Raw genomic sequence first — 50,242 nt, 5'->3', positions numbered from 1 at the left:
TTCGTCCTCGGCAAGTTCGTCGGCCGCATGCCGCGAGTTCCGATCAACACACAGAGTCCGCCGCCGGTCGACCCCAGCGCCAACGGAGGCGGCCCGGCCGCACCCTGAGCGACCGGGCCGCCGCCCTCAGCCCAGCAGCGCGGCCAGTCGCTCGGCCGAGGTCTTGGCCTTGGCCGGCTCGGGCTTGCGGTCTGCGGCGTCGGCCTTCGGTCGCTTCGCCGGCTCCGGCTTGGGCCTGGGGAAGAACTCCGGGTAGTCGGCCTTGATCGCCTCCACCTGGTCAGCCAGGCCGGTCACCTCCCCGTCCACGTCCACCTCGATGCTGTCCTGGTCCAGCAGGCGGTACAGCCGCGCGAACTTGCCCTCCGACGGCTTGCCGTTCTCGTCGATCAGCGCGGCATTCGCGTCGTGGAACGCGGCCTTGGCCGCGGAGCGGACGATGATCGGCTTGTAGCGCCCCTCGGTCTCCTTCGCGGCCTCCTCCTGGGCCTCCCTCAGGGCCTTGTCGTGGTCACTCTCGCCCTTGCGCTTGTCCGCGGCCACCTGCTCCTTGAGCTTGCGCAGATCGGTGCGGTAGCGGCGTGCCTCCTCCCGAGTGCGGGCCAGGGAGTCCCGCAGGGTGCGCAGTTCGGACGCGCTCGGCCGGTCCTCGTCGCCGTTGTCGTCCGCGTCCTTGCTGGCGTTCTCGTCGGCGTCCGCGTCGCGGTCGTCGTCCCCGCCGCCGGACTTCGGGTCGGTCCTGCTCTCCTCCTTGCTGCCGACCTTGCCCTCCTCAGCGCCGGCGTCGTCGGTGTCGTCGTCCTCCGGCTCGGGCCGGGCGTCCTCGTCTGCCATCGCGTGCTCCTCTCATGTCGGTCGCGCCCAACGGGCGGGTGGTCAGCGGGTTGCTACGGGGACCTGCCGGCCCGGGAAGTGGCCCTCGCGTACGGCGCGGGCAGCCACCTGACGCACCGAGGCCGGGGCGCCGGCGGGGGAGATCGTGGCCAGCAGCCTGTCGGCCGCGCGCACCCGTGCGGCGCCTGACTCGCTCGGCAGGGACCAGCCGCGCAACACCGAGCGCACCGCCTCCCGGCGTAGTGCCGCCGCCCAGTCCGCGTCCCGGTCCGGCGCGTACGGGATGGTGTGGCACCGGCACCGGGGATGGCGAGGTGCTCCCTTGAGGGCGCCCGCCACCTTCGGTGCGGTGTCGCCGTAGGTGGCGGTCTTGCTCCAGGTGCCGTCCGCGTCGCACACCACTCCGGCCAGGCGCGTGCAGGCCAGGCAGGCGTCCCGCTCGGCCACCCACACCCGGCGCATCCCGGCGGCCTGGCTGACCTCGGCCACGGCATCGTCCACCGCGGAGACCACCACCACGGCGGTGTGCGTCTCCAGCCGGGTGACCGCGCGGCGGGCCTGCCCGAGTGCCATTTCCAGCGCGGAGTACCCGGAGGCCCGCACCAGCTCGGGCCGCAGCAGGGCCAGCGCGGCCACCTGCTGCTCGCCCACCATCGCGGCCACGGGAGCCAGCGCGGCCCGCGCGCCGGGGGTAGCACCCCCAGGCGCCGGCACGGGGGGATCAGCGCCTGGAGGTAGCTGCTCACGAGCCTGCCGCACCCCGAGCGCGCGAGCACGCACCAACGCGGCCGACAGTGCCCGTGTCGCGATATCGGCGGCACCGGCGAACGCTCCGGCCAGCGCGGTACGCAGCGAGGACAGCAGCCCGACCACCCCGGGGCCGGCCGGGGCCTCCAGCGCGCCGAACGCGCGCAGCCACCCGCGGGCCGCCACCGTGGCCCACCCAGCCAATCCCGCGGCCAGCTCACCGGCGACGGCCTCGGTGGTGGCGTCCACCAGCTTGCCCATCTCATGCGCCGCGGCGTCCAGCGCCTCCTGGTCAGGCACTGGCGTCCTCGTCCGGGGCGTCGATCAGGGCGCTTACCGCGCGCTCCACCTGCTCCGCGCTGATCACGTTGAGGGCCACCCCGGCCCCGAGGGACTGCACGGCCTGCCCGAGCTTGACCAGCAGGTCGACCTTCGGCTTGATCTCGTCGCCGCGGTGGTAGCCCCAGGCCTCCACCTGCTCCGCGGAGTAGCCGGACTCCAGCAGGGCCTGCCGGGTGGGAACCCCGGCGTCGATCTTGGCCTGGATTGCGTTCCAGCCCTCCAGGTCGTCAATGCTGCGCACCGGCGCCCACGCCGGCCGGATCTCCACCTCCTCGCCCAGGCCCGCCGCGCGGGCCGCGCAGCGCCAGGCCGCCTCGTGCGCGTCGCCGAAGGTGGCGAGGCGCTCCTCCACCTTCTTGTCCAGTGGGGCCTCGGCCGCGCGCAGGCTCTCCCCACTGGGCGCGTCGCCGCTGATCTCGAAGAAATGCGCCGGCGTGGCCGTGGTCGCCCCCATCCACTGCACCATCGCCGTGGCCGGGTCCAGGAAGGCTGCGACGTTCGCCGCCTGGAACTCGCCCACCTTGTCCACGTTGCGCAGCCACCACAGCTCCCCGGGCCCGGCACGCAGGGTGGAACGCTCTGCCGTCGGGGCGAGCGCCTCGTCCTCCTCGTCGAAGCCACCCGGGTCATCCGCGCCGCCGCCGGCCACCGCGTACCGCTGCGGGAAGCCCTGGAAGTCGATCGAAGACATCAGGGTCGCCACCAGCTTGGTGATCGCGTTCTGTGGACCAAAGGCGTTGGCGTGCTCCGGCACCCCGTACGGCCGGGCGGTGCGCAGGTGGAACACCGGCACCTCGCCGAGCTCGTGCCCCACCTCATGCTCGTCCTCGTCCCCGAAGGGCTCCCAGTCCGTGTCCACCTCGCCGCGCTGCTTCGGCTGCTCCACCAGTACCCACCGCTCCACTCGGTCCGTGTAGTAGAGCGTGGAGCGCAGCCGGCCCGAGGCGGGCAGCCACAGCTTCGCGGCGTAGCGGACCTTGCGCGGGTCCTCCTCGTCATAGAACGCCCGGGTGGTCAGCGGGGAGTTGTGGAACACGTCCACGTCCCCGTCCTTCTCCCCGGGCCACACCAGCAGGTAGGCGTCGCCGTACACCTCTGCGTCCCGGTGCGCGTCGGCCACCTCCGCCCGCATCCGGTTGCGACGCCACTGCGCGGCCAGCCAGTCGGCCGCCGCCTTGTCCGGGGAGGTCAGGCCCAGCAGGCGAAGCCGCTCCAGTACGGCGTCCACCGGACGGCAGGCAAGGTTGATCTTGTAGTGGGCGCCGGTGGCCTGGAGCTTTTTGCGAATGGCCGGCGAGGCGAACACCTCGTCCACCTGACCCCGGTAATAGGCCATCGCCTCCTCGTAACCGGGCCGGGCCTCCCGGATCGCGCACACCGCCGCGGTCAGGTCGGACACGGCGCCCTCACGAGTCCCACCCGGCTCCGTGCGCCGGCCGGTCCGCGCTGGGCTGGGCGGCGTACTCCGTCCGGGCGCCGCGGCGTGCCCAGTCCGGCACCGGAACCCCCGGCGCGGCCTCGGTGTGCCGGGGTGAGCCCAGGTCAGCCCCGCACACGCAGTTGCCGGCACCGCTGGTGACGTCCCGGGCGTAGACGTGCGGGCGCCCGTACGCGCCGGGCCCCGGGCCGACCGTGCCCTCGAAGCCGGGCACGCCCTCAGTCGCCATCGGTGCCGCCGTCCGGGTATTCGCGTTCCGCGTTGGCGTAGACCTCCGCGTACACCGCGTCCGCGTTCTCCCCGCCCGAGCAACGGCGCAGCAAGTCCAGAAAGTCCATGCCAGAGATGACGTGCCAGCCGAGCTGATCCCGGTCGCAGGAGCACTCGCCCTCCGGCGTGACCGGGGGAGCCACCGGGGCCACGCCGTCCGGGCAGGGTGCATCCAGCCACACCACGCGGGTGGCCCCGCCGTGACCGTGGATGGCCTCCACCTGCTCCATGCTGGTGTAGATCCCGGTGGAGCGGTGCTCACCGTGCCAGTGCAGCGCGGCCACCCCGTCATCCCAGCACGCTCCCTGGGCTACTTCTCCGGTGCCGGACACCCCGGAGATGTCCTGGTAGCGCACCAGCAGGAACCGCCGGGGGAGGGCGGCGCTCTCGGTCGTCATACCTTGTCCTCCTCCTGCTCGGTGCACACCCGCAGTGCCTCGTGCAGCAGGCCGCGGAGCTGCCACAGTGGCATCTGCTCGTCGCGGCAGTGGATCTGCACCATGGCCAGCGGCCCCACGCCGTCCACCCGCGTCCACGCGGAGACCGCCACCCAGTGGGTGAGTACGCCGCCCTCCGCGTACGGGGCGGCGTCCGGGTTCTGCTCGGCCTGCGCGGCCAGGTCCGCGGTCAGTGCGTCCTCGATGGCCGCAGCCGGCATCGATGGGCTCACGAGCTCTCCTCTCAGGCGTAGGTGCTGGCCGAGCCGGACGGCCCGCTCGGCTTCTTTCGATCAAGGAAGAACCAGACTCCGGTCCCGGTGGCATCGACGACGTCGTCGGTCAGGCCGCGGGGGTAGGCGAGCATCTCCRTCTCCGCCGCGGGCAGCCGCCGGGCGTGCACCACCTCGGGCAGGCCGTCCGCACACCGGCGCTGGTAGTGGTTCAGGGCGCGGGCCGCGCGGAAGTCCTTCGGCTCGGACTGGTGCACGGTGATCACCCGCACCGGCAGGTCGTGCAGGATCTCCAGCCACGCCTCGCCGCCCTGGTTGGTCTCGATCAGCACCGCGCCCACTTCCGGGTGCCGCGCGAGCACGCCCAGCACGGTGGTGCGCAGGTCCGCAGGGGAGAGACGCAGCGAGGCGGCGTAGCGCACCACGCACCGGCGGACATTCGGTGCCGGCCGGGCCAGTCCCACCACCGCCAGGCCGTAGGGGTGCGAGGCGGTCTTGGATGTGGTGGCCGGGTCGATGGACAGAAGCGCCCGCACCAGCGGCGGGTCCGCGTAGACGATGTCGCCCGGCCCCCAGTAGTCCCCGTCCAGGCTCACGGGCTGGTTGGCAAAGTTCTTGGCGTACGAGCGGGTGTGCTCGATCGACTCCAGGTAGGAAAGCGACCACTTGCCCGGCCAGCAGGAGCGCCGCGTGCCGTCTCCCYGGTCCACGATCGGTCGGAAGTGGTGCACCGCGAACCGCTCGGCCGCGAGCCGTTCGTCCAGCTCCACCTCGGGCTCGGTGATGGTCCGCACGAGCTGGTGGATGATCGAGCCGGCCATCACCACCGTGCCCACCACGACCACTCGCGCGAAGGTGTTGAGCGGCAGGATCGCGTCCACGATCGCGACCAGGCGTTTGCTGGCCTGGTATGCGCTGTACGTGCCCTCGTGGGGCTCGACGTCGTCCAGCACCAGCAGGTCCGGCCGCAGCGCGCCCACCTTCATGCCGAGCACGCCGGCGTCGATGCCTCGCGCGGCGAACACGAAGCCGCCGCGCTGCTGGATCATGTGCTGGGTGTCGGCCACGGTGGTGCCTCGGGGCCGCGTGGCCGGAGCGCACAGGTCCGGGTAGTCCTGCCGCAGCAGCGTGTTGGTCTCCAGCTCCCGGCGGAAGGTGTCCAGGTGCTGCTCGGCCTGCACCCCGGCATCGGCGAACGCGGCGATGAACCGCACCCACCCGTGCGCGGCGGCCCACAGCGGCAGGATCAGGAACAGCCACGTGGTCTTGCCCGCGTTACGCGGGGCCACCCAGACGTCCCGGTGCTCCGCCGGGCTGGACGGCGGCAGCGCCCACGTGCGCGCGTGCCGGAACAGCGCGAGGTGGAAGTCCGCGAAGGTGATCTCCCCGCCGGTCTCGTCCCCGCGTAGGTGGTGCGGGCAGTACAGCAGCGCGAAGAGAAGGGGCGAGAGACGTGTGAGCGTGCGTCGCCCCTCCGGACTGGCCAGCAGCCGCTCGTCGAAGCCCGCCAGCCACCCGCTCAGGTCGAACGTCTCCGCGTCCGCCTGCGGGCTGTATGGGTCGACCACCCGCGGGCGCTCCAGCACCGATGTCAGCGCGCCTTCCCCTTCCCCTTGCTCTTCTTGATCGCGACGAGCTGCTTCACCGCGGCAGCACGGGAGGAGTGGTCGGCCTTCTTGCCGGCGGTCTCGCCGGTGCCCTTCTTCACCACCCGGTGCTTGCCGCCGCGCTTGGAGATCCGGTACGGCACGGACTACCCCTCCCCGCTCTCGGCGCCCCGGCGGTCCTCGTCTGCCCACTGCCGCGGCGTGGCGTCGGCGTGCCGCTCGCACAGCAGCAGCGCGCCCCGGTGGGCGTCCGACTCGTAGGCGCCGCGGCGTACCCCCGCCACGAATGCCAGGGTCGCCGGCTGCTCGCACCAGCCGAGACCGCACCGGTACGGCGCTGGCGCGGGGGAGGCCTGCCATCCCATGCGCCACGACCAACGCACCCACAGGCCGGTCCGGCTGGGCCCGCCGGAGTCAGGGTCCGGGACGAACCGGACCATGCCGTCGGCGAGAGACTGCTCACCCTGGAGGTCCGGCGCCTCCGGGAGGAAGAGGTACTCGGTCGCGGCCCGGCCGCCGAGCTCGGGCGGGTAGCAGCCCGGGTCGACCCGTGGCAGGTCCGGGCTCTCCACCAGCACCAGCAGCGCCATCCGCATGAAGTCGGCCGACACCCCGGCCACCCGCATGCCGGCGGGCAGGGTCAGGAGCTGGGCGATCGTGGCCTCGTCGAGAGTGATCACGGCCCGGCCCGGCCGCTCGTCCAGCTCGGTGTCCCGCTCACCCATCGGCGCTCCCTTCCTGGGCGACTTGGCGCAGCGCCTCCTCCTCGACGGCGCTCCGCGCCTTGGCCTCCCTGATCAACGCGGCCAGCTCGATGTCCGCCGGGTCCACACGGGTGACCTGCACGTCCACCTGCCCGCGCTCCCCCCACCGCTGGGTGTGCCGGCGGGACAGCCAGCCCATCGCCGCGCGCCAGTCACCCTCGGCCGCCGCGCGCTGCACCACGGTCAGCGCCCGGATCACGGCCTTGGCCTCGGCCTGCTCGAACTCGGCCACGAACCGGGCGTGCGGGGTGTCCTCCTGGCCCTCCGCGGTGTCCCGGCGGCCGGCGCGCAGCCAGCCCAGCAGCGTGTTCTCCGCGACCCCGGCGAAGCGCGCGGCCTCCACCTGGTAGGCCCCGATGCCGATGGCGTCGCAGATCCGGGCCTGGACCTCCGGGGTGAGCGCGCTGGGCCGGGCCATCAGCCACCCCCGCCGATCAGCCCGCCGGCTCGCGCCGAGCCCCGGTGTTCGTCCAGCACCGTGCGCGCGTCCGTGCTCTGTGGAGTCCAGCGACCCTGCCAGGAGGCGGTCATGGTGAGCGCGGCAGGCTGTCGGATGCCGCGCACCGCCATGCACCCGTGGTGCGCGGTGATCACGCATCCGGCCCCCACCGGGTCCAGCGCGCCGGCCACCGCGGCGGCCACCTGGTAGGTGAGGGTCTCCTGCACCTGGAGCCGGCGCGCGTAGTCCTCCACCACCCGCGCGAGCTTGGACAGCCCCACCACACGCCCCTGCTCTCCGGGCCGGTAGGCCACGGTGGCGGTGCCGTTGATGGGCAACAGATGGTGGGCGCAGGTGGTGGTCACGCGGATGCCGGACACCACCACCAGGTCGCCGGACGGCGGGCCAGTGAAGGTGATGGCCAGGTGCCGAGCCGGGTCCTCGCCGTACCCGGACAGCCGCTCCGCCCACGCGCGAGCCACCCGTCCGGGGGTGTCCCGAGTGTGGTCGTCCACCTGCACCCCGAGGGCGTCCAGCAGCCCGGCCACCGCCGTTGCGGCCTTGTCCAGGTCCACTACCGGCCCCTCTCGTCGCCCCAGGCCAGTACGTGCAGCCGGTGGGTGGCGTTGAGGCCGTGCTCGGTGGCCGCCTGCGCCACCACGGGCCAGGCCGCCTCCAGCTCCGCCCGAGTGGTCCCGCGCGGCATCACCCACACCCGCACGCTGGGCCAGCGCGTGCGGGAGGCCAGCGCGGCGGCCTGGGCCACCTCGTCCGCGTCCGCGCACACCACCTTCAGGTGCACCCCGGTGCCCTCCCAGGCCAGCGCTGGCCAGTCCGGATGCAGGGCGGGGTCCTGGTGGCCGCGGTGCGGGCCGGCGCTGGGCAGCTTGGGGGAGACCATCCAGGCGGTCACGGAGGCCAGGCTGACCTCGTTGGGGCCGCGGGTGCCGTTGGTCTCCACGTGGATGGTGTGGCCGCGGTCGCGCAGCAGGTCCAGCAGCCGAGCCCACGCGGGGGAGTCCTGGTGCAGCAGTGGCTCCCCACCGGTGATCACTACAATCGGCGTGCCCGCCTGCGCCGCCAGCGCCTCGGGTGAGGTGGGGGTGAGTTCCACCCGCAGGTCATAGCGCGACCCGTCCCACGTGTACGCGGTGTCACACCAGGCGCACGAAAGATCGCATCCGCCGAGGCGGATGAACGTGGCCAGTCGGCCCGCGTGCGGCCCCTCTCCTTGCAGGGTTGGGCCGAAGACCTCTGACACCGGCAGGGTGGCCCCGCCGGCCCGCACCAGGGCCGTCACGAGGTCTCCCGCCAGGTCGCCCAGGTCTTGGGCGTCTCGGACACCGCCACCGACACGGAGACCCCTTCGGGGATCTCCACCAGCCGGGGCACCAGGTCGGCCAGGAACCGGGCGAGGTTCTCCGCGGTCGGGTTGAACTCCAGCTCGTCGTTGAGGTGCCTGTGGTCCAGCACTCCGTCGATCCAGCGCTTCACCGGGGCCAGCGCGCCGTAGTCCACGACGAATCCGACCGTGTCCAGCTTCTCGGCGGACATGATCACCCGCGCGACGTAGTTGTGGCCATGCAGTCGGGCGCACTGGTGCCCCTCCGGTAGCCCATCCACTACGTGGGAGGCCGACCAGGGGAAGTCCTTGCTGATCTCGTACATGGTCAGTCCTTCGAGGAGGCGGCGGCGCGCCAGAAATCCGGGTCCACGTAGCTGGTCGGGTCAGGCACCCCCGCGAGGTGGAGAGCCTCGGCGCGCTCGACGCAGGTTCCGCACCGGCCACAGTGCCGCTCGCCGCCCTCGTAGCAGGACCAGGTCAGCGCGACGGGAAGCCCGACCAAGCCGGCGATCCGGGCGATGTCAGCCTTGGAGGTGTGCACGTACGGTGCCTCGACGGCGACCGTACTGTCGGTGCCCCGCTGCGCGGCCTCGCTCGCCGCGGCGATGAACTCGGGCCGGCAGTCCGGGTAGATCGGATGGTCCCCGGCGTGGACGGCCGTCAGCACTCGGTCGCACCCGTGCGCCAGCGCGACGCCGGCCGCGGCCATCAGCAGAGTGGCGTTGCGGTTCGGCACGACCGTCGCCCGCATCGACTCCGCGGCGTAGTGCCCGTGCGGAACGTCCACCGCCTCGTCGGTCAGCGCGGAGCCGGCGAGCAGCGATCCCCAACCAGTCAGGTCGAGTAGGAGGTGGGGTACCCGGTAGTGCGCGGCGACGTCGGCCGCGGCGCGCAGCTCTCGGGCATGGCGCTGGCCGTAGTTCACCGACAGCGCCAGTCGCGCGGTGTTCTCCTTCGCCCGCTCGGCGAGCAGGGTGGAGGAGTCCAGCCCCCCGGACAGCAGGACAAGGTCACGCGGCATCGGTGAGGCCCCTTCGGCGGCAGACGTGGCGACTTCCCCAGCGCCGCCAGATCGGTGGGTTCCAGGGAGCGACGCGGGCGGGGTCCTGTCCGAGAAGCGGCAGGGCACCCAGTCCGGCGCCGACGGGACGTCGCCCGTGCAGGTGAGCGTCGGCGGCGCTTGCGCCCTCGTAGTCGTTACCCGACACCGAGCTGAACAGGTGCGGTCCGCTGTTCGTGAACCGGACAGGTGGAGGGACAGGGATCCATTGGCGCAAGGCCTCGTCGGCGGCGGCATAGGAGAGACTCATCGCCTTCATCAGGTCCTGGCGCCCGCCGGCCTTGCTGGGGAGGCGCCCGGCTCGGACCAGCGGGGCTAGGTCGATCTCGTGTTCCATGAGGTGCCGATGGGCGCGAAGTATCGCCGCATGGTCGGCTACGGTCACTTGGCGTACGTCGCGTCCGTCGAAGTAGGCAATCCCGCCATAGCGGAACTGCACTGAGATATTGGAAGCGTCCGCGGAGTATGGCCGAGCCCTACGCAGGACGCTCAGCGCCCCAACACCGAGGGCGTGGATGCCTCCGCCGAGACGTTCGGCTCGACGCTGGAGCATCCCGACCCGCGCCGCCTGTGCCTCGCCGGGCATGCCGACCAGCCCTCCGACACAGACGTAACCGACCTCGCGCACCATTGCGTCGAACTCGGCGAGAGAGTCGCCGCGAGTGAACACCGGCATAACCGGAAGTCCGCGGTCGTGCAGCTTACGGGTGTTGGCCCGGGTGGCCGCGGGGTCGCCGATGACGTCGAGGGTGATTGCGTGGTCCCAGTGGCCGCGCCACCGCTCCAGGTACCACGCATACGCCCCCAGTTCAATCGGACGACCGCTGCTGTGAGCAGTGAAGGCGCCTGAGTCGATCATCATCTGACCGCACACGAGGTTCGTCCGAACGGCAGCGAGGTCGACGCTGGCGTTGAGCGCGTACGACAACAGCAGGTTGACGGACACGCTCACGTCCCGGCCAGGTCCAGCAGCACCCCGACGCGAGCCGCGTCGTCCGCACCGTCCACCGAGCGCCAACGTGCATACAGCTCGTGGGAGACCTGCGCGCGAATGACCGGCCAGGCCGCGCGGTCGGTCTCGTCGAGAACGGCCTGGTCCGCCTCGTCCCCGGAGATCGCAGGGGATTCACCCCCATCCATCCCGGCCCCGGATGGCCCAGGAACAGCGCACAACGCCACGAGCGCGTCGAAGTGGGTGTCGTCCCATCCGGCGAGCCGGCGCAGTTCGGCGTCCGCGGAGTCGAGATCGGCCAGCAGTCCGGTGAGCGCAGGCTCGTCCCACCCGCCGCGCGTGGTCGCCTCGTTCAGCGCGACGCCGAGCGCCTCGGCCTCGGCATCCGAGCGGGACGACCAGCCGTGCTCCACCGGCATCCGCCAGGTGCCGTCCTCCCCGCGCACGATGCCGTCCGGGGGGTCTTGGCCTTCGGCCTCCATCGCGCGCAGGGACTCCAGCCGCCCATGGCCGGCGATGATCCGCCCGGTGCGGCCGTCGTGCACTGCGGAGCCAGCGAACCCGAACCGCGTGATCAGGGCCTTGATGTGGTCGAGGTCGTGGGCCTTGGCGTTGCGCTCGGCCTCACGCACCTCACCCAGCGGCACGTAGGCGATCCATCGGGGTGAGCCGTCCGCGCCCGCACTCAGCCCCGTTTCGGGTGCCTGCGGACCGCTATCAGCTCTCGCCATGTCTCTGCCTACTTCCCTCGCGGCGGATGACAGTGCAGTGTAATGCTATGAGTACGGACAGGTGCCGAAGGTAGGGGGCTCGCCATGTCGGGACGGGCGCAGGCGGCCGTGGCTGCGGTGGTGTTCACGGGGGCGGTCGCTCTCGCGGTGGTTGTGCTCGTGCGGGACGGTGACCTGAACTCGGTGGCCACCGCGGTCGGCATTGCCACCGCGGCGATCGGCACTGTGCTGGCCCTGCTGCGAAGCGAGCGAGCCAGCGCCGAGGCGCGTGAGGTCCGCGAGATCCTGCCCATCCCGCCCCGCGACGTCTCGCTGGACCGCAGCGACCGGTCGGATGGATAGCCGGTGCGCGCGGCCGACCTGGTGGCCTACACGATGTCCGGTGGGCTGGGTACCTCTCCGCTGCTGTTCGCCCTGACTACCGGCGGTGGGGACGGCGTGGGCGTGGGCACCGTGACCCAACTCGGGGTGACCGGGGCGCTGGCGGMCGGGCTCGTGACGTTCGCGCGCACCGTGTACGCCCGTGAGGTCCGCCGCGCGGACGAGACCGCCGCAGAGCTGCGCACCCTCAACACCAAGGTGATGGAGGAGTACGCGCGGACGCTGGCCGAGGCCAACCGAGCTCTGTCCGACGCTGCCGCGACGCTGGCCAGGAGATCGCCGTGAGCGACGAGCCGGAACGCATCTCCGCCACCACCGCGGCCAGCCTGGCGCGCCTGGACGCCCTGCTGATCCAGGTCCAGTCCGCCGTGGACGCCGTACGGGTCGAGATCGAGCGGGTGGCCCCGCCCGGCCGCACCAAGGAGGGAAGCGGCGATGGCCTCACCGCCCCATGAGCAGCCAAGGCCCCTGGTCGAGTCCGTCAATGACCTGAGCCGCCAACTGGTGGGGGTGCGTGCCACCCTCACCCTCACCAACAACGTCCAGCAGGGCCGACTCGCCGTCCTGCGCCGCCTGGCCCTGGTCGCCACAGGCTCCGCCGCCCTGGCCACGGCCGGCGCCGTCGCCGCGCTGGTGCTGCTCCTTGGCGCGATAGGGGACCTGCGCGATCAGCAGGACGTCCTGGACGCCAAGACCACGGCCGACTGCGCGTTCCACCGGGAGGTCGCAGCCCTGCCTGACCTGGTGCGCTCCGTCCCGCGCTCGCCGGGGTCGATGCCGCCCACTGTCGGGCCGGTGACCTCCGCGCTGGGCCGGGAGTCCGCCAACGCCTACCGGCTCGCCGGCTGCCCCGAGGTCTTCGGAGCGCTGCCAACCCACGCCCCGTCGAGACCCTCCGGGAGTCCTCGTGGCTGAATGGCCCTACATGCCTGCCCGCTGGCAGCCCTCCCGCTCCGGCCAGTCCGTGATCTGGGTTGTGCTCCACAGCATGGAGGCCCCGCTCCGCGTCGGCACCGCCGCCAGCGTGGGCCGGTACTTCCAGGGCGTCGAGCAGTACGCCTCCACCCACGTCGGGGTCGACCCGGGCGGCATCGTGCGCTACGTGCCGGACGCCTCGGGCTGCTACGGGGCGGAGCGCAACTCCAACCGGCGCGGCTGGCACATCGAACAGGCCGGGTACGCGCGGTTCGCCGCGGAGTGGCACAGCCCGGATGGCCTGGCGATGCTGGACCGCTCCGCCGAGGCCGCGGCGTACGCCGCGCGCCGGTTCAACATCCCGGTGCGGATGCTGGCCGACCGCGAGGTGGCCGCCTACGCGCCCGGGTTCGTCCATCACGCCCAGCTCGCTCGAGTGTTCGGCGTGGCCGCCGGTCACACCGACCCCGGGCTCAACTTCCCGTACGACGAGCTGCTGACACGGGTGCGTGCCCGGCTTGGCCAGCCGTCGCTGGCCCCGGTGCCGGACCCGGCCCGCGCGGACAACCGCTTCCGCAGACTTCCCACGCTGCGCGCTGGCGCCCGGGACGACGCTGCCCGGGTGGCCGCGGCGCGAGCGAAGGGTGGCACGGTTCTCGATGCCGACGTGCCGGTGCTCACCCTCCAGAGCGCGCTCAACGAGGGGATGGGCGCCAAGCTGGGCGGTGACGGGGTTTACGGCGACTTCACCGAGGACGCGGTCCGCCGCTTCCAGCAGTGGTGGCGTGGCAACGGGCTCGACCTGACCGTCGACGGCATCTGCGGCCCAGCCACCTGGTCCCAGCTCGACGTGGTGGCCGACCTCCAGGGGCGTTAGCCCTCGCGCTCGCTGGCTCGCCGCGCCATCCCGCGGGGCCGCCAGTACGACACGACCCACAGGAAGGCGACTAGCAAGGCAGCCAGGACCACGGCCATGGACACGTTCGCGGCGACAGCGCCGAAGGCGCCCAGGTTGGCCGCGGCCGAAATGGCGACGTAGACCGACAGCACGAGAATGATCAGGCTTCTGCGGCGACGGTTGCTCATGAGGACCCTGCCCGGGGTGAGGGATCGAACGCCCACGCGGGCGCGCTGATCCGCTCACGATACGTGGGCATATCCTCTCGTTCCGCCGCAGGGTCGCCGTGCACTGCCCGGCCGGTCACGCAGGACTGACGGTGGCCCTACGCGACACCCCAAAGCCGCGCGTACTCCGCCGAGGCCTTCGGGTTGCGCTTCGAGGTCAGCGACGAGCCCACATTGGCCGGGTCGTCCTCGGAGAAGTACATCTCTCCGACGAAATCGAGGTCCGTCCGCGCGGCGCACTCGGCGAAGAAGCTGCGCATGCCGCGGACGAAGAACGCGCTGTCACCGCCGCCCTTGTCGCCGGCGGCGCTCGGAGCGTTCTTGACCCCCCATTCCTGGAGCATGAAGCCCTTGCGGTGCTCGGCGGCCACGTTGGCCCACCACCGTGCCCCGCCGGCCTTGTCCAGCTCGCGGGCGAGCTCGACGTCGGTGCGGGCCACCGCATAATGGTCGTAGGCGTCCACGCCGATGATGTCCACCACGTCGTCGCCCGGGTAGGCGTCCAGCGGGCTGTGACTCGGCGGGTTCTGCGAGTACCCCTTGTTCGCGATCAGCGCGAACCGCGCTCGGCTGCCGGTCTCGCGCACGATGATGCGCACCCGGCGCCAGGCCTCCCGGAACTTCCGGGCATCGGCCGCGCCGTGGTGGAACCAGTCGCCGTTGTACTCCCAGCCCAGCGGCACGATCATCGGCGCGAACCCGGCGGCCTCCCGAGCCACCATCGCCTGGCCCATCGCCCGGATGTCGGCGTCGTATCGGCCGGAGAGGACCTCGTCCGCCGTCACCGCGTTCTTCCCGGAGGTGACGTTCTGCCGCTCGGGGCCGAAGCTCTGCGCAAGTACGAGCACGAGGCTCTTGTCCGTGAAGGTGCTGGTGTTGATCAGGTGGGCTGCGCGCCACATCGAGGCCGCGTCCTTCTTGCGGTCCGAGTAGACCAGCCACATTCCGGGCCGGAACCCGAACTTCGCCCGCCAGGCGTCCGGCCCGGCCTGGGTGTAGTTGGACCCGTCGCCGAAGTAGGCCCCGGCCAGCCAGGCGCCCGCGACCGGCGTCGTCGGCTGGGTTGGCCCAGTGCCGCTCTCCACCGCGGCCAGCCGCCTCTCGATGCCGTCCAGGCGCCCGGCCAAGGCCTCGTGATCCGCCAGCGTCGGTACGTCCACTCCGGCCATGTTGCTCCCGTCGCCACAGGTGCTCCCGTAGCTCCACCCCTACCTCTCTGGCACCGATCGTGCACGTTCTGTAGCGTGCCGGTCGGTGGTGGGACAAGTGACCGGAGGGCGGGTAGGTGGCTCGCCCTCCGGTCACTTGCGGCCTCGGCGCCCCGGTGGGTTCGCGCGGCTGGCGCCTGGTTTTGTCGGTGCCAGGCGGGACGCTGGAAGGATGCCCGCGGCGCCCTACCCGACCGGCGGGCGGCCCCTCGACGACGAGACCCCCGGCCAACGTGGCGCGGGGGTCTCGTTGGTTCGCAGTCGCTACGGTCGGTGCGCCCTGATGGCTCGGTCCAGGTCGGTCGAGGCGATGTGCCAGCCGGTCCCGTAATGCCAGGTCGCCTCCAACTCGTTGTTGGCGATCCAGTCGATGATCGTCCGTGGCGTCACACCCGCTCGCTGGGCCGCCCCGTTGAGCCGCAGTTCCTGTCCCACCTCAACCCCCCGGCATCGATGTGTACCTCTGTGTGACAAGGGGCGATCCGCGCAGGTCAGGGGCCTGTCGAGCGCGAGTACAGGTTGTTGTCCGAATGTTGCCCCACGTCAAACAGGTCCGGCCAGGACTGATCAGTGGGCATGGTCCGTGCGGGTCAGGTAACAGGTGGTTCGTGCGAATCCGTCCTTGACTCGTCGGCGGCTGCGGCGACCTGGCTGGCGATGTGCTCGGCGATGTCCGGCGGGAGCATCAGCCCGACCGCGGAGGCGATGTCAGCAACCTCGGCGGCGTCGATGCCGTCCGGCCACTGCGGGTCAGGGGTTCGCATGGCTGACCTCCTTCGCGGGCCACATCGGGCCCATTGCGTCCCCGGCGTAGCGGGGGACCACGTGGATGTGCAGGTGGGGAACAGTCTGCGTGGCCGCCTCGCCGGTGGACTGGATGATGTTGATCCCGTCCGGCCGCAGCTCCTGGCGCAGCTTGCCGGACACCAGGTGGACCACGCCCATCAGCCCCTGCCAGATCGAGCGGTCGACGTCCCAGACACCCTCGTGGTGCCGGACCGGAACCACGAGGGTGTGGCCGCGAGTGGCCGGATTGAGCGGTGTGAACGCGACGGAGCCGGCGTAGCGGCGCAGGCCCTTGGCCTGGGCGCGGCCGGCGATGATGTCGCAGAACAGGCAGGGTTCAGGCGCCACTGGAGGACTCCTCGTGGTGGTTGGTGCGGCACTCGGGACCAGAGACATGGTCGCCGCCCTCGGCCGGGGCGGGTGCCGAAACGAACGTCCACTCCTCGGTACGCCGGCCGTAGGCGACCCGGAGCGTCCCGTCGTCCACGTACCGCGCGAGACACGCGTCGGCCTCGTCGCGGGCGTCGAACGGGCCGCCGAGAATCCGGTCTCCAGCGAGGGCGAACCATCCGGGCTGCCGGCCCCGCTCGGCGCGGGCGACCGCGTCAGCCGCCTCCCACGCCTGCCGGATAGCGGCCTCCGGACTCTTCCAGCCGACCGCGATCGCGTCACCGGCGGGGTTGCGAGCCACCCATCCGGCCTCGCCCTCGTCGGAAACGGTGTAGCCATGCGGCGGGCCCTGGCGGTCATTCAGACCAGGCACTGGTTCATCTCCTCGATCTCGGCCGCGGCGCGCAGCATCTCGAACTCGTCCGGGTGGGCGTCGCGAAGCTGCCGCAGAGCGGTCTCGTAGGCCCGGCCCTGCGCGCTCTCGCAGTGCAGCCGGTGCCGCTCCTCGCGTGCGGCGCGGCGTCGCCTCGCCGCCTCTTCGTCTGTCCGCCGATTGCGGTCGCCGATGAGCGCCTTGGCCTCGCGTCGTTGCTGGTTGGTTCCCTCCAGCGCCCGCAGGGCCTTTCCGCGCTGGCGCCGCGCCACGTCCGCCCCGTCAGCGTCGCGGTGCGCCCTGGCCCGCTTCTCCTGTGCCCTCAGAAAGATCTGAGCCTTCGTGATCTCCGCGTGGGTCTGATTGATCGTCTCCAGCCAGCGGTCCAGCACCCGGTCGTGACGCAGCGCGGCGAAGTGCGGGTCGCGCTGCGCGTCGTGATCGGACTGCATCCGCCGGTCGGCCGCCACCAGTTCGGCGAAGGTCACCTCGCTCATGGACAGGAGCCGGTCAGCGAGGGTCTCCGCGTCGTTGAGGTCAGGCATCAGCGCCGCCCTCGACCAGCGATACCAGCGACGTCCTGACCAGCGATTCCATGAGGGCGATCTCCCAGGTGTCGTACCGGGCGTTCGCCGGATCGGCGCGCAGCTCGGTGAGCCGGGCGCGGGCCTCCTCGACGGAGTCGGCAACCGGGAACGTGCACGAGGAGCCGCTGGCTGTCTCGGTGCCCTGGACTCGCCACCAGCGCAGTGGGCCGAGCGTGCCGAGCGTCCCCGGCCTGACGTAGTGGTCCGCCCCGGGCTCGCCCCAGATCTCGATGTCGCGGGCGACGGTGCCCGGCGGCGTGGACTCAGGCATCGGTCTGGTCACTGTCAGCCATGGCGCCGCCCCACGATTTCGGATGCGATGGTGCCGAGATTCCCAGCAAGGGCCTGGACGGCGTCGAGCTGAAAGTCGTCCAGGGCGTCCAGCGCGTCCCAGGCGGCGTCCTCTTTCTCGGCCCAGAGCAGTCCGATGGCGCGAGCCATGGTCGCCCGGGTGGCCGGCGTCGCGTCCCGGGTCACCGGAGGTCCCTCGCGGTCCGTACGCGCGAGAGCCTCGTGGCCACCAGCGCAGCCAGCCACAGCATCCCGGCGTGCGCGGCCTGGTCGGCGCGGTTGAGGCCCGGCTTCCACGGCATGCCGGGCACGCTGGTGGTGATAGTCATCTCAGCGAAAGCCGGACTTCCGGTGGCGGCCATGAGGCGCCGGATAGGCCATCGCCGGTCGATGAACCCGTGGCTCGCCGCTGAGACGACGAATCCAACAAGAAGGCCCCGGCCGGACACCGGCACGCGAGTCACACGCACCGTCGCCCCGACCATGGCGGACATCACCGCGTGATAGGCGGCGACGTGCCGCAGGTTCGCACACCAGCCCTCGGCGCCTGGCTTGTCCTTGCGGCCGGCCTGGTCGTCGGTCTGGCCCAGTAGGTTGTCGGCGACCTCGTGGGCGGCGAGGAGCACGGCGAGGAGAGTCGGGAAGGTTGCGGACCGGTCGGTCTTCACCGCTCCTCCCGCTTGTCAAGTCGACGGCCGAGCACGCGGCAGCGATCGCATGGGTCGCCGAGCTCGGGCGGAGCGGCGTCGGGCGGGCAGGTGCAGGGGAGCTTCTCCACGTAGTCAGCGAGGTGCGCGATGGACTCGAGGACAATGGCGACTTCCGCTACGTCGCTGTCCGGCGGGTTGAGCCGCTCGATGACGGTGTCCGCGATCATGCGGTACTCGCAGATGTCGATGCCGCCGGGCTCGCAGGTGCAGACCTCGTCCGGGTCGTGGTCCATCACTCGGGTCCTTCCTCGTCCCAGGGGATTTCACGGATCTGCTGAGACCAGGCGGTGTCAGCCTCGTGGTCCCAGCCGGGCTCCTGCGGCCGTGGCGCAGTGGCCGCAGCGGGGGATGGGGGCCAGTCGAGCCCCTCATCAGCGCCGAACAGGACGGGCATCACGCACCCCCGGCCAGGTCGTGGGCCTCCAGCAGTTCCAGCAGCCGCTCGGCCGCCGGGCGCCGCATGCAGATCTCGCTGCCAGAAGCGAAGAGGTCGCCATGCAGGTCGTCGGGCAGCAGTGCGTGGAACCGCCCGGCGAGGCCGCGCATGGTCTCGTTCTCGACGCGCTGGGCGGCCTCTCGGTCCCTCCAGGCATCCATGGAGGCGTCGGAGCGCCGCTTGCCCGCTAGGTGCGGGCCGCACATCTCGGCCTCGCGCTGCTCGTCGGTCTTCAGGGTGCGACCGCAGACTCGGCCGCCCAGACGGCCGGGCACGTGAACCGGAACCGGGCAGGTCTGCTCATTGCTCATGACGTGGCGTCCCGCTCCGGCCGAGGACCGCCCCCAGTCAGCCAATTCAGGACCACACTGGCGCGTTCGTCGCGGCGGGATTCCCTCTGCATCAGGCCGCGCTCGTGGGCGACGACCTCGGGGTCTCGGTAAAGCTCGTCAGCGAGTACCGGGTTCCGGGACTCAATCTCGGTGAGGCGCTCATTGATGGATGCTGAGTCCCGCTCGACGAGCAGGTCCATCTTCGCGTTGCGGAATTCTGCGTTGTGAACCATGGATCAGCCCTCCGTGGAGTCGGGGTAGAAGCGGGCAACTGCCTCGGGGTAGGTCAGCCCGCCCTCGCGCACCGAGGCGGCGAACTCCCCGGCCCGCTCCTCATCGGCCTGGTCCTCCGGCAAGACGGGGAAATCCCGGACGGCGCGGGCGGTGTGGTAACTGGCCCACCAGGTGGGGCCGTTCGAGCCGCCCTCGAACAGGGGCCGGTCGCGCTGGATCTCGTACTCCCAGGAGCCACCGTGGGGCTCGGCCCCGAGCACAGTGGCCGTGCCGCGCATGGCTTCGGGGTACTGCTGCGCGCGCCAGTGGTACACCCGGGCGCCGGGCGGGAACGGGTGGTCATTCATCGTCGCCCCGGGCGAGCAGCTCGTCGATCTGCGCGTCCATGAAGTCCCGGATGGACTGCGCCGTCTCCGAGCGCTTCCGGGCGATCATCACGTCCGGCTCGGCGAGTAGCCGGTCCAGCGCCCGCTGCGGGTCGCCCCCCAGCGGGGTGGCCTGCTGCGCAGCCCAGGCGAGGTCCTCCTCGAACTCGGCCATCTCGCCCGGGATGAACTGGTTCTCGCGGAACTCGTCGAGGGCCCGCTGATAGTCGGCTTCCGCCGCGAAGGCGCCCAGCCAGCCCACGGGGGAGAAGCCGGGCGCGCTCGGGTCGCTGATCTGGGTCATGAGATCTCCTTGGCCTGGTCGGGGTCGCCGATCGGGCACAGCTCCGGCTCGTGCCACGAGTGGTGGTCGCGCAGGTCGGTGGCGAGGATCCGGCGCCACGCATCCACGGCGCCCAGGCCCTCGCCGCGGGCCGCCGCCCGGGTGCGAGCGAGGTTCCACAGCTCGCTGTCGTCCACCGGGTCGATCTCGTTCTCGTCCGCATCGGGCTCGACCCGGATGAGGCCGTAGGGGCAGCCGCGCCCCTCCCGGAAGTCCAGGAGGACGGAGATGTAGGCGTACATGGACCCACCGGGGCCGTCGTAGGTGTCGGCCCGGGTGCCGGCCAGGGCCTCCTCGTCGGTGACCGGGGCCAAGTCGGCGGACGCCTCGGTGACCATCGGGGGCTGGCTGGCGCGACGACGGAGGGAGAACATCACGCCGCACCGCCAGCCGTCGCCAGCGCGGCACGGTAGGCGGGTGAGGTCTGGCGCACGACCCCACGGCGCCGGTCCTCCTCGACCAGCGCGCCGAAGTAGAGCCGCTCCACCTCGTCCATGCCAAGCTGGTTCACCGCCGAGTTCCAGTGCGCGGCCACGGTGATCGCGTGCCGGCAGGCCAGCTCCGGCGTCAGGCCGATCAGCCGCGGGTGCACCAGGTAGCGGGCCGGGTAGTGCTCCCGTGCATAGCCGCCGCCCTCCCACTTCCGCTTCCAGACGTGCAGCAGGGCAGCGCCCTTGTCCAGGTCGTGCAGCTCGTCCCACGAGGGCAGGTCGGAGACGCGCCGCGGGTCGAACAGGGCGTTGAGGCGCTCGCTCTCACCGACGGAGAGCCGGGCCCGGTTGCCGTTGGGCCAGGTCAGGACCACATTGCCCAGGTGGGTGCGCTCCACGAGGCCGCAGTCGTGACCGCGCCCGTCCTCGGCGCTGGCCAGAACCTCGCGGATGGTGCCGGCCAGGGAGCGGGCCGGGACCACGCTGTTCGGCGTCAGCAGCAGGGTGCGGCCCCGGTCCAGGGTGAAGGTCAGCGGTTCGGTCGTCATCGGCTGGTCCTCTCGGTGGTGACGGCCGCGACGTCGACGGCCGGTCGGTACACGGGCATCACTGCGATTTCGGCGAACGAGCCGGCGAGCATCTCGGCGAGCCCGTTGGCGACCAGTCGGGACGCGGTGATGCCGACCGCGGCCGGGGTGCGGGGGTCATCCGGGCGGCGCCGGGCCACGCACAGCCAGGTGTCGTGGGGGTCGTTCTCGGTTCGGAGCACCACGGGAATCTGGGTGGTGTAGACCTGCTCGTCGGTCAGGTGGGCGTGGGTGGAGCCCAGGTGGGCGAACGTCTCGGTGGCCATGACGTCCTTTCGGCGGCGGTGGGGCGCGGGTCGCGTTAGCCGACCCAGGTGCGGAACTCGGGCGGAATGAAGGGGCCGGCACCCTCGCGCGGGCCGCAGGGGCCGTCCCCGTGGTCGGCATGGGCCCCGCAGGCCTCGCAAGACCTCCCGTGGCGGGAGCGGCGGGCCTCGACCAGTGCCGGAGTGCGGCTGAGCGCGAATAGCCAGGAGGCGTGCTTCCGACCGACCTCTCGGTCGAAGTCGCCCCCCACGCGATCCAGGACGACCTCGCGGTACGCCTGCGCCTCCCGCTTGCGCAGGAACGGGCCGTGATCCAGCCCCAGGTCGTTGATCCTGACCGGGGTGAGGACGCGCCAGACGCGCCCGCGCTTCTCGACGGCCAGGCCGCCCTTGACGTCAGGGCTCACGGCCTGCCCCAATCACGGGTCAGCCAGTCGTCGTCGGGGTGCTCGCGCCAGCGCGGCAGATGGTTTGCCTCGTGCACGGCCACCAGCGTCTCGACAGACACCGCGTCCAGCTCCGCGCCGCCTGGCAGGGGCACGCCGGAGCCGGTCAGCAGGTTCGGGTGCGCGCGGGCCAGGTGGGCGATCAGGGCCTCGCGGTCGACCTCGGCGCTCACGGCTGCAACCGCACGGCGTTGTCCGGAAGTCGGCCGGCGTACTCGTCCGGGATGGCGCCCTGGTGCCAGAGGTTGGTGGTGTGGACCAGCTCGTCGCCCTCGTCGAGGCGGAAAGCGAAGGGGTGACCGCCGAAGCCCGGCAGCGGGTCGCCCTCGGGGCCGACCACGTAGTGCTCCCCGCCTGAGCGGATGACCTGCTGACCCTTGTCCGTGCGATCTCYGTTCGCGCGCCAGGCGACCTTCTCGCCCCAGAACTGCGCGACGAAGGGGTCGAGCCCGTCGGTCATCGTCACCACCCCCGCTCGCGGAAGCGGCGGAGCTGCACGCGCAGTGCCTCGTCCGCACTGCCGGCCGCCGAGGCGGAGACGCTCTGCGGGGCGAACGCCTTCGTGCCCTCCTGGTAGTGGCCGGTGATCTCGTAGTGATGGCCGGGGCCGAAGGCGTCGGGAACGCGCTCGGCGCGCAGGGTGACGTGGTGCGGCACGGCCAGCAGGTGCACGCGGGTGGCGGTGTCGGTCGRCCCGGCGGTCTCGTCCGCCGAGTCGGTGGTGGTCTGGTCCATGCGGTACCTCTCGGTGGGTGGTGTGAGGTGGTGTGTCGAGAGAGGCAGAGAGGACCCCGGGCATGCGAAAGCCCAGGGACTCGTCACCCCCCGCAAGGCCATCCAGCCCGGCAGTAGTGGCGCTCGTCGTCCCGGTCGGCGGCCTCGTTGAGCACCCGCGCCCGGTCCAGCGGGCCGAGATCGTCCAGAGCGGCGAGCACCTGAGTGGCCGCGTCCCACAGCGCGCCGCCGCGCTCCACCTCGCCGGCGTCCCCCAGCTCGGCCGCGCGGTCCAGCATGTCCTCGACCACCTCCTCCGGGCCGCCGGAGTCCGGGTCGGAGCCCAGGCGCAGCACGGCCACCAGCCCGGCCTGCACGCCGACGGCAGCGATATCGAGGTCAGGCACGGCCACCCTCCGGGAGGTTCGCGGCGGCGTGCTCGGCGGCGGTGCGGTGGCCGGTCACCTTGTCGTAGGGGATGGGGACAGGCGCGAGGTTCGGGCTGTCCGGGTTGCGGAGGCTCACGGACTTCGCGTTGACCCGCAACACCCGGTGCCAGCGGGAGCCGCCGCACTGGATGTAGTCGCCCTTGGCAAAGTCGGTGGGCCGCCAGACCTTCTTGCCAGCGACCTCTGCGGCGGCGACGTGGGCCTTCCAGTGGGCGATCTGGTCGTCGAGCTGGGCGAGCTTCGCTGTGATGCGCGGATGGGCCGGGGAGTCCTCCGAGAACCGGTCGAGGTCGCGCAGCAGACGGCGGTGTTCGGCCTCCAGCTTGTCGATGCGGCGCAGCGTGACGTAGACGTTCTCTCGGTACTGCTGGGAGATCTCGGCCGAGTTCGCGCGCCCAGCCCAGTGGTTGGCCTTGCGGCCCTCCTCCACGGCCTTGTCCCAGCCGCGGTCGATGCGGGCGAGTACCCTCCTGTGCCCGGCCTCGGAGTGGTGGCCGACGAGCACCGGCTGGCCGAACGGGATGTGCTTCTGGATCTCGCGGGCGCCCGCCTCGGCGGCGGCCGAGCGCTTGGCGGCGTTCTGCGCGTACCCGGCGAACCGGCCCGCGCGGGAATCGGCCCGCTCCGCGCGCTCAGCCTCCACCTCGGCGGTGGGGCGCGGGGTGTCGTCCACCTGGACGGTCACCTCGAAGCCGGTGGCGCGCAGCGCCTTCGCGGCGGCCTCAATGCGCCAGGAGGACATCCGGTCCCGGCTCCCACGGATGCGCCAGGCGCCGTACCGGAACCAGAAGCCGTTGGCCTTGAGGACGTCCCCAGCGCCGTCGCCCTTGCTGGTGCCCTCGGCGACGGTCCCCTCGGCGTGGGTGTGCGAGATCGTGATCACGCGGCGCCGTCCGGCATGAACTCGTCGTAGAAGCCCTCCAGGACCCCGAACAGAGCGCCGTCGGACCCGTCGGTCTGGTCTCGGCGGTCGAACTCGGTGAACAGCACCTCGCGGGTGCCGCCCACGTCCAGGCCGTGGCAGTCGGCGCCGTCGAGGTAGGCGCAGCCGGTGCCGACGTTGGCACCGTCGCGCACCGGCCGGCGGGCGTGCACCTCAACCCCGGTGAGCTGGTTGAACGTGACGGCCCCCTCGGGGCCAGAGACGAGGTGGACGGGGAAGCTTCCGGCGCTGATCGCCGGGTGCTGGCGGCGGGTGCGGGTGAGGTCGGACATCAGGCGTCGCCTCCTTCGAGGACGGGTGGCTGCGACATGGGGGAGAGCTCGTCCACCACCCGCTCGACGGCGGCCATCAGCCGGACCATCTGGCCGGCTCGCTCCTGGTCCCCGGCCTTGTGGGCGTCGCGCAGGAGGCTGAGGTACGCGCGGTTCGCGCTGAACCCGCGCTGCGAGGCGTCCTGACGGCTCGTGACCGGCCCGAGGTCGACGGTCAGCGCCTCATGGACGTTGACCAGGTCGGTGGCGGTGGGCTCCAGATCGGTCTCGCTTACGACCAGGCGGGTGCGCAGAGCGTCAGAAAGCAGGCCGATCCGGCTGCGCAGCTCCCAGACGTCCGCGTTGTACTGAGCGTCCGGGCCCTCGGAGTCGGTCGGCTGCCCGGCAGCGTCCAGCAGTTCGGCGAAACCGCCGCGGGTCGGCCCGCTCACGCCACGTCGTCCGTCCGGGCGATGAAGCCCTCGATCAGCTCCTCGGTCACCTCGCTGACGGCGGTCATCTCGCGAGTGACTCTGACGATCTCGTCCAGGTCGCCACGCAGGACTGCCCGGCGAAGCGCACCGAGGTCAGAGCTGTGGGCCCCAAGGGCGCGGACGTACACCCCGTTGACATCGCGGATCGGGCCAGGCGCGCTCATGTGGCGAAAGGCGGCAGCCTTCTCTGCGGCGTTGGGCTCGATGTCGGCCTCGGTCGCAAGCCTCAGATTGGCGGCGAACGTGCTCAAAGCAGCTCCTGCGGAACTCGGGTGATGCCGGCGGCGGTCAGCGCCAGTACCTGGCGGGCGGCAAGGGTGGTGGGCGCGGCGAGGGGCTCGGCGACGGTGCGGGGCCGGGTGTGCTGACCGACCCGGCGCATCCGGCGCGGCTTGCCCTGCGGGCGCATCGGCTCGTGGGCAGGGGAATCCTCGGTGAACATGCGACTGCTCCTCTCAGGCGGCGGTGGCCAGCGACGGGCTGGCCGCGACGGGCAGGACGGGAACGGCGGCGAGTGCGAGCTCGTAGCGGGCGGCCTCAACGGCGGCGAGCACCTCGTCGGCCTTCTCAGGCAGCTCGACGTAGGCCAGCTCGTCCTCGGCCGCGGCAAGCAGCTCGTCCAGGTCGCCCTCGTCGGGGTTCTCGGCGGCGTAGGTGGCGAGCGCGTCCAGTCCGTCCACCACCGCGTCCAGCAGGGGGCCGTTGGCCATCTCGCCCCAGCCGGGGCGCTCCCAGCTTTCGTCCCAGCGGTCGTCGAGCGTCACCGGATCTCCCTTCACACCCCCGATCTTCGGGGCTCAAACGCAGTATACGTCGGTATGAAGAGAGAGGCAGAGAGATGGAAGAGTCGGCGGGAGCGCCTCGCGCGGCACGAGAAAGGCCGCCGTGTCAGGCGCTACTGCCCTGGCGCGGCGGCCGGATGGTGGGGTTTCCCTGGGTCAGGTGCGGTCGGGCGGCGGACAGGGCTCGTCGGCCGGTTGGGCGCCAACCCTGCGCAGAGCCTGTGCCAGCAGGTCGCGGCGCACCTCGGCGCGCCGCTCGGGCGAGAGGGAATCCGCAGTGATGATCAGTGCCAGGGTCCGGTCGCCGTGGCGCGCGATCCGTACGTAGCCCTCAACCCCAGGCGGAAGGGGCGCCGATCCCCAAAGGCGCTTGACCATATCCACGGTCTGTAACCGTATCGTCGCTGAGAGTCCTCCGGTGGTCTCTCTGCCCCTACGTTCGGACACGCCCGCCACAAAGGGTGACTGGTGACATCACAACTATCACCATGGGTTAGGTGCCCCTTGAACGCATCGTGACCGAGCGCCTGGACCTCGTGCAGGGTCTCCTCGCGGACGACGACACCCTGGACCCCGAGCGATGGGGACGAATGGAGGGATGGGCCGAGGCTCTGACCTGGATCTGCGGCCTGATTCGCGGCGCTGATCTCCCGGTGTCCGAGGAGATGAAGGGCGTGGTCGGAGCGGTCAGCCGCCCTGGCGGCGCTCCCAGTCCCGCAACATCTCCTCCACAACCGCCGCGAGACGGCCGCGATCCTCGGGTGACATCTGCGGCGCCACGCTAGTGGCCCGGCCGGAGACCTGGTACCACTCCTCCACCGTCACCGCTGGCGGGGCCTTCGGGAACTCGAAGACCAGGCGCCGGTCACTCTCGGTCGGCTCGGGTTTCTCGCCCTCCAGTGCCACCCGCTGGGCTGACCCCGGCCGCCAGGCCATCGCCCCGTCCACGTCCAGCAGCGCCTGCACGGTGGCGGACGGCAGGGAACCCTTGTCCAAGGCGTCGAACAGGTCGTCCGCGCTGGGTAGCGCGGGCAGCAGGCCCTCGGTCAGCGCGGTCCAGATCCCCACGGGAACCTCGCTAGCGGGGTCGACCCCCTGCTCGGCGCATCGGCCCTCGATCTCGCGGCGCAGTCGGGCCGGCAGCTCCTCCAGCGGGGTGGRCTCCTCGCCGTGCACCGCCACTCGCAGGGCGGACTGAGGCGTCCACTCCATGCGCTTGCTCCACTTGGACAGGCCCGTCAGCAGGGCGGGTCGCCCGTCGCGGAGGCTGTAGAGAGTCGAGCTGGTCCCTCCAGCGCCGGCCAGCCACCCGCGCAGGATGCGCCGGTGCTCCACGGCCTCGTACAGGGCTCGCGACTGCTCGGGGGTCGTGACCGCGCGCCCGCGCCCGTCAACGGGCGTCGGGCCCGGCTCGTCGTGTCCCACTGCCATGGTCACAGCATCCCATCCCGCCTCGACAGTCGGCCGTGCAACACCGTCATCTTCCCGGACATCGCATCACACTGCGGTGGATGACGCTGGCGGCGATGTGTGGCGAGAGATTTGGCGCTCCGGCTCGCGATTCTCTCTGTCTCTCTCTTCTAACTGACGTAGACTGCCGATGGCTGGCGGTGTGACGGCGACGGGAGGAGATGTGTGGTGATCGGAAGCGGGAGAGGTAGGCGCGCGAGCCCGGAGGGCCCCGACGGTCTGAGCGGGCTGTTCGAGCGGATCGACGCCCTGGAGGACGGAGAGCTGCTGACGGCGCCGGAGGTCGCGGAGGTCTTCCGAGTCAAGCCCCGGACCGTGACCGCCTGGGCGCGCAGCGAGCAGCTCGCCGGGATGTTCAAGGACCGCCGCACCGGATGGCGCTTCACGCCGGAGGCCCTCAAGGCGTTCGCGGAGCGCCACTACCACCAGGCCGCACCTGCGGCTGCATGACAGCGGCCGGGCGCGGGGGGTGACCAACCCGTACCCCGCAACCCGGCCGAAACGTCTCACCTGAGAGGTGGAGAACTTGCCCCAGCATTACACAGTGGGACTCGCGCGTGACCGAGTCACCACCGTGACCGAGTACGCAGCCTGGGACGGCCAGGCTGACAGCCCCGCGCATGCCCAGGACCTAGCCGAGCATGCTCCCCTCGCGTGGGCACCGGGCGAGCCCGAGGTCGTCGAAGTCGGCCCCGTCGGAGTGGTCGGCATCGGCGTCATGACCGAGCCGTCGGAGGCGTGATGTCGGCGGACCTCGACACCCGCATCATCGCCGCCGAGGCGACCTTCGTGCATCACGCGCAGGAAGCCATCAAAGCCGGCGCCCACCTTGCTGACCTGGTGATCGAGCGCGTTGCGGCCGTCGTGCGGCAGGTCTGGCCGCAGGCCACCGAGGTCACGGTGGACTCCGACAACAATCTGCACTGGGTCTTTTCCGGGGATCTCCGGCTCGCCGATGACGGGGACGAGCGCTTCGAGGATGTCGCCGAGCAGGTGCGCGACGACCTACTCCTCATCGGTCAAACCGGTCGCTTCGCCGACGACGACCGCGTCGTGAACTTCGACGGGGCGGGGTCGTGATGTACGGACCGATCCACTGGGCGACCGGCATCACGGTCAGTGCCAATGAGCGACCCGACGGCGCCGTCCGCTGGGGCGCCACGGTGGCGTTCTACGACGGCGGGTTCGTCGACACCGAGGACGTGGACGCCGGCGACATCTCCACCGAGGGCGAGATTCGCACCAAGTACTGCGTCGCCAGCACCGAGACCGCCGACGGCCTCACCGTCGCGATCGACACGATCAAGGCCGACGCTAACCGGCTTGGCATCGAGTTCCGTGGCCACTTTCCGGGCTCAGCTCCGGCGCTCTACGTCAACGGCGACGGGGAGTGGCCGGACGTCTGGCTCCCCGAGAACTGGCGCGGACGGCTCGCCGAGCAGGCGCGGCGGCTCGGGTGGCGCACCTACGGCGACCCCACCGGACAGGGCCATGATCGGGGTACCCGATGACCACCTGGCGCTACAGCAAGATGCCGGACGGTCGGACCGTCGACGCCCGCGTCAGCACCCTGCTCAACCTGGCGCGGATCGGCGACCTGTTCGAGTGTCCCGCCGAGACGGCCGACGCCCGGCTGTGGATCATCACTCGCGACCCGGAGGCCGGCAGGCTCATCCTCCAGGTCGAACCGAAGCGCAACGGCATAAGAGTGGTCGACCTCCACGAGGTGCCGGCCGACATCATCCCGTTGTGTCGCGGGGGTGGTAGCCGTGGCTGACTCCTCCGCCCGAGCCGAGCGCCTCGTCGCGCTGCTGCACCACCGCCATCCGGACCGGGCCGCCGCGCTGGACCCACGAGGCATCCGCGCCGGCACCGCGAGCGACCCGGTGGGCCAGATCTACGGAACTGCCGACCAGGCCGGCTACGACCGCGCGCTCCACGACCTCGGCATCCACACCGACCCGAGCGTCTACGGGCTGACGGCCCGCCACTCCACCGACACCCCGGACGGACTCGATAGCGCGTTGAGCGGGGCCGTCGAGGACTTCCTGGCCCAGGGGCACCTGGAGGACTTCCATGACTGATCAGTTCAACTTCGGAGAGCACCCACATCGTTACGGGATCGCCCGGCGTGGTCACGACGACAGTTGGGCCGTCCTGAACGGCGGTACCGGTTGGGACACCGCCGAGGTCCTCAACCGCGACGGGCAGTGGGAGTGGGAGCCCCGGCCGTCCGAGCGGACCGAGGACTTCGTCGCCCGCACCCGATTCCCGTTCGACGAGGCCAAGGCCCTCGTGGACGAACTGCTGGAGGATGACAGCAGCCAGGACGGCAAGATATGAGCGCCGCGCCGACCCGTCCCCACCTGGGCGAGATCGAGCACCGCCTGCTCGCCGGGCAGGCCACCACCGACGACGTGATCGACCTGATCGCCGAGGTGCGGCGGCTGCGCGGCGTCGAGGACTTCGCGGCCGGGATGCTGTTCGACTCGGTGGTCACCTTCGAGGGCTCCACCATGTCCCCCCTGGACCTGCTGGAGCAGTACAACCCGCACCTGCGCCGCCGCTTGGCTGATCTGCGCCGGGCCGCCGCGTACACGCCGGAGCACGTGGACACCGCGCTGGCGCTGGCCGGTGCCAGCCGCGAGCCCGAGCCGGTACGAACGGGCATCACGCGCCGGTGGCACCGGGGGGCTGGCCGTGACTGACTTGACTCGGCTCGCACACCTCGCACTCGATGACGCGGTTGTCGCTGCGGAGCGCGTCCAGCGCGCCTACGAAGGCAAGGCCTGGGGCCGGGGTTCGGCGCCAGACCGCCACGACTCGCAAGTCCTCTTCGCGCTGACGTGCCGCGACCTCGTCGCGTCCATCGACGCACTCCCGCCACACGAGCAGCCCGTCGGCTGGCAGATCGACTGGGAGACTRCCGCCCACTCCGACGCGTACGGCGATGGAGTCTCCCCACGCGGCAGGGAGGTGCCGTGACCCCGGACCTGCCCGCGCCATGGCTGGCCCGGTTCGGGGTCGTCGACACCGAGACCACCGGGGTGGACGTCGAGACCGACCGCATCGTCCAGGCCGCCTGGGTGGAGATGGGGCCGGAGGGCCCCGTGGACACCCACTCCTGGCTGATCAATCCGGGGAAGGAGATCGGTCAAGGGGCGATCGACGTTCACGGGATCACCAACGAGCGCGCCCGAGCCGAGGGGGTCGAGCCGGCCGGCGCTGTTCTCCAGGTGGCCGAGCGCATCGAGAAGTTCCGCGCCGAAAGGCTGCCGGTGGTGGCGTTCAACGCCACCTTCGACCTGACCCTGGCGGACCGGGAGATGCGCCGGCACCACGGCCGCGCGCTGGACCTCACTGGCATCCGCGTGATCGACCCGATGGTGCTGGACCGGGCCTGCGACATCCACCGCAACCACGTCAAGGGCGGCAAGCGCCGGCTGTCCGAGCTCGCCCGGCACTACGACGCGCGGCAGGTCGGAGCCCACGACGCGCTGGCGGACTGCCTTACCACCGCACGGGTGCTTTGGCGCATCGCGCAGCGGTACCGGCATCTGCGCGAGATGACCCTGGACCAGCTCGTGGCGTTCCAGACCCAGGCCAACCTCGCCTGGGCGATCAACACCGAGCTGTACCTGAACAGGCAGGGCCGACCCGACATCGAGATCGACGGCTCCTGGCCCTACAGACCGCTAAAGGACACGGCGTGAGCATCCGCCGCCTGCTGACCTCGCGCGGCCCGAGTCTCGAGCGTCAGCAGACCATCGCCATCCACGAGGCCGGGCACGTGGTGGCCGCGCGCATGCTCGGCGCCACCGACATCACAGTGCCCGTCGACCGTCGTGGTGGTGGCTTCTGGTTCGCTGCCACCTCGGAACTGGACGAGGCCGTGATCCTCCTGGCTGGCCAGCAGGCCGAACTGGTGCTGACGGGCCGGGACTCTGGTCGTTCCGAATACGACCTCCGGCAGGCTCGCCGCGCCCTGCGCAGGACCGGGGTGGACCTGGACGCGGCGGGCAAGACTGCGGCCGAGCTGGTGCGCGGTGCGCGGCTGGACATCGAGTCCGAGGCCGCGCGGCGGCTGGACGTCGCCACCATCGGAAGGCGCGCGGCATGACCACCGCGACGCGCCCGCGCGCTCGCCGTACCAGTACGGGAGCCGACACCAGCAACCCGCTGCGTCCGAAGGCGCTGTCCTACTACCGGGACTGCCGCCTGCTCATCGGCAAGGTCCAGTGGGACGACGACTCCGTGCGCCCAGCCGTCATCCGTGCCCGGATCGCCGCCAACCCGAACGCCCCCGGCGGGTCGGAGGTGAGGTTTGTCGAGCGCAGCGAGAAGACCGGCTGGGTCTGGACCTGCACCCTGCACACCCAGCAGGCCGCCTGCTCCTGCCGCCTGTCCGTGCAGATGTTCACCGGGTGGGAGCACCTCGGCGGGAGGGCCGCCTGATGCGCCCCGGAGGTCGCTTCGACAGCACCTTCTACCGGGACGGACGGCCGGGCCGGCACGCCACCCGGGCCGCGGCGCTGGCCGACGCGCTCGACGAGGCGGCCGAGGACATCGAGCCGGCGCCCGGACCGCCGGGCACCCCGGAGATCTACACCCGCCTCGGCGACGAGGGTCGCCTCGGGTTCGACCCCTACCTGAACACGTGTGCCGCCGCCAGCGCGCCGGAGACGGAGAACTGATGGACCGCGTCAAGCGCACCTACCCACGCCACGGCAGCGGCCCCGAGCACCACTGGATGCTCGCCAGCCCCGCCGGTGTCCTCACCTTCTGCGTCATCGAGTGCACCGACCTGGCGCTCGCCCACGCCATTGTTGACGGCACCCCCTGGAGAAGCTGGGGCATCGACGCCCACCTCCCCGCCAGCCGGTGCGCCGACGCCAGCCCGGGGCACGTCCACATGGGCCTGGACGAATGCGGGCTCCTCGACGGCGTGCCGTGCTGCATCAGGAACTCCTGGGCGAGCGACGGGCAGCAGCTTCTCGATCGCTGGCTCTCCGGTGGGCGCGACGACGGCCTGATCTGGGCCCAACTGGAACGTCACTGGCCCCACATGGTCACTGCGAACGTGAAGGACGAAGGGGCCTGATGGGCGGCCGACGTAGCGAGGACCGCTACTACCGGGCGTTCTGGAAGCCGGAACTACTGCTGCCCTCGGCCACCACGATCATCGGCGACGTCAGCGGTCCGGGCGGCCTGCCGTACTGGTACGGCCTGGAGGCCGGGCGGTACGCGGTCGCCCGGCACGACGAGATCGCCGAGCTGATTGCCCAGGGCGACGAGAAGAGGGCCATCGCACTGATCGCCGGGGCGGCGGAGCGTATCAAGAACGAGGCCGCCGACCTGGGCAAGCTGTTCCACCGGGTGGCCGATGCGAAGGTCCGCAACCGGAACCTTCCCCTCACCGAGGAGGAAGAGGAGGCCGTCGCCCCCTTTGAGGCGACCATGGACCGCTTCATCGACGAGATGCAGCCCACCTACCGCTGGACGGAGACCACCCTTTACCACCGCCGTCTGCTTTACGCCGGCACCGGGGACTGCTGCCTGGAGTTCGGGGTGCCACTGCCAGTGGTGGTGCGCCGCAAGCTGGTCGGGGAGTTCCCGCCCGGCTCCCTGCTGATCGGGGACTACAAGAGCGGCAACAGCGTCCGCGACGGGGCCGGGATACAGGTGACGTCCTACGGATCGTGCACCCACATGGGTCTGCGCGACGCCACCAACACCATCGTCGAGATGCCCCCGGTGGCCGGCGGCGCTGTCATCCACATCCGTCCGGACGGCTACCGGGTGCACGGCGTGCTGATCACCCCGGAGATGCGCGCCGGGTGGGTGCACGCCCGGCGCTGGTTCGAGGTGCAGCGCCACATACTGCCGGCGTCCATCGGTATGGGCGTGCGCGCGGGCGGATTCCGCGTGGACGACTTCACCTCGATCGACATCCGGGTGCGTAACGCGCTCGCCCTCCGTGGAGTGTCCACGCTCGCGGACCTGGAGGCATTCGGCCCGGAGAAGCTCCTGGACATCAAGCACGCCGGACCCACCACGGTGGGAACCGCGCGGGAAATCCTGGCCATCGAGGGCCGGGAATGGCCTCTCGGGCCGGACGAGACCACGGAAACCACCCAGGAGAGGGGGGCTGCCTAATGCCCATCCTGTTGCCGGAGATCCTGAACATGCAGCAGCGGGGCGTGCTGGAAGGCCAGCTCCGCATTGGTAGGTCCAATCCCGGGAAGAACGGTGGCAAGCAGCCCGTCAAGCTCAAGACCTGGCGCATCACCTCTCCCTCCAAGAAGTCCGTCGAGGCCGCCGCAGAGAAGTTCGGTGGACGGGTGGACCGGTGGGATTCCGACCAGGGCCTCCAGTGGGAGGTGATTACCCCGCTGGAGGCGCTGCCGGTGGACTTCGGCGGAGTCAGCGGCGCGGTGGACCAGTGGATGACCCACTTCGACCAGGGCATTCTGATGCGCCGCTGCACCGGTGGCGAGGGCGCGGTTAACGAGGTCTCCGGGCGCCCATGCGAGTGTCAGGCGGCGGGCCGCCTGCTGTGCAAGCCGGAGACGCAACTGTTGGTGCGGTTCCTGGACCTGCGCGGCATCGGGTGGTGGCGCTTCACCTCGCGCGGCAAGTTCGTGGCCGCCGAATTCCCCGTCAAGGCCAACTGGCTGCGTAATGCGGCGGCCGAGCTGCGCAAGCGTGCCGAGAAGGAAGGAAAGGGCGGGGACTGGTTTCTGCCCGCGAAGCTGGTGATCCGGGAGATGAAGCTGCCACCCAAGACACCCGGCGGCCCGGGGCGGCGGTTCCCCGTGGTGGACATCGACATCGATGCGTCGGTGCTCGAAATCATGATGGGGGAGGGCGGCGGCACCGTCCAGGAGCTTGCCGCCGCGCGCCAGCAGGAGCGCCTCGCTCTCACCGCCGGCACCAGCGCGGGTCCGGCCGCGCTACCCGCTGGCTCCGGCGAGCCCGCGTCGAACCCGGGTGCCGCTCCGGCCAACGCGGTACCCGGGCAGCAGGCCGCGCCTCTCCCGCCGCGCCAGGTCACCCGGCCCGCGCAGCAGGCCCGGCCAGCGGCGCAGCCTCCCGCGGACCCGGCCGACCGTGCGCGGCAGGCCGCCGAGTGGGCGCGGAAGCCGGTTCGCACCCGCCAGCAGGTCATGGAGTTCCTGGAGAAGAACGCGACCGATCCAGCCATGGATGAGTTCCTGCCAGGCGAGGGCGACGAGCCGGACAGCACCCTGCGGGACATCCTGGGCGACCGACTCAAGGAGCTGAGCGAGGGCGTGAAGGAGCGCCCGGAGGGCTGGGACGAGGAGCTGGGCATGGCCGTCCCGGTGGACGCGGGTGTGTCGCCGGAGGAGATGGAACAGCTGGCCGCGGCGGCCTCGCCGTGACCAGCGAGACCGTGGACGGCCCGGCGTGTGCGGGTCATGTCGGGCTGTACGACCAGATCGCCGACCTGGGAGACCAGTCGCCGATGACCCTGCTGACCCGGGCGCGGCACGTCTGCGACAGCTGCCCGACCGCACTGGACTGCCACGCTGGCGCGGTTGAGCGCGGGGAGCAGTGGGGCATGTGGGGCGGGGTGGTGATGACCCCGCCGGCCGAGCCCACGCTGGACCAGCGGCTCGGGCTGCGCACCGGGCAGGAGATCGGCGACCTGGTGGAGGCAGTGGTCTCGGGCGAGCTGATCCGCCGTCACGAGGACCGGCGCGCCGCCTTGGCTCGGCTCTACCAGGAGGTGGAGATCGTGTCCCGGCGGCCGGAGTTCGCCTCCGTGGAGCACCCGCAGGTACCGATGGTGGCGGCCCGCCGGCACCACGGCGTGTCAGACCCGCTCTGGCTGGCCACGGTGCGTGCCCGCGCTGTGGCCGCGGCAGGGTCGGCCGGGGCCCACGACGACGAGTTCGCCGCGGCGTCATGACCGAGCCCGAGCAGTGGGCGCTGGACTGGGCCGAGGACGGGACCGTGCTCGCGCGGACCGTCCCGGCCCGGCCGGACGGCCCCGAGCCCATCCCCCTCGTGGAGGCGCTGGGCGAGCTGTGTGACCACCTGGAAATAACGGGAACGGAGAGCTGATGGCCACACGTGCCGCCAACGTGGGGCAGGACCGGGTTCCGCCCGGCCTGGCCCGCATCCTCGCCCCACTGGACGCCTATGACGGCGAGGAGCCATTCGGTGCCGTGACGGCCGCGCGCCTGCTCGACGTGGAGCCGCGGACCGTGACCTCTTGGGCTACCGCCCGCCAGCTGTCGGGTCTGCTGCTGTCCCGGTCGATCGGGTGGCGCTTCACGGTGGTGGACCTGCGGGAGTTCCTCACCCGTCGCTACTACCGGGCAAACTAGCGGACCAGCTGGTGACCGTCACCGCGGGTCACCCTCCAACCGCGGGCGGGTGGCGTCGAGGTGGGCCGGCGTTGGTGCTTACATAGACCGACAATGGCCTCCTTCGAAAAGCTGCCCGCCCGCTCGGGTGACGGCCTGCGCCGGATCCGGGTCAAGCTGGTTCGGGCCCACCATCGGGCGCCCACGGATCAGACCATGTGGCGCCCGATCTTCGATACCAAGGCGGCGGCGCGGTCCTGGGTGGTCAAGGCCGAGAAGCACTTGGACTACGGCCATGTGCCGGACTGCCTGTGCGAGTCGATGTCCTCCGCGTGCACAGGCCTGACTACTCCTGCCCCGCCGGTCGAGCCGCCGAAGCCCGCGTCCGAGACGCTGACCCTGACCACCTGGCGCGAGCGGTGGTGGCCCACCTACTGCCGGTCGACCCGGAAAGCTGCGCGCAGCATCGAGGAGACGGACCGGCGCTGGCGGCTGCACCTCGAACCCCGATGGGGCGAGAGCCCCCTGGCCACCTTCGACCGGCTCGACATCCAGGACTGGGTGGATGAGGAGCTCGCCGGATGGAAGGCGCCCGGCACGGTCGAGCTGATTTACAAGGACCTCCAGCTCCTGTTGTCCGCGGCGGCGGACAACCGCCCTCCGATCCTGACCTACAACCCCTGCTACAAGATTCGGCTCCCCGAGGGGAATGGCGCCGAGGCTATTCACACCGACACAGCCGGCATCGCGCGAATAGCCGATCGCTGTGACTTCTACCGGGACCTGGTGTGGTGCCTGTACGGCAGCGGGTGGCGTTGGGCTGAGATGGCCGGGCTGCGTAACGATCTGGTCGTCACCGGCAATCGCGATGCCGACGACAACGGGCCGTGCATCGACCGCGAGTCCGGGGTGCTGCGCATTCACCCGGAGCTAGGCTGCCTGGTCGAATCGAGTGGGAGTCTGGCCTCGGGCCCTCCGAAGACCCGCGGGTCTGCGCGGACCACCCCTGTCCCGGAGTTCGTGTTCGACATGATCGACGCGCGCTTGGACGTGATGCCGAAGAAGGGCGAGCGGGACTCGTTCGTCTGGCACGGCCCGCGCGGCGGACTGCTGCGGCGGTCCGGGTTCAACCGCCGGGTATGGCGGCCGGCATGTGACGGCCGCGAGGAGGAGCCGAAGCGGCGGGGAACGCCGGGGCGCCCAGCGTGGGATCCGCTTGTGCCTGGCATGAAGGTCCACGGCATTCGCCATTCGCACAAGGCGGTACTGGAAGCGGCTGGCATTCCCGACTCGGCCATCGAGGCCCGCCTCGGCCACAGCCGTGGCGGTCGGGGCATTTCCGGGGTCTACTCCCACGTGCTGCCCGAGACCGAGGATCGGATCGTGAAGGTGCTCCAGTCCCGCTATGAGGCCGCGATCCTGCTCTGAGCCGCCCCCGACACGCTACGTGATGTAGATCACACATCATGTCTGGGCTCCGTCGGCCCCTGAGTTCGACCCACCACTGCCCATGGGAATGGTGTCCGTGGGCAAGATCGAGAAAAGTTCCCATGGAGTGCCCATGAACGCCGAACGCCCCCTCCTCCGTGATCGGTGGAGAGGGCTTTTCCCCTGTCGGGACGACAGGATTTGAACCTGCGACCCCCAGACCCCCAGTCTGGTGCGCTACCAAGCTGCGCCACGTCCCGTGCTGACCAACGTTACCTTACCGGAAAACCGGCGCCTCGACCGTGCCGGGTGGACCCGGGGTGTGAGGTGAGGTGAGGTGCGACGCCGCCCCCAATGATCAGGGGTGGAGCCTGCCTGCGGTGCTGGTTGGCTGGCGCAACCGTATCGCATGGGGGATCGACCGCGTCCGTGGGGGTGGCGCGGGTGTCGTGGCTCGGCTGAGATCCGGGATCGGCCGGTGCGGCGAACGCACACCGGCCGATCCCATCCTCATTTCTGGGGAGGGTCGGCTCAGATGGACCCGTGCCCGCGACGACGCATCCCTGCGCCGATCAGGAGGGCACCGAGGCCGGCTCCGGCGATCGGCAGCAGCGGCGAGTTGTCCCCGCCGGCCGCGCCACCGCCACCGGCACCTACGCCGCCCACCGGGGCACCGCCTACGCCGACGCCGACCGCGCCACCTGCGATGACACCTGCGCCGACCGCGCAGTCGCGGTCCTTGTCATCCTTGTCGGCGAACCAGTCGTCCTTGTCGTCCTTGCCCTGGTCCTTGTCGTTGAACTTGTCGTCCTTGTCAAGGTCCTTGCCGTCCTTGCCGTCGACCTTGTCGTCGACCGCGGCGCGGGCTTCCTTGTCGTCCTTGTTGTCCTTGTCCTTGTCGCCGAAGATGTCCCAGTCGTCCTTGTCCTTCTGGTCGGCGCACTTGCCCTTGTCATCAAAGATGTCGGCGTGCGCGGCCGTCAGGCCCGGCCCGAAGGTGAGGATGACGGAAGCCGCGCTCGACATGGCGAGAAGCGCGGCGCTCCGTCCCATTCCCTTCCTCATTTGGTCCCCTCTCTCACGCATGGTGACTACCCGATCACTGCGAGTGACACCATAGCGAGGACTGGTCCGGATGGGACGCAGCGAGACGGCGTGGTGCGACAGGTTCGAACGGCCGTGGGCTCGGTCGCGGACGGTGTGGCATTCCATTGCGGGACTTGAGGTGAGCCGCGCTCCCTGTGCCCATCGCCCTCGCTTGGCCGATGTGGCTGGGGCTGGTGCGCGCTCTCGTGCGACGCGGCTCCTGACTACGGTCCGCATCCTCCTCGTGTCGTTAGCATCACGTTACGTAGTTCCTGGAGGTCGTCGCGGGAGATCGTCCCGGGAGGCTCCAGGAGGACGGAGAGCGCTGTGGGACGTGCGGAGTCGGGGCGGTTGCCGACGCGGATGACGTTTTCACGCCTCCTGCTCGTCGCGGGCGCGGTGCTGATCGTCGGAAGCGGGTTCCGCCTGGCCGATGTCGGTTCCGATGCTCCTTCGGACACGGAGCGTGTGGCGGTGAGCGGCCTGGGTGCGGACGTCGGTCGCGCCGGCGCGGCGGGCGCCCCGGGTGCTTCCGGCGCCCCGGGCGCGAGCGTGACGCCCCTGCCGACGCTCCCGCCGGTCGTGGTGACTGATCCGACCCGGGTGCGGATCCCCGTGATCGGCGTGGATGCCCCGGTCATCCGGCTCGGTCTCAACGCCGACGGCTCGCTGGACGTGCCGAAGAAGTGGGGAGAGGTCGGCTGGTACGACAAGGGCCCGGCGCCGGGCGCGATGGGGCCCTCGGTGCTCGTCGGCCACTACGACTCGACCTCTGGACCGGCGGTGTTCTACCGGCTGCGGGCGCTGCGTCCCGGTGACCAGATCGAGGTCTCGTCTCCGGATGGCCTGAAGACGACCTTCACCGTCGACCGGACCGAGGACGTGACCAAGAAGACGTTCCCGACCGATCGGGCCTACGGGCCGGTGACCCGTCCGGAGCTGCGTCTGATCACCTGCACCGGTGCCTTTGACGAGAAGACCAAGCACTACCTCAGCAACCTGATCGTCTACGCGCACGCCAACAGCATTGCCGCGACGCCTTCCACGGCTGTCGGACCAGCCGCGCCAGCCGCGCCCGGCGCTGCTGGCGGGACAGCGGCGGCGCCCGCCTCGACAGCTTCACCTGCGCCTGCTCCGGTTGGTCCCGCTCCGGCCGGCTCCCCGGCTCCGGCTCCGGCACCAGCCGGTCCGGCGCCGGCGGTGCTGCCAGGCCCGACGGCCCCTGCCGGCGGGCCTGCGGCGCAGTCGTCACTGCTGGTGGTTCCGAGCAGGCCGGTCTCGGCAGTGCCAGGTGCGCACTAGCGGCAGGGTGTCCCGATGGCGGTGATGGCATTGTGCTGGGGACGAGGGTCTCCCGAGGGCCTCAACCGGCCGGTGCCGGCCACCGTCGCCTCACCCGGACGGTGTCACGGCACCCGGCCGGGAAGCGGAACGGGCTGGCCGGCCGGGCGGCGCGAGCTTGGAGCTCGCCGGTGGCGGTGGCTGGGCCGGCAGGAAGACATCCATCTCCAGGCCGCCTTCGGGCCGGGACACGGCCCGGACCGAGCCGCCGTGGGCGCGGGCGATCGAGGCGACGATCGACAGGCCGAGGCCGGCACCCCGCTCAGGACTCCATGATCCCCGCCCGGCCCGGCTGAACGGCTCGAACAGGTCGGCGGCCGAGGACAGAAGCACCGGCGGGCCGGTGTTGGTGACGGACAGGACCGGATCCGCACCTTCGCGTACCCACACCGTCCCGCCAGGCCGGTTGTACTTGATCGCGTTGTCCACCAGGTTGGAGACCAGCCGCTCCAGCAGCAGCCGGTCGCCCCATACGGCGTAGGCCGGGGCCGCGGCACGGTCTCGGCCCGTGTGCTCCCAGCGCAGGTCCACCCCGGCCGCGGTGGCGACCGGGCGGTGCATGTCGACGACAGCGGCGACGACTTCGCCGATGGGCACCGCCTGCCGGGAGGCGAGCCCACGGTCGCTGCGCGCGAGCACCAGCAGTCCCTCGATGAGCGCCTCGACACGTACGTTCAAGGTCAGCAGGCGGGTGCCCAGATCGTGCAGGGCCGGATCGGCCCCGGGCCGCTCCATCGCAACCTCGACAAGGGTTCGCTGCGCGGCCAACGGGGTGCGCAGCTCGTGCGACGCGTTGGCCACGAACCGGCGCTGGCTGTCGAAGGACCCAGCCAGCCGATCGAGCATCTCGTCGAAGGCGTCGGCCAGCTCGGTCAGCTCGTCGCGCGGTCCGCGCAGCCGGATCCGGGCGTCAAGGTTGTCCGCGCCGAGCCGGCGGGCCGTCGAGACCACCGCGTGCACGGGCCGCAAGGTCCGGTCGGCGGCCACCCACCCCAGCAGCAGCGCGAGGACCAGCGTCGCCCCGATCGCCACCCCGGACTGCACCAGCAGGGTGTTCAGGACGTCCCCGCGATAGCTGCGGACCGCGCTCACCACGGTCAGCGTGCTGGAATCCGGGCCCGGACCGGGCACGCCGACACCGAGTCCCGGCGACACGGGATCTCCGGGCGACACGAGATCTCCGGGCGACACGGGATCTCCGGGCGCCGCGAGATCTCCGGGCGCCGCGGACTCCGGTGCTCCGGGCGCCTCGGCGGCCGAACCGGTTGTGCCGAAGGCGGATCCGGCCGCGATGGCCGCCGACGGCAGCGCGGCGCGCACCAGGACGTAGTTGACGGCCAGCAGCACCACACCGCTGAGGAGGAACAGGCCGCCGCACATCAGCGCGAGCCGGACCTTGACCGACATCGCCCTCGGCCGGGGCCGGTGCCGCCTCAGCTGCTCAGGCGGTACCCGACCCCGGCCACCGTCTCGATCACCGGCGGCGATCCCAGCTTGCGGCGCAACGTCATCACCGCCATCCGTACCGCGTTGGTGAACGGATCGACGTTGGAATCCCACGCCTTCTCCAAGAGCTCCTCGGCACTGACCACAGCCCCGTCGGCCCGCATGAGAACCTCCAGGACGGCGAACTCCTTGCGGGAGAGCAGGATGAAACGACCGTCCCGGGACACCTGGTGCCGCGGCACGTCCAGCTCGACACCGGCGCGGCGAAGTACCGGCGGCACCGCGGCACGGGCCCGCCGGCCCAGCGCCTGCACCCGGGCGACCAGCTCCGCGAACGCGAACGGCTTGGTCAGATAGTCGTCGGCGCCCACCCCGAACCCGTGCACCCGGTCGGCGACGTCCCCCGCAGCAGTCAGCATGATGACCCGGGTGTCGCCGCCGGCGGCCACCACGGCCCGGCAGACATCGTCACCGTGCACCTTGGGCAGATCCCGGTCGAGCACGATCACGTCGTAGGGATGGAGCGCTGCCAGCTCCAGGGCGCTCGCCCCGTCCCCGCAGGTGTCCACCGCCATGGCCCGCTGGCGCAGGCCCTCGGCGATGGCCTCCGCCAGGATCACCTCGTCCTCGACCACCAGGATCCGCACGCAGCCGCCTCTCCACCTACGTCGATCATCGACCGGCGGTCATAAAGAGAGCGTAAGCGGCGACGCTTACGGGACCCGGATCGTCCGGTCACTAGATCTGTTCGTGGCCGGCGAAACCGCGCCGGCCACGAGTGAGGTGACAGATGAGACGACACTGGTCCGCGCGTGTGATGATCGGGACGGCGCTCGTGCTGGCGGCCTGCACTGGCAGCACCGCCGCAGCGATGGCGGCCGGGCCCGCGGGCACGGGCACGCCTGAATCCGGTACGGCAGCGCCCGGTGCGCCGGCCCTGCCGCCGGGCAACGACGACTACACCCGGTGCCTGAAGGAGAACGGTGCCCAGGTGCAGACCGAATCGGCGGGAAGCCATCGGCGAACGGTGCGCCTGATGATCGATTCCGAGCGCGGGTCGAAGGCGGTGGATGCCTGCCAGCAGTACGCGCCCGCTCCCGGCGCCATCGGTGGCCCGCCCTCGATCGAACCACTGACCGCGGAGCAGAACGCGACCGTCACGAAGTGCCTGCAGGACGCCGGGGTGACCTTCCCCGCTCCCGGCACCACGCAGGTACTGGGCCTTCCGCCGGCGGACGGGCCGGTCGTCGCCGGTTCGGGTTCCGGTCCGACCGTCGTGCCCGGCCCGGGCGAAAGCGGCGGTACCGGCAGCGGCGGTACCGGCAGCGGCGGCGCGGCCGGCAGCGGTGCGGCCGGCCGCGGCGGCCCGGTGCTCCATGGCGAGTGGGGTTCCGAGGAGGGCCCGGTGCTGCACAGCGACAGCGACCCGGATTCCGATGAGGGCCCGGTGTTCGTGGGCGAGGCGGGGCCTGGCGACGGCCCGGCACCTGGCCTCCCCGATGCTCCCGACCCGAAGGTCACCAGCGCGCTCGGTCAGTGCGCGCAGGAGGCCGGCCTGCCCGGTCTCGCTCTGGAAACGCGCTCAGCGGACGGGACCACCACATCGGTGGTGGTCGTGAGCGCGGCCCGCGAGTAGGCCGAACCTGCGTCCCAGCCGCGTCAGGTGTGCACCGGTTCGGCCCGTTACCGGACCACCGAGCACGCCTGACGCGGCTTCGACCTGCTCCGTGGTCGCCCAGGCGAACGGCACCCCCGGTCGGTGATCGCCCGGACCARCATGGCGATCGCGGGGCGGGGCCTGGTCCCGGAATCGACCCGGCAGCGGGACCCGCGGCGGTTCCCGGTGGGTCGCCAACGGTGGGAATTCCATTCAGTGGTCCTGCTCTGGTCTTCCGGGGGCCGGGGATGCGCAGGGTGGCGGCGCGGCCCGATTCCGGCACGTCGGTGTGTGATTCGCGTGGCCAATGTGTATTGCCTGGGCGCTGCCGGCTTGCCGGTGTGGCGGCGATGGCACTGCCGGCGGTACACGGGGGTGTTCGGGTGATGCACCACCAAGGGTGGGATCCGCGGTCTACGGACGGCCTCCGCATTGTGTTTCGAACGCATTGCCTGGAGGCGGCGCGCAGGCGCTCGCCAGGGGTGTCGGACCGCGGTCTGGGCGGTGGCGCTTCGGTCGCCGCCGATGGCCGTCCGGGCCGCCGTCCACCTCTGCGGGTGCCGTCGGATTCCCTATACCAGGCAGGCTCCGCAGGGCATTGCCCGGGCTGGGAGCGTGGGTCGATCCGGGCGGCGCCCGGCCGGTTCGCTCCGACAGAAAGTAAGCGGGTATTTCCGCATCGTGATCGAAGGGTGTGGTGGGCGATTGTTGTGTGGGGGGTGATTGTCGGCCGACTGCAGAAGTCCACTATCTTCAGCATCGGCACCTGCGCGCAGATCTAATCGAGAGTGCCGAGCACCGCCCGATGTATGTAAAGCGTCAAGCCGAAGCGCCGCGTCCTGCCCCCGGCCTGACGACCCCTCCGAGACAGGTGGGGCAGGACGAGGGATGTCGGCTGCCGGCAAGCGGGTACCCCCGTGCCCGATCTGCTGGTCGACCGGTCCGGTCCCGTCGGCCGATCGCGGCCGGTGGGACGGCGCGTTGCCGAAACCTGGCAGCGTGTGTCGCAGGCGCCGGAGAGAGAAGGACTCGCGTTGCCCCGTCGCGGAATTGCCTGGCTGCCTGAGGACTGGGACCAGTTCGTCAAGGGGCGGCAGCGCTCCTCGAACGTCCGATCCGGCACCGGCTCCCGACGAGGTGGCCAGCCGCCCCGTCGCGCTGCGACGATCGCCGCCTTCACGACCGGGACGCTCGCCGCGTCCACCGCCGCGTTCGCCGCGACGGTGCCTTCCACGCCTGACACCTCCGCCTCCCTTGAGCCGGGCACGACCCAGACGGCGTCCGTACTGCCGGGCCAGGGCCAGAGCAGCCCCGAGGACGAGGCCGCGGCGGCGGCCGCGGCCGCCGCCGCTCCGCTGGCGGGGGCGATCGCCGCCTCCGAGCCGATCTTCACGAACATCGAGCTGACCACCGACGGCTCCACCGTGGCTCCGAACGCGCCGGTGGTCCTCACGGTCCGGGCCAGAGAGGCGAGCGGCACCCCGCTGGGTAACCAGCAGGTCCGCGTCGTGGTGGTGAACGGGCCGAAGTGGCAGACCACCCGGGCGCTCACGACCGACGCCAACGGCCAGGCCCAGATCACCGCGCGGCTGCTCAGCACGACCACGATCACCGCGGTGTTCGACGGCACGAGCGCGCTGCGGCCGTCGGTCGCCACGTCGGCCACGATCACCATCAAGGCACCGACGACGACGTCGTCGTCGTCGCGTTCCAGCGTCAGCCAGGCGATCCCCTCGGTGATCCCGGGCAGCTCCATCGGGGAGAAAGCGGTCTACCTGGCCTCGCTGCAGAAGGGCAAGCCGTACGTGTGGGGGGCGGAGGGCCCCTACTCGTTCGACTGCTCAGGGCTGGTGCAGTACGTCTTCAAGCAGCTCGGCCGATCGTTGCCGCGTACGGCGCAGGGGCAGTACAACGCCTCGACCCACGTCCCGCAGTCCGGCAAGCAGCCGGGCGACCTGATCTTCTACGGTACCGAGAACAACATCTACCACGTGGGTATCTACGCGGGGAACGGCTACATGTGGGCCGCGCCGCAGACCGGTGGTGTGGTGTCGCTGCGGCCGATCTACAGCTCCACCTACAAGGTCGGGCGGATCATGTGATGGCGGCCCGCCGCGGACGACACCCGATGACCTCAGCGACACACATCCGCTAGCGTCAGGGCACGACCCGCGTCCCGAGGTCGGCGCGCGAGGCCGTTGGCGCCGTCGGTGCCGCCACGCGCATGGCCGGGTCGGGGAGGAGGGACTCGGCGTGACGGCGGCTACGCAGGCCTCCGACCGGATCTGGACCATTCCGAACCTGCTGTCAGGTCTGCGGCTGCTGGGCGTCCCGCTGTTCCTGTGGCTCGCGCTCGGGCCGGAGGCGGACGGCGCGGCACTCGGGGTGCTCGCCTTCGCCGGCGTGAGCGACTACCTCGACGGCAAGCTCGCCCGGGTTCTGAACCAGACCAGCCGCCTCGGGGTGATGCTCGACCCGCTGGCCGACCGGCTCTACATCCTCGCCACGATCGTCGCCCTCACCCTGCGCGACATCGTCCCGTTGTGGTTCGCGGTACTGCTCGTCGCCCGGGACGCCGCACTGCTGCTGCTGGTGCCGATCCTGCGCCGGCTCGGTGTCGGTACCGCCCTTCCCGTCCACTACCTGGGCAAGGCCGCGACCTTCAACCTGCTTTACGCCTTCCCGCTGCTGTTGCTGTCGGCCGGCGATTCGTGGCTGGCCACGGCGGCACGTCCGGTCGGGTGGGCGTTCGCCATCTGGGGTGTCGCCCTGTACTGGTGGTCCGGCCTCCTCTACTTCGAACAGGCCCGCCGCCTCGCCGTCGAACGCGCACGGCCGGTGGCGTCCGCGACGTCCGGGAAGATCGGGAGGTAAGGCCGTGAGAGCCGTCGTCATGGCGGGCGGCGAGGGCACCCGGCTGCGGCCGCTGACCGCGAACCTGCCGAAGCCGCTGCTGCCGGTCGTCAACCGGCCGATCATGGAACATGTCCTGCGCCTGCTCAAACGGCACGGGTTCGACGAGACCGTCGTGACGGTCCAGTTCCTCGCGGCGATGATCCGGAACTACTTCGGGTCCGGTGACGAGCTGGGCATGCACCTGTCCTACGCCACCGAGACGACCCCGCTGGGTACCGCCGGCAGCGTCAAGAACGCCGAGGACGCGCTGCGGGACGAGCAGTTCCTCGTCATCAGCGGCGACGCGCTGACCGACATCGACCTGACCGACCTCGTCGCCTTTCACCGGGAGCAGGGCGCGCTGGTCACCGTCGCGCTCAAGTCGGTGCCGGACCCGTTGGAGTTCGGCATCGTCATCGCCGGCGAGGACGGGCGGATCTCCCGTTTCCTGGAGAAGCCGACCTGGGGCCAGGTGTTCTCGGACACGGTGAACACCGGCATCTACGTGATGGAGCCGGAGGTGCTCGGGTACGTCCCGGCGGGCGAGGCGGTCGACTGGTCGGGGGACGTCTTCCCGCGGCTGGTCGAGGCCGGCGCCCCGGTCTTCGGCTACGTCGCCGGCGGCTACTGGGAGGACGTGGGCACCATCGCCAGCTTCCAGCGGGCCCAGGCCGACGTGCTGAACCGGCAGGTGGACGTCGAGATCGGCGGTTTCGAGCTCTCCCCGGGCGTGTGGATCGGCGAGGACGCGGACGTGCATCCGGACGCCGTCCTCAAGGGCCCGCTGATGGTCGGTGACTACAGCAAGGTCGAGGCCGGCGCGGAACTGCGCGAGTTCACCGTGCTCGGCAGCAACGTGGTGGTGAAGCGCGGCGCCTTCCTGCACCGCGCGGTCGTCCAGGACAACGCGCTGATCGGGCCGCGGACGAACCTGCGCGGCTGCGTGATCGGCAAGAGCACCGACGTGCTGCGGGCCGCGCGTATCGAGGAGGGCGCGGTCATCGGGGACGAGTGCGTCATCCAGGAGGAGGCGTTCGTCTCCCACGATGTCAAGGTGTACCCGTTCAAGACGATCGAGGCCGGCGCGGTCGTCAACACCAGCGTGATCTGGGAGTCGCGCGGGCAGCGCTCGCTGTTCGGGCCGCGTGGCGTCTCCGGGCTGGTCAACGCGGAGATCACGCCCGAGCTGGTGGTGCGGCTGACCAGCGCGTACGCGACGACCCTGAAGAAGGGGACCACCGTCACGACGGCCCGTGACGGCTCCCGGGCCGCCCGCGCGCTCAAACGTGCGGTGATCAGTGCGCTGACGGCGGGCGCGATCAACGTCCGTGACCTGGAGGTGGCCCCGCTGCCGGTCGCGCGGTTCGACGTGCGGACCTCCGACGCGGCCGGCGGCATCATGCTGCGCTCCAAGCCCGGCGACGCGGAACGTATCGACATCGTCTTCCTCGACGCGGACGGCCACGACCTCTCGCCGGCCGCGCAGCRCAAGCTCGACCGGGTCTTCAGCCGGCAGGAGTTCCGCCGGGCCTTCCCCGGCGAGATCGGCGACCTGCGCTTCCCCGCGCGCACGGCCGACGTCTACAGCCAGGATCTGCTGGACCGGGTCGACACCAGCGGGCTGGCCGAGGCGGATCTCAAGGTGGTCGTCGACCCGTCCGGGGGAGCGGCGTCGCTGCTGTTGCCGACGCTGCTCGGCCGGCTCGGCGTGGATGTCCTGACGGTCAACGGCCGGCTGGACGAGACGTACCCCGAGCGCGGTGCGGCGCAGGAACGCCGGGCTCTGGACCGGCTCGGCGCGCTGGTGGCGAGCTCGCGGGCCGCCTTCGGGGTCCGGTTCGACCACATCGGTGAGCGGATCACGATCGTCGACGAGCGCGGTGACCTGATCAGCGACGAGCGGGCGCTGCTGGTCATGCTCGATCTGGTCGCGGCGGAGAACCGCGGGGCCACGGTCGCGGTGCCGGTCGCCACCACGCGGGTCGCCGACCAGGTCAGCCGGTTCCACGGGCTGACCGTGCGGCGGATGCCGATGTCGGGCGCGGGGCTGTCCAAGGTCGTCGAGGACGAGCGGGTCGTGTTCGCGGCCGACGGCAAGGGCGGGTTCGTCGTTCCCGAGTTCGCGCCGGTGATCGACGGTCTCGCCGCGTTCATCCGGCTGGTCGCGCTGGTCGCGCGGACCCGGCTCACCCTGAGCGCGATCGACGCGCGGATCCCGCCGGTGGCGATGGTCCGGTCCTCGGTGCCCACGCCGTGGGCGGAGAAGGGACTGGTCATGCGCCGCGTCGTCGAGTCGGTCGGCGGTGACTCCGAGACACAGGTGGACACGACGGATGGTGTGCGGGTCGTGAACCCGGATGGTTCGTGGGCGCTCGTGCTGCCGGACCCGTCCGAGGCTGTGACCCACCTGTGGGCCGAGGCCGCCGACCTGGGCGACGCGCAGCGGCTCCTTCGCCGTTGGAGCGCCGTGGTGGAGGCCACACCACCGGTGGAGGCCACCACCGGCCAGCGCTGACCGGTCGGCCGCGAGCTGTGTCGGCCCGCCGGCGCGGGGCGGAGGCTGCGGAACGCGGCGGGGAGGTCACGGCTCCGGTTCGGGCATCGGCAAGAATGCCGGATGTGCAGGCACGGACCCAGACGGCGCTCGAGCGGGTGGCCGCGACGGCGCTCGATCCGGGCTACGCGCAGGCGTCGGCGGGTCGTCCACCCGCCCGCCCGGGGCGTCGGCGGGGGTCTCGTCGCGCGCGGCGCAACCGCTGGCATTCGCTCGCGATGCCGCTTGCGCTGCTGCTGACGGGGCTGCTGACGGCACTGACCATCCGCCAGGGGGTGGCGGCCCTGCCGGCGGGGGAGCGGCTGCGGGCGCGGCTGAGCGCCGAGTACGAGTCGCGCTCGGCGCACCGGGACGACCTGGCCGCCGACGTGCGTGAGCTCCGTTCGGCCATCGCGGACCTGCACGCGCGCCAGCGGTCCGCCGACGACGCCTGGGACACCGCCACCGCACGGATCGGCGCGCTGGCCGCTCCGGCGGGGCTGACGGCGGCCCGGGGCCCGGGGGTGCGCCTGACCCTCACCGACCCGGCGGCCGGCCCGCCCGCGGACGCGGGGAACCCGCGGCCGACGGCGGAGCTGACGCCGGGCGGCCGGCTCGCCGACCACGACCTGGCCGACATGGTGAACCTGCTGTGGAGTGCGGGTGCCGAGGCGGTGGCGGTCAACGGTGTTCGGCTCACCGCGCTGAGCGCGGTACGCGCGGCGGGTGACGCGATCCTGGTGGGGCTCAGCGCGGTCGAGGCGCCCTACGTCCTCGACGCCATCGGCGACTCCGCGGCGATCGTGTCCCGGGTGTCGGCCGCGCCGGTCACCATGCGGCTGCGTACCCGGGCCGGCGCGCCACCGGACGCGGTGACGATCGCCCGGCTCGGCGCGGTGACGCTGCCGGCGGCCGCGGACCCCAGCCTCCGATACGCCCGAGGGAGTGGATCATGACACGTGCGGCCGCGATCACCGGCCTGGTCGCGATCGTCGTCGGAGTCCTCGCCGGGCTGCTGGCCACACCGCAACCGCCCGGGTGGCTGGATCCGTATCTGCCGGTCGCGGTCCTGGCCGCGGTCGACGCCGCGGTCGGAGGGCTGCGCGCGGCGCTGGAGCGCCTCTTCTCCGACCGTGTCTTCGTCGTGTCCTTCCTGTCGAACGTCGTGCTGGCGGTCGCGCTCGTCGCTCTGGGCGACGCGCTGGGTGTCGGGGGTGCGCTCTCGACCGCGGTGCTCGTCGTGTTCGGGATCAGGATCTTCACGAACGCCGGCACGATCCGTCGTCTGGTGCTGAAGTCGTGACGACAGACGGTGTGGTCGGCCCCGCCCCGCCCCCGGCTGCCCTGCCCCCGCCAGCCCCGGCTGTCGCCTCCCCGACTGTCGGGAACGGGACACCGGGCGGTGGTTCCCGGCTTCGCCTCGTTCGGCTCGCGTCGATCCTGATGCTCGCGCTGCTCGGGTTCGGGGTCACCGTCGTGATCCGATCGGCGGACTCGGCGGACCATCTCGCCCGGGTGCGTCCGGACGAGCTCGCGAGCCGGCTGGACAGCCTCTCGATCGGTGGGCAGCGGCTACAGGTCGAGGCGAGCGGGCTGCAGGAGACCCGTGCGGCGCTCGCGGACGACGGCCGCGCCCAGGCCGAGCTCGACCGGGCCCGTCAGGAGGCCGACACGCTGGCGGTGCTCGCGGGGACAGCCCCGGTCACCGGGCCGGGCCTCACGCTCACGGTCAGTGACCCACGCGGCAAGGTCGACGCCTGGATCCTCGTTGACGCGCTCCAGGAGCTGCGGGACGCCGGCGCCGAGGCCATCGAGCTGTCCGGGGTGCGCGTCGTGGCCTCGACCTACATCATCGACGCCCCTGGCGGGGGGATGACGGTGGACGGCGCCACCGTCGCCGCGCCCTACGTACTGCGCGTGATCGGGGAAGCGCACACACTTGCCCAGGCGATGCGGATCCCCGGCGGGGTGCTCGATACGGTAGCTACCCGGGATGGCGCGCAGGCCGAGATCACGAACTCCGACCGGATCGAGATCGGGGCCCTGCGCACCGTGCCGAGCCCCCGTTTCGCCCGTCCGGCGGACTGATCGGCCGGTGTTCGACACCACGACCCAGGAGGCGATTGCGCTGTATCCCGACGACCTGAAATACACCCGTGAGCACGAGTGGGCCCGGGCCGACGGGAACCGGGTGCGTGTCGGTATCACCGCGTACGCCCAGGAGGCGCTGGGTGACATCGTCTTCGTCTCGCTGCCCGAGGTCGGGGAGGAGGTCTCGGAGGGTGAGCCGTGCGGCGAGGTCGAGTCGACCAAGAGCGTGTCGGACATCTACGCGCCCGTCGCGGGCACGGTCACCGCACGCAACGAGGTGCTGTCCTCCGCTCCGGAGCTGGTGAACTCGGACCCGTACGGCGACGGCTGGCTGGTCGAGGTCACGGTGGCGGATCCGTCGGTGCTCGGTGAGCTCCTCGACGCGGCGCAGTATCGGGACTACGTCAAGGAGCAGTGAGTCCTCTCCGCCGTCGGCTCCGGCGTCGGTTCCGGCCTGCTGCGGCAGCGCCCGACCGGCGTGCGACGGAGAAGGCTCAGCAGACCGGCTTCCGGAAAAGTCAGGCGATCCGTACACGCATCGTGGCAGGCCGGTCATGAGTCGGCCGTGCATAGCTGCTCGGAGTGGCGCTCATCGTCGGTGCTGTGGCTATCTGTCCGATATGTCGGCTCGGACGGATTGTCAAGCGGCCTGCGCTCGCCGCATGCGTCCGGTGACGCCACGCCGAACAATCGCCCGACGCATCCTTTTCACGACGGTGCTCCTGATGCACTAGCCTCGGAGTGCGCCGTGACGGGATCGGGTGCGGCCACTGCCGCGTTCGACCGTCCGCGTGCGGTGATGGCTCGGGTACCTCGGGTTTCGCCGGGTACTTCGGGTCCACCCCTGTCGGGCACCACTCCAGCCGCCGTGAGGGCGGCGGACCGAGCGGCCGGCCACCCGCGTGCGTTGCGGGCGACCGGCAG

General features: G+C 71.5%; 84 protein-coding genes and 1 tRNA gene. 34 read left to right on the top strand and 51 right to left on the bottom strand.

The features are described from left to right. Positions 1-126 precede the first annotated feature (126 nt). Genes CcI49_RS23640 through CcI49_RS23570 form a run of 16 tightly spaced genes read right to left on the bottom strand, consistent with a single transcriptional unit; the run spans position 127 to position 11,199 of the window. A complete protein-coding gene (locus CcI49_RS23640) occupies positions 127-834 on the bottom strand; it encodes a hypothetical protein (protein WP_076824156.1) in 708 nt (235 codons plus the stop codon). A gap of 42 nt (positions 835-876) precedes the next feature. Beyond that, positions 877-1,881, bottom strand: a complete 1,005-nt coding sequence (locus CcI49_RS23635) for a hypothetical protein (protein ID WP_054565989.1) — start codon at positions 1,879-1,881, stop codon at positions 877-879. Further along, the gene (locus CcI49_RS23630) at positions 1,874-3,322 is read right to left on the bottom strand and encodes a phage portal protein (RefSeq protein WP_076829343.1); all 1,449 of its coding nucleotides are present in this window, start codon (positions 3,320-3,322) and stop codon (positions 1,874-1,876) included. The genes CcI49_RS23635 and CcI49_RS23630 overlap by 8 nt, the downstream gene beginning before the upstream one ends. Positions 3,323-3,329: 7 nt before the next feature. Continuing rightward, positions 3,330-3,590 (bottom strand): hypothetical protein, encoded by a 261-nt coding sequence (locus tag CcI49_RS23625; protein ID WP_131831172.1) that lies wholly within the window; start codon positions 3,588-3,590, stop codon positions 3,330-3,332. Beyond that, positions 3,580-4,029 (bottom strand): hypothetical protein, encoded by a 450-nt coding sequence (locus CcI49_RS42655; protein ID WP_076829335.1) that lies wholly within the window; start codon positions 4,027-4,029, stop codon positions 3,580-3,582. The genes CcI49_RS23625 and CcI49_RS42655 overlap by 11 nt, the downstream gene beginning before the upstream one ends. Next, a complete protein-coding gene (locus CcI49_RS23615; RefSeq protein WP_131831171.1) occupies positions 4,026-4,301 on the bottom strand; it encodes a hypothetical protein in 276 nt (91 codons plus the stop codon). Before CcI49_RS23615 ends, CcI49_RS42655 begins: the two co-directional genes overlap by 4 nt. An 11-nt stretch (positions 4,302-4,312) precedes the next feature. Continuing rightward, positions 4,313-5,869: a hypothetical protein gene (locus CcI49_RS23610; RefSeq protein ID WP_131831170.1), complete on the bottom strand. Its 1,557-nt coding sequence runs from the start codon at positions 5,867-5,869 to the stop codon at positions 4,313-4,315. 23 nt (positions 5,870-5,892) lie between these two features. Then, on the bottom strand, positions 5,893-6,051 hold the full coding sequence (locus CcI49_RS42175; protein ID WP_158230803.1) for a hypothetical protein: 159 nt from the start codon (positions 6,049-6,051) through the stop codon (positions 5,893-5,895). A gap of 3 nt (positions 6,052-6,054) precedes the next feature. Continuing rightward, positions 6,055-6,633: a hypothetical protein gene (locus tag CcI49_RS23605; protein ID WP_076829326.1), complete on the bottom strand. Its 579-nt coding sequence runs from the start codon at positions 6,631-6,633 to the stop codon at positions 6,055-6,057. Next, positions 6,626-7,090, bottom strand: a complete 465-nt coding sequence (locus CcI49_RS23600) for a hypothetical protein (protein ID WP_076829324.1) — start codon at positions 7,088-7,090, stop codon at positions 6,626-6,628. The genes CcI49_RS23605 and CcI49_RS23600 overlap by 8 nt, the downstream gene beginning before the upstream one ends. Next, positions 7,090-7,686, bottom strand: coding sequence for a GTP cyclohydrolase I (folE, locus tag CcI49_RS23595; protein WP_076829322.1), 597 nt, complete (start codon positions 7,684-7,686; stop codon positions 7,090-7,092). Before folE ends, CcI49_RS23600 begins: the two co-directional genes overlap by 1 nt. Continuing rightward, a complete protein-coding gene (locus CcI49_RS23590) occupies positions 7,686-8,411 on the bottom strand; it encodes a radical SAM protein (RefSeq protein WP_241840204.1) in 726 nt (241 codons plus the stop codon). The genes folE and CcI49_RS23590 overlap by 1 nt, the downstream gene beginning before the upstream one ends. Further along, entirely contained in the window at positions 8,408-8,779 is a 372-nt protein-coding gene (locus CcI49_RS23585; protein ID WP_076829319.1) for a 6-carboxytetrahydropterin synthase, read from the bottom strand. The genes CcI49_RS23590 and CcI49_RS23585 overlap by 4 nt, the downstream gene beginning before the upstream one ends. Before the next feature lie 2 nt (positions 8,780-8,781). Next, a complete protein-coding gene (gene queC, locus CcI49_RS23580; RefSeq protein WP_076829316.1) occupies positions 8,782-9,477 on the bottom strand; it encodes a 7-cyano-7-deazaguanine synthase QueC in 696 nt (231 codons plus the stop codon). Continuing rightward, positions 9,467-10,462, bottom strand: coding sequence for a hypothetical protein (locus CcI49_RS23575; RefSeq protein ID WP_076829314.1), 996 nt, complete (start codon positions 10,460-10,462; stop codon positions 9,467-9,469). Before CcI49_RS23575 ends, queC begins: the two co-directional genes overlap by 11 nt. 2 nt (positions 10,463-10,464) lie before the next feature. Continuing rightward, positions 10,465-11,199: a hypothetical protein gene (locus tag CcI49_RS23570; RefSeq protein WP_131831169.1), complete on the bottom strand. Its 735-nt coding sequence runs from the start codon at positions 11,197-11,199 to the stop codon at positions 10,465-10,467. A gap of 84 nt (positions 11,200-11,283) precedes the next feature. Between CcI49_RS23570 and CcI49_RS23565 the strand changes: the two genes are divergently transcribed. From CcI49_RS23565 to CcI49_RS23550, 5 genes are read left to right on the top strand one after another with little or no spacing between them, the layout of a single operon-like run. Continuing rightward, the gene (locus CcI49_RS23565) at positions 11,284-11,541 is read left to right on the top strand and encodes a hypothetical protein (protein WP_076829309.1); all 258 of its coding nucleotides are present in this window, start codon (positions 11,284-11,286) and stop codon (positions 11,539-11,541) included. Between the two features lie 3 nt (positions 11,542-11,544). Then, positions 11,545-11,865 (top strand): hypothetical protein, encoded by a 321-nt coding sequence (locus tag CcI49_RS23560; protein WP_076829307.1) that lies wholly within the window; start codon positions 11,545-11,547, stop codon positions 11,863-11,865. Then, complete coding sequence (locus tag CcI49_RS42170) at positions 11,862-12,035, top strand: hypothetical protein (protein WP_158230802.1); 174 nt, start codon at positions 11,862-11,864, stop codon at positions 12,033-12,035. The genes CcI49_RS23560 and CcI49_RS42170 overlap by 4 nt, the downstream gene beginning before the upstream one ends. Then, entirely contained in the window at positions 12,016-12,495 is a 480-nt protein-coding gene (locus tag CcI49_RS23555; protein WP_131831168.1) for a hypothetical protein, read from the top strand. The genes CcI49_RS42170 and CcI49_RS23555 overlap by 20 nt, the downstream gene beginning before the upstream one ends. Further along, entirely contained in the window at positions 12,488-13,372 is an 885-nt protein-coding gene (locus CcI49_RS23550; protein ID WP_131831167.1) for a peptidoglycan-binding domain-containing protein, read from the top strand. Before CcI49_RS23555 ends, CcI49_RS23550 begins: the two co-directional genes overlap by 8 nt. On the opposite strand, the gene CcI49_RS23545 is transcribed toward CcI49_RS23550, so the two are convergent. The 31 genes from CcI49_RS23545 to CcI49_RS23405 all read right to left on the bottom strand — a co-directional run bounded on the left by CcI49_RS23545 (position 13,369) and on the right by CcI49_RS23405 (position 26,469). Then, a complete protein-coding gene (locus CcI49_RS23545; protein ID WP_054566006.1) occupies positions 13,369-13,617 on the bottom strand; it encodes a hypothetical protein in 249 nt (82 codons plus the stop codon). The two genes, CcI49_RS23550 and CcI49_RS23545, sit on opposite strands and share 4 nt — an antisense overlap. A gap of 101 nt (positions 13,618-13,718) precedes the next feature. Beyond that, positions 13,719-14,789 (bottom strand): glycosyl hydrolase, encoded by a 1,071-nt coding sequence (locus tag CcI49_RS23540; RefSeq protein WP_116437475.1) that lies wholly within the window; start codon positions 14,787-14,789, stop codon positions 13,719-13,721. Positions 14,790-15,092: 303 nt separating this feature from the next. Further along, positions 15,093-15,263 carry a helix-turn-helix domain-containing protein gene (locus CcI49_RS40760; RefSeq protein WP_116437474.1) on the bottom strand — a complete coding sequence of 57 codons (171 nt, stop codon included), beginning with the start codon at positions 15,261-15,263 and terminating at the stop codon, positions 15,093-15,095. Positions 15,264-15,418: 155 nt separating this feature from the next. Beyond that, on the bottom strand, positions 15,419-15,592 hold the full coding sequence (locus tag CcI49_RS42165) for a hypothetical protein (protein ID WP_158230801.1): 174 nt from the start codon (positions 15,590-15,592) through the stop codon (positions 15,419-15,421). Further along, on the bottom strand, positions 15,579-15,962 hold the full coding sequence (locus tag CcI49_RS40755) for an HIT domain-containing protein (RefSeq protein WP_158230800.1): 384 nt from the start codon (positions 15,960-15,962) through the stop codon (positions 15,579-15,581). The genes CcI49_RS42165 and CcI49_RS40755 overlap by 14 nt, the downstream gene beginning before the upstream one ends. Then, on the bottom strand, positions 15,952-16,377 hold the full coding sequence (locus CcI49_RS40750) for a hypothetical protein (RefSeq protein ID WP_076829293.1): 426 nt from the start codon (positions 16,375-16,377) through the stop codon (positions 15,952-15,954). Before CcI49_RS40750 ends, CcI49_RS40755 begins: the two co-directional genes overlap by 11 nt. Beyond that, positions 16,365-16,922, bottom strand: coding sequence for a hypothetical protein (locus CcI49_RS23525; RefSeq protein ID WP_076829292.1), 558 nt, complete (start codon positions 16,920-16,922; stop codon positions 16,365-16,367). The genes CcI49_RS40750 and CcI49_RS23525 overlap by 13 nt, the downstream gene beginning before the upstream one ends. Continuing rightward, complete coding sequence (locus CcI49_RS23520) at positions 16,915-17,235, bottom strand: hypothetical protein (RefSeq protein WP_076829289.1); 321 nt, start codon at positions 17,233-17,235, stop codon at positions 16,915-16,917. The genes CcI49_RS23525 and CcI49_RS23520 overlap by 8 nt, the downstream gene beginning before the upstream one ends. Before the next feature lie 14 nt (positions 17,236-17,249). After that, positions 17,250-17,441, bottom strand: coding sequence for a hypothetical protein (locus CcI49_RS23515; protein ID WP_054566014.1), 192 nt, complete (start codon positions 17,439-17,441; stop codon positions 17,250-17,252). Next, the gene (locus tag CcI49_RS23510) at positions 17,438-17,923 is read right to left on the bottom strand and encodes a hypothetical protein (protein WP_076829287.1); all 486 of its coding nucleotides are present in this window, start codon (positions 17,921-17,923) and stop codon (positions 17,438-17,440) included. Before CcI49_RS23510 ends, CcI49_RS23515 begins: the two co-directional genes overlap by 4 nt. Next, entirely contained in the window at positions 17,920-18,198 is a 279-nt protein-coding gene (locus tag CcI49_RS23505; RefSeq protein ID WP_076829285.1) for a hypothetical protein, read from the bottom strand. Before CcI49_RS23505 ends, CcI49_RS23510 begins: the two co-directional genes overlap by 4 nt. 160 nt (positions 18,199-18,358) lie before the next feature. Then, positions 18,359-18,712: a hypothetical protein gene (locus CcI49_RS23500; protein ID WP_131831165.1), complete on the bottom strand. Its 354-nt coding sequence runs from the start codon at positions 18,710-18,712 to the stop codon at positions 18,359-18,361. Then, on the bottom strand, positions 18,709-18,966 hold the full coding sequence (locus tag CcI49_RS23495) for a hypothetical protein (RefSeq protein ID WP_131831164.1): 258 nt from the start codon (positions 18,964-18,966) through the stop codon (positions 18,709-18,711). Before CcI49_RS23495 ends, CcI49_RS23500 begins: the two co-directional genes overlap by 4 nt. 3 nt (positions 18,967-18,969) lie before the next feature. After that, positions 18,970-19,314: a hypothetical protein gene (locus CcI49_RS23490; protein ID WP_131831163.1), complete on the bottom strand. Its 345-nt coding sequence runs from the start codon at positions 19,312-19,314 to the stop codon at positions 18,970-18,972. Then, the gene (locus tag CcI49_RS23485) at positions 19,307-19,636 is read right to left on the bottom strand and encodes a hypothetical protein (RefSeq protein ID WP_076829276.1); all 330 of its coding nucleotides are present in this window, start codon (positions 19,634-19,636) and stop codon (positions 19,307-19,309) included. Before CcI49_RS23485 ends, CcI49_RS23490 begins: the two co-directional genes overlap by 8 nt. Continuing rightward, positions 19,633-20,049, bottom strand: coding sequence for a hypothetical protein (locus CcI49_RS23480; protein WP_131831162.1), 417 nt, complete (start codon positions 20,047-20,049; stop codon positions 19,633-19,635). The genes CcI49_RS23485 and CcI49_RS23480 overlap by 4 nt, the downstream gene beginning before the upstream one ends. After that, positions 20,049-20,654 (bottom strand): hypothetical protein, encoded by a 606-nt coding sequence (locus CcI49_RS23475; protein WP_076829272.1) that lies wholly within the window; start codon positions 20,652-20,654, stop codon positions 20,049-20,051. The genes CcI49_RS23480 and CcI49_RS23475 overlap by 1 nt, the downstream gene beginning before the upstream one ends. Next, the gene (locus CcI49_RS23470; protein ID WP_076829269.1) at positions 20,651-20,959 is read right to left on the bottom strand and encodes a hypothetical protein; all 309 of its coding nucleotides are present in this window, start codon (positions 20,957-20,959) and stop codon (positions 20,651-20,653) included. The genes CcI49_RS23475 and CcI49_RS23470 overlap by 4 nt, the downstream gene beginning before the upstream one ends. Before the next feature lie 35 nt (positions 20,960-20,994). Further along, positions 20,995-21,366, bottom strand: a complete 372-nt coding sequence (locus CcI49_RS23465; RefSeq protein ID WP_131831161.1) for a hypothetical protein — start codon at positions 21,364-21,366, stop codon at positions 20,995-20,997. Further along, on the bottom strand, positions 21,363-21,578 hold the full coding sequence (locus tag CcI49_RS23460) for a hypothetical protein (RefSeq protein ID WP_076829265.1): 216 nt from the start codon (positions 21,576-21,578) through the stop codon (positions 21,363-21,365). Before CcI49_RS23460 ends, CcI49_RS23465 begins: the two co-directional genes overlap by 4 nt. Then, on the bottom strand, positions 21,575-21,865 hold the full coding sequence (locus CcI49_RS23455; RefSeq protein ID WP_076829262.1) for a hypothetical protein: 291 nt from the start codon (positions 21,863-21,865) through the stop codon (positions 21,575-21,577). The genes CcI49_RS23460 and CcI49_RS23455 overlap by 4 nt, the downstream gene beginning before the upstream one ends. Before the next feature lie 2 nt (positions 21,866-21,867). Next, positions 21,868-22,140, bottom strand: a complete 273-nt coding sequence (locus CcI49_RS23450; protein WP_076829260.1) for a hypothetical protein — start codon at positions 22,138-22,140, stop codon at positions 21,868-21,870. Between the two features lie 83 nt (positions 22,141-22,223). Then, positions 22,224-22,526 (bottom strand): hypothetical protein, encoded by a 303-nt coding sequence (locus tag CcI49_RS23445; RefSeq protein WP_131831160.1) that lies wholly within the window; start codon positions 22,524-22,526, stop codon positions 22,224-22,226. After that, positions 22,519-23,451, bottom strand: coding sequence for a DUF3560 domain-containing protein (locus CcI49_RS23440; RefSeq protein WP_076829255.1), 933 nt, complete (start codon positions 23,449-23,451; stop codon positions 22,519-22,521). Before CcI49_RS23440 ends, CcI49_RS23445 begins: the two co-directional genes overlap by 8 nt. Beyond that, the gene (locus CcI49_RS23435) at positions 23,448-23,783 is read right to left on the bottom strand and encodes a hypothetical protein (protein WP_076829253.1); all 336 of its coding nucleotides are present in this window, start codon (positions 23,781-23,783) and stop codon (positions 23,448-23,450) included. Before CcI49_RS23435 ends, CcI49_RS23440 begins: the two co-directional genes overlap by 4 nt. Then, complete coding sequence (locus CcI49_RS23430; protein WP_076829250.1) at positions 23,783-24,214, bottom strand: hypothetical protein; 432 nt, start codon at positions 24,212-24,214, stop codon at positions 23,783-23,785. The genes CcI49_RS23435 and CcI49_RS23430 overlap by 1 nt, the downstream gene beginning before the upstream one ends. Beyond that, positions 24,211-24,507: a hypothetical protein gene (locus CcI49_RS23425; RefSeq protein ID WP_076829248.1), complete on the bottom strand. Its 297-nt coding sequence runs from the start codon at positions 24,505-24,507 to the stop codon at positions 24,211-24,213. The genes CcI49_RS23430 and CcI49_RS23425 overlap by 4 nt, the downstream gene beginning before the upstream one ends. Next, entirely contained in the window at positions 24,504-24,698 is a 195-nt protein-coding gene (locus CcI49_RS23420) for a hypothetical protein (protein ID WP_076829246.1), read from the bottom strand. Before CcI49_RS23420 ends, CcI49_RS23425 begins: the two co-directional genes overlap by 4 nt. Before the next feature lie 13 nt (positions 24,699-24,711). Continuing rightward, positions 24,712-25,020 (bottom strand): hypothetical protein, encoded by a 309-nt coding sequence (locus tag CcI49_RS23415; RefSeq protein WP_131831159.1) that lies wholly within the window; start codon positions 25,018-25,020, stop codon positions 24,712-24,714. Positions 25,021-25,194: 174 nt separating this feature from the next. Beyond that, the gene (locus tag CcI49_RS23410; RefSeq protein WP_131831158.1) at positions 25,195-25,422 is read right to left on the bottom strand and encodes a hypothetical protein; all 228 of its coding nucleotides are present in this window, start codon (positions 25,420-25,422) and stop codon (positions 25,195-25,197) included. 303 nt (positions 25,423-25,725) lie between these two features. Then, positions 25,726-26,469 (bottom strand): hypothetical protein, encoded by a 744-nt coding sequence (locus CcI49_RS23405; protein ID WP_131831157.1) that lies wholly within the window; start codon positions 26,467-26,469, stop codon positions 25,726-25,728. A gap of 204 nt (positions 26,470-26,673) precedes the next feature. Here CcI49_RS23405 and CcI49_RS23400 point away from each other — a divergent pair, with 204 nt between their 5' ends. The 20 genes from CcI49_RS23400 to CcI49_RS23310 all read left to right on the top strand — a co-directional run bounded on the left by CcI49_RS23400 (position 26,674) and on the right by CcI49_RS23310 (position 36,269). Further along, positions 26,674-26,958, top strand: coding sequence for a helix-turn-helix domain-containing protein (locus CcI49_RS23400; protein WP_076829238.1), 285 nt, complete (start codon positions 26,674-26,676; stop codon positions 26,956-26,958). A 124-nt stretch (positions 26,959-27,082) separates the two neighbouring features. Continuing rightward, positions 27,083-27,250, top strand: coding sequence for a hypothetical protein (locus CcI49_RS42160; RefSeq protein WP_158230799.1), 168 nt, complete (start codon positions 27,083-27,085; stop codon positions 27,248-27,250). After that, positions 27,250-27,588: a hypothetical protein gene (locus CcI49_RS23390; RefSeq protein WP_076829233.1), complete on the top strand. Its 339-nt coding sequence runs from the start codon at positions 27,250-27,252 to the stop codon at positions 27,586-27,588. Before CcI49_RS42160 ends, CcI49_RS23390 begins: the two co-directional genes overlap by 1 nt. Further along, on the top strand, positions 27,588-28,019 hold the full coding sequence (locus tag CcI49_RS23385) for a hypothetical protein (protein ID WP_076829231.1): 432 nt from the start codon (positions 27,588-27,590) through the stop codon (positions 28,017-28,019). Before CcI49_RS23390 ends, CcI49_RS23385 begins: the two co-directional genes overlap by 1 nt. Further along, positions 28,016-28,285 (top strand): hypothetical protein, encoded by a 270-nt coding sequence (locus CcI49_RS23380; protein ID WP_076829229.1) that lies wholly within the window; start codon positions 28,016-28,018, stop codon positions 28,283-28,285. The genes CcI49_RS23385 and CcI49_RS23380 overlap by 4 nt, the downstream gene beginning before the upstream one ends. Then, positions 28,278-28,592 (top strand): hypothetical protein, encoded by a 315-nt coding sequence (locus CcI49_RS23375; RefSeq protein ID WP_076829227.1) that lies wholly within the window; start codon positions 28,278-28,280, stop codon positions 28,590-28,592. The genes CcI49_RS23380 and CcI49_RS23375 overlap by 8 nt, the downstream gene beginning before the upstream one ends. After that, on the top strand, positions 28,585-28,851 hold the full coding sequence (locus CcI49_RS23370) for a hypothetical protein (RefSeq protein WP_076829224.1): 267 nt from the start codon (positions 28,585-28,587) through the stop codon (positions 28,849-28,851). The genes CcI49_RS23375 and CcI49_RS23370 overlap by 8 nt, the downstream gene beginning before the upstream one ends. Beyond that, positions 28,848-29,216, top strand: a complete 369-nt coding sequence (locus CcI49_RS23365) for a hypothetical protein (protein ID WP_076829222.1) — start codon at positions 28,848-28,850, stop codon at positions 29,214-29,216. The genes CcI49_RS23370 and CcI49_RS23365 overlap by 4 nt, the downstream gene beginning before the upstream one ends. Then, positions 29,209-29,493, top strand: a complete 285-nt coding sequence (locus tag CcI49_RS23360) for a hypothetical protein (RefSeq protein WP_076829219.1) — start codon at positions 29,209-29,211, stop codon at positions 29,491-29,493. The genes CcI49_RS23365 and CcI49_RS23360 overlap by 8 nt, the downstream gene beginning before the upstream one ends. Next, on the top strand, positions 29,490-30,221 hold the full coding sequence (locus CcI49_RS23355) for an exonuclease domain-containing protein (RefSeq protein ID WP_241840203.1): 732 nt from the start codon (positions 29,490-29,492) through the stop codon (positions 30,219-30,221). The genes CcI49_RS23360 and CcI49_RS23355 overlap by 4 nt, the downstream gene beginning before the upstream one ends. Further along, positions 30,218-30,628 (top strand): hypothetical protein, encoded by a 411-nt coding sequence (locus CcI49_RS23350; protein ID WP_076829217.1) that lies wholly within the window; start codon positions 30,218-30,220, stop codon positions 30,626-30,628. The genes CcI49_RS23355 and CcI49_RS23350 overlap by 4 nt, the downstream gene beginning before the upstream one ends. Further along, positions 30,625-30,963, top strand: a complete 339-nt coding sequence (locus CcI49_RS23345; protein WP_076829216.1) for a hypothetical protein — start codon at positions 30,625-30,627, stop codon at positions 30,961-30,963. The genes CcI49_RS23350 and CcI49_RS23345 overlap by 4 nt, the downstream gene beginning before the upstream one ends. Beyond that, a complete protein-coding gene (locus CcI49_RS23340; RefSeq protein WP_076829215.1) occupies positions 30,963-31,202 on the top strand; it encodes a hypothetical protein in 240 nt (79 codons plus the stop codon). The genes CcI49_RS23345 and CcI49_RS23340 overlap by 1 nt, the downstream gene beginning before the upstream one ends. Then, positions 31,202-31,609, top strand: coding sequence for a hypothetical protein (locus CcI49_RS23335; protein ID WP_076829214.1), 408 nt, complete (start codon positions 31,202-31,204; stop codon positions 31,607-31,609). Before CcI49_RS23340 ends, CcI49_RS23335 begins: the two co-directional genes overlap by 1 nt. After that, entirely contained in the window at positions 31,609-32,664 is a 1,056-nt protein-coding gene (locus tag CcI49_RS23330; RefSeq protein WP_076829213.1) for a hypothetical protein, read from the top strand. Before CcI49_RS23335 ends, CcI49_RS23330 begins: the two co-directional genes overlap by 1 nt. Further along, positions 32,664-33,911 (top strand): hypothetical protein, encoded by a 1,248-nt coding sequence (locus tag CcI49_RS23325; protein WP_076829212.1) that lies wholly within the window; start codon positions 32,664-32,666, stop codon positions 33,909-33,911. Before CcI49_RS23330 ends, CcI49_RS23325 begins: the two co-directional genes overlap by 1 nt. After that, on the top strand, positions 33,908-34,441 hold the full coding sequence (locus CcI49_RS23320; RefSeq protein ID WP_076829211.1) for a WhiB family transcriptional regulator: 534 nt from the start codon (positions 33,908-33,910) through the stop codon (positions 34,439-34,441). The genes CcI49_RS23325 and CcI49_RS23320 overlap by 4 nt, the downstream gene beginning before the upstream one ends. After that, positions 34,438-34,596 carry a hypothetical protein gene (locus tag CcI49_RS42155; RefSeq protein ID WP_158230798.1) on the top strand — a complete coding sequence of 53 codons (159 nt, stop codon included), beginning with the start codon at positions 34,438-34,440 and terminating at the stop codon, positions 34,594-34,596. The genes CcI49_RS23320 and CcI49_RS42155 overlap by 4 nt, the downstream gene beginning before the upstream one ends. Then, on the top strand, positions 34,596-34,862 hold the full coding sequence (locus CcI49_RS23315; protein ID WP_054566054.1) for a hypothetical protein: 267 nt from the start codon (positions 34,596-34,598) through the stop codon (positions 34,860-34,862). The genes CcI49_RS42155 and CcI49_RS23315 overlap by 1 nt, the downstream gene beginning before the upstream one ends. 60 nt (positions 34,863-34,922) lie before the next feature. After that, complete coding sequence (locus CcI49_RS23310) at positions 34,923-36,269, top strand: hypothetical protein (RefSeq protein WP_131831156.1); 1,347 nt, start codon at positions 34,923-34,925, stop codon at positions 36,267-36,269. 186 nt (positions 36,270-36,455) lie between these two features. Here CcI49_RS23310 and CcI49_RS23305 read toward each other — a convergent pair. Both CcI49_RS23305 and CcI49_RS23300 read right to left on the bottom strand, forming a co-directional pair. After that, positions 36,456-36,529: transfer RNA gene (locus tag CcI49_RS23305), tRNA-Pro, on the bottom strand. A 271-nt stretch (positions 36,530-36,800) separates the two neighbouring features. After that, entirely contained in the window at positions 36,801-37,322 is a 522-nt protein-coding gene (locus tag CcI49_RS23300; RefSeq protein ID WP_235497822.1) for a hypothetical protein, read from the bottom strand. 396 nt (positions 37,323-37,718) lie between these two features. Between CcI49_RS23300 and CcI49_RS23295 the strand changes: the two genes are divergently transcribed. Next, positions 37,719-38,657 (top strand): class F sortase, encoded by a 939-nt coding sequence (locus CcI49_RS23295; protein WP_076829441.1) that lies wholly within the window; start codon positions 37,719-37,721, stop codon positions 38,655-38,657. Between the two features lie 90 nt (positions 38,658-38,747). Here the strand turns inward: CcI49_RS23295 and CcI49_RS23290 are convergent, their stop codons facing one another. Both CcI49_RS23290 and CcI49_RS23285 read right to left on the bottom strand, forming a co-directional pair. After that, a complete protein-coding gene (locus CcI49_RS23290) occupies positions 38,748-40,103 on the bottom strand; it encodes an ATP-binding protein (RefSeq protein ID WP_076829209.1) in 1,356 nt (451 codons plus the stop codon). A 26-nt stretch (positions 40,104-40,129) separates the two neighbouring features. Next, positions 40,130-40,789 (bottom strand): response regulator transcription factor, encoded by a 660-nt coding sequence (locus tag CcI49_RS23285; protein WP_076829208.1) that lies wholly within the window; start codon positions 40,787-40,789, stop codon positions 40,130-40,132. 143 nt (positions 40,790-40,932) lie between these two features. Here CcI49_RS23285 and CcI49_RS23280 point away from each other — a divergent pair, with 143 nt between their 5' ends. From CcI49_RS23280 to gcvH, 8 genes are all read left to right on the top strand, one after another. Next, entirely contained in the window at positions 40,933-41,778 is an 846-nt protein-coding gene (locus tag CcI49_RS23280; protein WP_131831155.1) for a hypothetical protein, read from the top strand. A 1,055-nt stretch (positions 41,779-42,833) separates the two neighbouring features. Then, positions 42,834-43,901, top strand: a complete 1,068-nt coding sequence (locus tag CcI49_RS23275; protein ID WP_076829438.1) for a C40 family peptidase — start codon at positions 42,834-42,836, stop codon at positions 43,899-43,901. Positions 43,902-44,052: 151 nt separating this feature from the next. Further along, a complete protein-coding gene (locus CcI49_RS23270; RefSeq protein WP_054566061.1) occupies positions 44,053-44,673 on the top strand; it encodes a CDP-alcohol phosphatidyltransferase family protein in 621 nt (206 codons plus the stop codon). A 19-nt stretch (positions 44,674-44,692) separates the two neighbouring features. Beyond that, positions 44,693-47,209, top strand: a complete 2,517-nt coding sequence (locus CcI49_RS23265) for a mannose-1-phosphate guanyltransferase (protein WP_076829206.1) — start codon at positions 44,693-44,695, stop codon at positions 47,207-47,209. Between the two features lie 95 nt (positions 47,210-47,304). After that, positions 47,305-48,183, top strand: coding sequence for a DUF881 domain-containing protein (locus CcI49_RS23260; RefSeq protein WP_076829205.1), 879 nt, complete (start codon positions 47,305-47,307; stop codon positions 48,181-48,183). Continuing rightward, positions 48,180-48,530 (top strand): small basic family protein, encoded by a 351-nt coding sequence (locus CcI49_RS23255; RefSeq protein ID WP_054566063.1) that lies wholly within the window; start codon positions 48,180-48,182, stop codon positions 48,528-48,530. Before CcI49_RS23260 ends, CcI49_RS23255 begins: the two co-directional genes overlap by 4 nt. Next, positions 48,527-49,315 (top strand): DUF881 domain-containing protein, encoded by a 789-nt coding sequence (locus CcI49_RS23250; RefSeq protein ID WP_235497824.1) that lies wholly within the window; start codon positions 48,527-48,529, stop codon positions 49,313-49,315. The genes CcI49_RS23255 and CcI49_RS23250 overlap by 4 nt, the downstream gene beginning before the upstream one ends. Before the next feature lie 40 nt (positions 49,316-49,355). Further along, positions 49,356-49,736, top strand: a complete 381-nt coding sequence (gene gcvH / locus CcI49_RS23245) for a glycine cleavage system protein GcvH (protein WP_054566550.1) — start codon at positions 49,356-49,358, stop codon at positions 49,734-49,736. The last annotated feature ends 506 nt before the right edge of the window (positions 49,737-50,242 follow it).

This window comes from Frankia sp. CcI49, assembly GCF_001983215.1.
In the GTDB taxonomy this organism is placed as follows: domain Bacteria; phylum Actinomycetota; class Actinomycetes; order Frankiales; family Frankiaceae; genus Parafrankia; species Parafrankia irregularis.
Note: the sequence above shows the minus strand (reverse complement) of the source record. Positions and strands in the feature narration are given on the sequence as shown.

Bases quoted from the DNA above. Each gene is read 5' to 3' on its own strand.
- CcI49_RS23640 (WP_076824156.1), bottom strand. From the start codon at position 834: ATGGCAGACGAGGACGCCCGGCCCGAGCCGGAGGACGACGACACCGAC.
- CcI49_RS23625 (WP_131831172.1), bottom strand. From the start codon at position 3,590: ATGGCGACTGAGGGCGTGCCCGGCTTCGAGGGCACGGTCGGCCCGGGG.
- CcI49_RS42655 (WP_076829335.1), bottom strand. From the start codon at position 4,029: ATGACGACCGAGAGCGCCGCCCTCCCCCGGCGGTTCCTGCTGGTGCGC.
- CcI49_RS23605 (WP_076829326.1), bottom strand. From the start codon at position 6,633: ATGGGTGAGCGGGACACCGAGCTGGACGAGCGGCCGGGCCGGGCCGTG.
- CcI49_RS23600 (WP_076829324.1), bottom strand. From the start codon at position 7,090: ATGGCCCGGCCCAGCGCGCTCACCCCGGAGGTCCAGGCCCGGATCTGC.
- CcI49_RS23585 (WP_076829319.1), bottom strand. From the start codon at position 8,779: ATGTACGAGATCAGCAAGGACTTCCCCTGGTCGGCCTCCCACGTAGTG.
- queC (WP_076829316.1), bottom strand. From the start codon at position 9,477: ATGCCGCGTGACCTTGTCCTGCTGTCCGGGGGGCTGGACTCCTCCACC.
- CcI49_RS23570 (WP_131831169.1), bottom strand. From the start codon at position 11,199: ATGGCGAGAGCTGATAGCGGTCCGCAGGCACCCGAAACGGGGCTGAGT.
- CcI49_RS23565 (WP_076829309.1), top strand. From the start codon at position 11,284: ATGTCGGGACGGGCGCAGGCGGCCGTGGCTGCGGTGGTGTTCACGGGG.
- CcI49_RS23555 (WP_131831168.1), top strand. From the start codon at position 12,016: ATGGCCTCACCGCCCCATGAGCAGCCAAGGCCCCTGGTCGAGTCCGTC.
- CcI49_RS23540 (WP_116437475.1), bottom strand. From the start codon at position 14,789: ATGGCCGGAGTGGACGTACCGACGCTGGCGGATCACGAGGCCTTGGCC.
- CcI49_RS42165 (WP_158230801.1), bottom strand. From the start codon at position 15,592: ATGCGAACCCCTGACCCGCAGTGGCCGGACGGCATCGACGCCGCCGAG.
- CcI49_RS23525 (WP_076829292.1), bottom strand. From the start codon at position 16,922: ATGCCTGACCTCAACGACGCGGAGACCCTCGCTGACCGGCTCCTGTCC.
- CcI49_RS23520 (WP_076829289.1), bottom strand. From the start codon at position 17,235: ATGCCTGAGTCCACGCCGCCGGGCACCGTCGCCCGCGACATCGAGATC.
- CcI49_RS23505 (WP_076829285.1), bottom strand. From the start codon at position 18,198: ATGGACCACGACCCGGACGAGGTCTGCACCTGCGAGCCCGGCGGCATC.
- CcI49_RS23500 (WP_131831165.1), bottom strand. From the start codon at position 18,712: ATGAGCAATGAGCAGACCTGCCCGGTTCCGGTTCACGTGCCCGGCCGT.
- CcI49_RS23495 (WP_131831164.1), bottom strand. From the start codon at position 18,966: ATGGTTCACAACGCAGAATTCCGCAACGCGAAGATGGACCTGCTCGTC.
- CcI49_RS23490 (WP_131831163.1), bottom strand. From the start codon at position 19,314: ATGAATGACCACCCGTTCCCGCCCGGCGCCCGGGTGTACCACTGGCGC.
- CcI49_RS23485 (WP_076829276.1), bottom strand. From the start codon at position 19,636: ATGACCCAGATCAGCGACCCGAGCGCGCCCGGCTTCTCCCCCGTGGGC.
- CcI49_RS23480 (WP_131831162.1), bottom strand. From the start codon at position 20,049: ATGTTCTCCCTCCGTCGTCGCGCCAGCCAGCCCCCGATGGTCACCGAG.
- CcI49_RS23475 (WP_076829272.1), bottom strand. From the start codon at position 20,654: ATGACGACCGAACCGCTGACCTTCACCCTGGACCGGGGCCGCACCCTG.
- CcI49_RS23470 (WP_076829269.1), bottom strand. From the start codon at position 20,959: ATGGCCACCGAGACGTTCGCCCACCTGGGCTCCACCCACGCCCACCTG.
- CcI49_RS23435 (WP_076829253.1), bottom strand. From the start codon at position 23,783: ATGTCCGACCTCACCCGCACCCGCCGCCAGCACCCGGCGATCAGCGCC.
- CcI49_RS23420 (WP_076829246.1), bottom strand. From the start codon at position 24,698: ATGTTCACCGAGGATTCCCCTGCCCACGAGCCGATGCGCCCGCAGGGC.
- CcI49_RS23390 (WP_076829233.1), top strand. From the start codon at position 27,250: ATGTCGGCGGACCTCGACACCCGCATCATCGCCGCCGAGGCGACCTTC.
- CcI49_RS23385 (WP_076829231.1), top strand. From the start codon at position 27,588: ATGTACGGACCGATCCACTGGGCGACCGGCATCACGGTCAGTGCCAAT.
- CcI49_RS23380 (WP_076829229.1), top strand. From the start codon at position 28,016: ATGACCACCTGGCGCTACAGCAAGATGCCGGACGGTCGGACCGTCGAC.
- CcI49_RS23370 (WP_076829224.1), top strand. From the start codon at position 28,585: ATGACTGATCAGTTCAACTTCGGAGAGCACCCACATCGTTACGGGATC.
- CcI49_RS23365 (WP_076829222.1), top strand. From the start codon at position 28,848: ATGAGCGCCGCGCCGACCCGTCCCCACCTGGGCGAGATCGAGCACCGC.
- CcI49_RS23345 (WP_076829216.1), top strand. From the start codon at position 30,625: ATGACCACCGCGACGCGCCCGCGCGCTCGCCGTACCAGTACGGGAGCC.
- CcI49_RS23340 (WP_076829215.1), top strand. From the start codon at position 30,963: ATGCGCCCCGGAGGTCGCTTCGACAGCACCTTCTACCGGGACGGACGG.
- CcI49_RS23335 (WP_076829214.1), top strand. From the start codon at position 31,202: ATGGACCGCGTCAAGCGCACCTACCCACGCCACGGCAGCGGCCCCGAG.
- CcI49_RS23330 (WP_076829213.1), top strand. From the start codon at position 31,609: ATGGGCGGCCGACGTAGCGAGGACCGCTACTACCGGGCGTTCTGGAAG.
- CcI49_RS23325 (WP_076829212.1), top strand. From the start codon at position 32,664: ATGCCCATCCTGTTGCCGGAGATCCTGAACATGCAGCAGCGGGGCGTG.
- CcI49_RS42155 (WP_158230798.1), top strand. From the start codon at position 34,438: ATGACCGAGCCCGAGCAGTGGGCGCTGGACTGGGCCGAGGACGGGACC.
- CcI49_RS23315 (WP_054566054.1), top strand. From the start codon at position 34,596: ATGGCCACACGTGCCGCCAACGTGGGGCAGGACCGGGTTCCGCCCGGC.
- CcI49_RS23300 (WP_235497822.1), bottom strand. From the start codon at position 37,322: ATGGGACGGAGCGCCGCGCTTCTCGCCATGTCGAGCGCGGCTTCCGTC.
- CcI49_RS23295 (WP_076829441.1), top strand. From the start codon at position 37,719: ATGACGTTTTCACGCCTCCTGCTCGTCGCGGGCGCGGTGCTGATCGTC.
- CcI49_RS23290 (WP_076829209.1), bottom strand. From the start codon at position 40,103: ATGTCGGTCAAGGTCCGGCTCGCGCTGATGTGCGGCGGCCTGTTCCTC.
- CcI49_RS23280 (WP_131831155.1), top strand. From the start codon at position 40,933: ATGAGACGACACTGGTCCGCGCGTGTGATGATCGGGACGGCGCTCGTG.
- CcI49_RS23260 (WP_076829205.1), top strand. From the start codon at position 47,305: ATGCCGGATGTGCAGGCACGGACCCAGACGGCGCTCGAGCGGGTGGCC.
- CcI49_RS23255 (WP_054566063.1), top strand. From the start codon at position 48,180: ATGACACGTGCGGCCGCGATCACCGGCCTGGTCGCGATCGTCGTCGGA.